56 protein-coding genes and 1 tRNA gene (1 of these 57 running past the window's edge) are annotated in these 56,339 nt (G+C 70.2%); 40 read left to right on the top strand and 17 right to left on the bottom strand.

Features of this window, described 5'->3' with window-relative positions:
* The 8 genes from ACYQ1K_RS23685 to xerD form a co-directional block, all read left to right on the top strand.
* Nucleotides 1-60: the 3' portion of a TlyA family RNA methyltransferase gene (locus tag ACYQ1K_RS23685; protein ID WP_459985829.1), read on the top strand. Its footprint begins 813 nt before the window's first position; the window shows 60 of its 873 coding nt (coding positions 814-873); its start codon lies beyond the left edge, outside the window; its stop codon occupies nt 58-60.
* Nucleotides 57-1,013 carry an NAD kinase gene (locus tag ACYQ1K_RS23680; protein WP_459985826.1) on the top strand — a complete coding sequence of 319 codons (957 nt, stop codon included), beginning with the start codon at nt 57-59 and terminating at the stop codon, nt 1,011-1,013. Before ACYQ1K_RS23685 ends, ACYQ1K_RS23680 begins: the two co-directional genes overlap by 4 nt.
* Complete coding sequence (gene recN, locus ACYQ1K_RS23675) at nt 1,006-2,766, top strand: DNA repair protein RecN (protein ID WP_459985824.1); 1,761 nt, start codon at nt 1,006-1,008, stop codon at nt 2,764-2,766. Before ACYQ1K_RS23680 ends, recN begins: the two co-directional genes overlap by 8 nt.
* A gap of 57 nt (nt 2,767-2,823) precedes the next feature.
* Nucleotides 2,824-3,972 (top strand): putative cytokinetic ring protein SteA, encoded by a 1,149-nt coding sequence (gene steA / locus ACYQ1K_RS23670; protein ID WP_459985823.1) that lies wholly within the window; start codon nt 2,824-2,826, stop codon nt 3,970-3,972.
* A complete protein-coding gene (locus ACYQ1K_RS23665; protein WP_459985822.1) occupies nt 3,969-4,820 on the top strand; it encodes a copper transporter in 852 nt (283 codons plus the stop codon). The genes steA and ACYQ1K_RS23665 overlap by 4 nt, the downstream gene beginning before the upstream one ends.
* A gap of 11 nt (nt 4,821-4,831) precedes the next feature.
* Nucleotides 4,832-6,532 carry a CTP synthase gene (pyrG, locus tag ACYQ1K_RS23660; RefSeq protein WP_459985820.1) on the top strand — a complete coding sequence of 567 codons (1,701 nt, stop codon included), beginning with the start codon at nt 4,832-4,834 and terminating at the stop codon, nt 6,530-6,532.
* 8 nt (nt 6,533-6,540) lie between these two features.
* On the top strand, nt 6,541-7,134 hold the full coding sequence (locus ACYQ1K_RS23655; RefSeq protein WP_459985818.1) for an NUDIX domain-containing protein: 594 nt from the start codon (nt 6,541-6,543) through the stop codon (nt 7,132-7,134).
* 97 nt (nt 7,135-7,231) lie between these two features.
* A complete protein-coding gene (gene xerD, locus ACYQ1K_RS23650; protein WP_459985845.1) occupies nt 7,232-8,146 on the top strand; it encodes a site-specific tyrosine recombinase XerD in 915 nt (304 codons plus the stop codon).
* A 47-nt stretch (nt 8,147-8,193) separates the two neighbouring features.
* Here xerD and ACYQ1K_RS23645 read toward each other — a convergent pair whose 3' ends face one another.
* Nucleotides 8,194-8,739, bottom strand: coding sequence for an Lrp/AsnC family transcriptional regulator (locus ACYQ1K_RS23645; protein ID WP_459985817.1), 546 nt, complete (start codon nt 8,737-8,739; stop codon nt 8,194-8,196).
* A 69-nt stretch (nt 8,740-8,808) separates the two neighbouring features.
* Here ACYQ1K_RS23645 and ald point away from each other — a divergent pair, with 69 nt between their 5' ends.
* Both ald and ACYQ1K_RS23635 read left to right on the top strand, forming a co-directional pair.
* Entirely contained in the window at nt 8,809-9,927 is a 1,119-nt protein-coding gene (ald, locus tag ACYQ1K_RS23640) for an alanine dehydrogenase (protein WP_459985816.1), read from the top strand.
* Between the two features lie 41 nt (nt 9,928-9,968).
* On the top strand, nt 9,969-12,515 hold the full coding sequence (locus ACYQ1K_RS23635) for a DEAD/DEAH box helicase (protein ID WP_459985815.1): 2,547 nt from the start codon (nt 9,969-9,971) through the stop codon (nt 12,513-12,515).
* A gap of 391 nt (nt 12,516-12,906) precedes the next feature.
* On the opposite strand, the gene ACYQ1K_RS23630 is transcribed toward ACYQ1K_RS23635, so the two are convergent.
* On the bottom strand, nt 12,907-13,326 hold the full coding sequence (locus ACYQ1K_RS23630) for a pyridoxamine 5'-phosphate oxidase family protein (protein ID WP_459985814.1): 420 nt from the start codon (nt 13,324-13,326) through the stop codon (nt 12,907-12,909).
* A 111-nt stretch (nt 13,327-13,437) separates the two neighbouring features.
* On the opposite strand from ACYQ1K_RS23630, the gene ACYQ1K_RS23625 reads away from it, so the two are divergent.
* The 13 genes from ACYQ1K_RS23625 to ACYQ1K_RS23565 all read left to right on the top strand — a co-directional run bounded on the left by ACYQ1K_RS23625 (nt 13,438) and on the right by ACYQ1K_RS23565 (nt 24,103).
* A complete protein-coding gene (locus ACYQ1K_RS23625; protein ID WP_459985812.1) occupies nt 13,438-13,728 on the top strand; it encodes a GNAT family N-acetyltransferase in 291 nt (96 codons plus the stop codon).
* A 245-nt stretch (nt 13,729-13,973) separates the two neighbouring features.
* On the top strand, nt 13,974-14,789 hold the full coding sequence (locus tag ACYQ1K_RS23620; RefSeq protein WP_459985843.1) for a ParA family protein: 816 nt from the start codon (nt 13,974-13,976) through the stop codon (nt 14,787-14,789).
* Nucleotides 14,774-15,115, top strand: a complete 342-nt coding sequence (locus tag ACYQ1K_RS23615) for a hypothetical protein (protein WP_459985810.1) — start codon at nt 14,774-14,776, stop codon at nt 15,113-15,115. The genes ACYQ1K_RS23620 and ACYQ1K_RS23615 overlap by 16 nt, the downstream gene beginning before the upstream one ends.
* An 8-nt stretch (nt 15,116-15,123) precedes the next feature.
* Entirely contained in the window at nt 15,124-16,035 is a 912-nt protein-coding gene (locus ACYQ1K_RS23610; protein ID WP_459985809.1) for a segregation and condensation protein A, read from the top strand.
* Nucleotides 16,028-16,768, top strand: coding sequence for an SMC-Scp complex subunit ScpB (scpB, locus tag ACYQ1K_RS23605; RefSeq protein ID WP_459985808.1), 741 nt, complete (start codon nt 16,028-16,030; stop codon nt 16,766-16,768). Before ACYQ1K_RS23610 ends, scpB begins: the two co-directional genes overlap by 8 nt.
* Nucleotides 16,761-17,519, top strand: coding sequence for a pseudouridine synthase (locus ACYQ1K_RS23600; RefSeq protein WP_459985806.1), 759 nt, complete (start codon nt 16,761-16,763; stop codon nt 17,517-17,519). The genes scpB and ACYQ1K_RS23600 overlap by 8 nt, the downstream gene beginning before the upstream one ends.
* A gap of 52 nt (nt 17,520-17,571) precedes the next feature.
* Nucleotides 17,572-17,748, top strand: a complete 177-nt coding sequence (locus ACYQ1K_RS23595) for a hypothetical protein (RefSeq protein ID WP_459985805.1) — start codon at nt 17,572-17,574, stop codon at nt 17,746-17,748.
* Nucleotides 17,741-18,823 carry a prephenate dehydrogenase gene (locus ACYQ1K_RS23590; RefSeq protein WP_459985804.1) on the top strand — a complete coding sequence of 361 codons (1,083 nt, stop codon included), beginning with the start codon at nt 17,741-17,743 and terminating at the stop codon, nt 18,821-18,823. The genes ACYQ1K_RS23595 and ACYQ1K_RS23590 overlap by 8 nt, the downstream gene beginning before the upstream one ends.
* Before the next feature lie 11 nt (nt 18,824-18,834).
* On the top strand, nt 18,835-19,530 hold the full coding sequence (cmk, locus tag ACYQ1K_RS23585; protein WP_459985803.1) for a (d)CMP kinase: 696 nt from the start codon (nt 18,835-18,837) through the stop codon (nt 19,528-19,530).
* 19 nt (nt 19,531-19,549) lie between these two features.
* Nucleotides 19,550-20,359 carry a lysophospholipid acyltransferase family protein gene (locus ACYQ1K_RS23580; RefSeq protein WP_459985802.1) on the top strand — a complete coding sequence of 270 codons (810 nt, stop codon included), beginning with the start codon at nt 19,550-19,552 and terminating at the stop codon, nt 20,357-20,359.
* Nucleotides 20,352-21,716, top strand: coding sequence for a ribosome biogenesis GTPase Der (der, locus tag ACYQ1K_RS23575; RefSeq protein ID WP_459985801.1), 1,365 nt, complete (start codon nt 20,352-20,354; stop codon nt 21,714-21,716). The genes ACYQ1K_RS23580 and der overlap by 8 nt, the downstream gene beginning before the upstream one ends.
* Nucleotides 21,717-21,737: 21 nt before the next feature.
* Nucleotides 21,738-22,904: a GGDEF domain-containing protein gene (locus ACYQ1K_RS23570; protein ID WP_459985800.1), complete on the top strand. Its 1,167-nt coding sequence runs from the start codon at nt 21,738-21,740 to the stop codon at nt 22,902-22,904.
* Nucleotides 22,905-22,957: 53 nt separating this feature from the next.
* Nucleotides 22,958-24,103, top strand: coding sequence for a CDP-glycerol glycerophosphotransferase family protein (locus ACYQ1K_RS23565; RefSeq protein ID WP_459985799.1), 1,146 nt, complete (start codon nt 22,958-22,960; stop codon nt 24,101-24,103).
* Between the two features lie 24 nt (nt 24,104-24,127).
* Here ACYQ1K_RS23565 and ACYQ1K_RS23560 read toward each other — a convergent pair whose 3' ends face one another.
* Entirely contained in the window at nt 24,128-24,739 is a 612-nt protein-coding gene (locus ACYQ1K_RS23560; RefSeq protein WP_459985798.1) for a hypothetical protein, read from the bottom strand.
* A gap of 243 nt (nt 24,740-24,982) precedes the next feature.
* Between ACYQ1K_RS23560 and ACYQ1K_RS23555 the strand changes: the two genes are divergently transcribed.
* Nucleotides 24,983-25,420 (top strand): VOC family protein, encoded by a 438-nt coding sequence (locus ACYQ1K_RS23555; RefSeq protein WP_459985796.1) that lies wholly within the window; start codon nt 24,983-24,985, stop codon nt 25,418-25,420.
* A gap of 338 nt (nt 25,421-25,758) precedes the next feature.
* Here ACYQ1K_RS23555 and ACYQ1K_RS23550 read toward each other — a convergent pair whose 3' ends face one another.
* Complete coding sequence (locus ACYQ1K_RS23550; protein ID WP_459985795.1) at nt 25,759-27,213, bottom strand: protein adenylyltransferase SelO; 1,455 nt, start codon at nt 27,211-27,213, stop codon at nt 25,759-25,761.
* 197 nt (nt 27,214-27,410) lie between these two features.
* On the opposite strand from ACYQ1K_RS23550, the gene ACYQ1K_RS23545 reads away from it, so the two are divergent.
* Nucleotides 27,411-27,866 carry a DUF6869 domain-containing protein gene (locus tag ACYQ1K_RS23545; protein WP_459985794.1) on the top strand — a complete coding sequence of 152 codons (456 nt, stop codon included), beginning with the start codon at nt 27,411-27,413 and terminating at the stop codon, nt 27,864-27,866.
* A 113-nt stretch (nt 27,867-27,979) separates the two neighbouring features.
* Here ACYQ1K_RS23545 and ACYQ1K_RS23540 read toward each other — a convergent pair whose 3' ends face one another.
* Together ACYQ1K_RS23540 and ACYQ1K_RS23535 are read right to left on the bottom strand one after the other, a co-directional pair.
* Nucleotides 27,980-28,258: a hypothetical protein gene (locus ACYQ1K_RS23540; protein ID WP_459985792.1), complete on the bottom strand. Its 279-nt coding sequence runs from the start codon at nt 28,256-28,258 to the stop codon at nt 27,980-27,982.
* 98 nt (nt 28,259-28,356) lie between these two features.
* Complete coding sequence (locus tag ACYQ1K_RS23535) at nt 28,357-28,749, bottom strand: hypothetical protein (protein ID WP_459985791.1); 393 nt, start codon at nt 28,747-28,749, stop codon at nt 28,357-28,359.
* Nucleotides 28,750-29,136: 387 nt separating this feature from the next.
* Between ACYQ1K_RS23535 and ACYQ1K_RS23530 the strand changes: the two genes are divergently transcribed.
* A complete protein-coding gene (locus ACYQ1K_RS23530) occupies nt 29,137-29,439 on the top strand; it encodes a hypothetical protein (protein WP_459985790.1) in 303 nt (100 codons plus the stop codon).
* Between the two features lie 202 nt (nt 29,440-29,641).
* A complete protein-coding gene (locus tag ACYQ1K_RS23525) occupies nt 29,642-30,037 on the top strand; it encodes a hypothetical protein (protein ID WP_459985788.1) in 396 nt (131 codons plus the stop codon).
* 24 nt (nt 30,038-30,061) lie between these two features.
* Here the strand turns inward: ACYQ1K_RS23525 and ACYQ1K_RS23520 are convergent, their stop codons facing one another.
* Nucleotides 30,062-30,565, bottom strand: a complete 504-nt coding sequence (locus tag ACYQ1K_RS23520; RefSeq protein ID WP_459985786.1) for a hypothetical protein — start codon at nt 30,563-30,565, stop codon at nt 30,062-30,064.
* Nucleotides 30,566-30,808: 243 nt separating this feature from the next.
* On the opposite strand from ACYQ1K_RS23520, the gene ACYQ1K_RS23515 reads away from it, so the two are divergent.
* Nucleotides 30,809-31,297, top strand: a complete 489-nt coding sequence (locus ACYQ1K_RS23515; RefSeq protein ID WP_459985785.1) for a hypothetical protein — start codon at nt 30,809-30,811, stop codon at nt 31,295-31,297.
* A 157-nt stretch (nt 31,298-31,454) separates the two neighbouring features.
* Nucleotides 31,455-32,534 carry a PP2C family protein-serine/threonine phosphatase gene (locus tag ACYQ1K_RS23510; protein ID WP_459985783.1) on the top strand — a complete coding sequence of 360 codons (1,080 nt, stop codon included), beginning with the start codon at nt 31,455-31,457 and terminating at the stop codon, nt 32,532-32,534.
* Nucleotides 32,535-32,692: 158 nt separating this feature from the next.
* Here the strand turns inward: ACYQ1K_RS23510 and ACYQ1K_RS23505 are convergent, their stop codons facing one another.
* Nucleotides 32,693-33,031, bottom strand: coding sequence for a carboxymuconolactone decarboxylase family protein (locus tag ACYQ1K_RS23505; protein WP_459985782.1), 339 nt, complete (start codon nt 33,029-33,031; stop codon nt 32,693-32,695).
* Nucleotides 33,032-33,301: 270 nt separating this feature from the next.
* Here ACYQ1K_RS23505 and ACYQ1K_RS23500 point away from each other — a divergent pair, with 270 nt between their 5' ends.
* Together ACYQ1K_RS23500 and ACYQ1K_RS23495 are read left to right on the top strand one after the other, a co-directional pair.
* Complete coding sequence (locus ACYQ1K_RS23500) at nt 33,302-33,862, top strand: DapH/DapD/GlmU-related protein (RefSeq protein ID WP_459985781.1); 561 nt, start codon at nt 33,302-33,304, stop codon at nt 33,860-33,862.
* Between the two features lie 210 nt (nt 33,863-34,072).
* On the top strand, nt 34,073-34,618 hold the full coding sequence (locus ACYQ1K_RS23495) for a hypothetical protein (RefSeq protein ID WP_459985780.1): 546 nt from the start codon (nt 34,073-34,075) through the stop codon (nt 34,616-34,618).
* Between the two features lie 200 nt (nt 34,619-34,818).
* Here ACYQ1K_RS23495 and ACYQ1K_RS23490 read toward each other — a convergent pair whose 3' ends face one another.
* The 3 genes from ACYQ1K_RS23490 to ACYQ1K_RS23480 form a co-directional block, all read right to left on the bottom strand.
* Complete coding sequence (locus ACYQ1K_RS23490) at nt 34,819-35,310, bottom strand: hypothetical protein (protein ID WP_459985779.1); 492 nt, start codon at nt 35,308-35,310, stop codon at nt 34,819-34,821.
* 478 nt (nt 35,311-35,788) lie between these two features.
* Nucleotides 35,789-40,411, bottom strand: a complete 4,623-nt coding sequence (locus ACYQ1K_RS23485) for a DUF5979 domain-containing protein (RefSeq protein WP_459985777.1) — start codon at nt 40,409-40,411, stop codon at nt 35,789-35,791.
* Between the two features lie 348 nt (nt 40,412-40,759).
* A complete protein-coding gene (locus tag ACYQ1K_RS23480) occupies nt 40,760-41,101 on the bottom strand; it encodes a DUF4288 domain-containing protein (protein WP_459985776.1) in 342 nt (113 codons plus the stop codon).
* Nucleotides 41,102-41,339: 238 nt separating this feature from the next.
* Here ACYQ1K_RS23480 and ACYQ1K_RS23475 point away from each other — a divergent pair, with 238 nt between their 5' ends.
* A complete protein-coding gene (locus ACYQ1K_RS23475) occupies nt 41,340-42,893 on the top strand; it encodes an HD domain-containing phosphohydrolase (protein ID WP_459985775.1) in 1,554 nt (517 codons plus the stop codon).
* Here the strand turns inward: ACYQ1K_RS23475 and ACYQ1K_RS23470 are convergent.
* The 4 genes from ACYQ1K_RS23470 to ACYQ1K_RS23455 form a co-directional block, all read right to left on the bottom strand.
* Nucleotides 42,777-43,472 carry a hypothetical protein gene (locus ACYQ1K_RS23470; protein ID WP_459985774.1) on the bottom strand — a complete coding sequence of 232 codons (696 nt, stop codon included), beginning with the start codon at nt 43,470-43,472 and terminating at the stop codon, nt 42,777-42,779. The genes ACYQ1K_RS23475 and ACYQ1K_RS23470 overlap by 117 nt on opposite strands.
* 2 nt (nt 43,473-43,474) lie before the next feature.
* The gene (locus ACYQ1K_RS23465) at nt 43,475-44,218 is read right to left on the bottom strand and encodes a DUF998 domain-containing protein (RefSeq protein WP_459985773.1); all 744 of its coding nucleotides are present in this window, start codon (nt 44,216-44,218) and stop codon (nt 43,475-43,477) included.
* Nucleotides 44,219-44,342: 124 nt separating this feature from the next.
* Nucleotides 44,343-44,416: transfer RNA gene (locus ACYQ1K_RS23460), tRNA-Pro, on the bottom strand.
* A gap of 274 nt (nt 44,417-44,690) precedes the next feature.
* On the bottom strand, nt 44,691-45,299 hold the full coding sequence (locus tag ACYQ1K_RS23455) for a hypothetical protein (protein ID WP_459985772.1): 609 nt from the start codon (nt 45,297-45,299) through the stop codon (nt 44,691-44,693).
* A 119-nt stretch (nt 45,300-45,418) separates the two neighbouring features.
* On the opposite strand from ACYQ1K_RS23455, the gene ACYQ1K_RS23450 reads away from it, so the two are divergent.
* Nucleotides 45,419-47,224, top strand: a complete 1,806-nt coding sequence (locus ACYQ1K_RS23450; protein ID WP_459985771.1) for a SulP family inorganic anion transporter — start codon at nt 45,419-45,421, stop codon at nt 47,222-47,224.
* 5 nt (nt 47,225-47,229) lie between these two features.
* On the top strand, nt 47,230-48,084 hold the full coding sequence (gene ppk2, locus ACYQ1K_RS23445; RefSeq protein WP_459985840.1) for a polyphosphate kinase 2: 855 nt from the start codon (nt 47,230-47,232) through the stop codon (nt 48,082-48,084).
* An 80-nt stretch (nt 48,085-48,164) separates the two neighbouring features.
* On the opposite strand, the gene ACYQ1K_RS23440 is transcribed toward ppk2, so the two are convergent.
* Nucleotides 48,165-48,761 (bottom strand): LURP-one-related/scramblase family protein, encoded by a 597-nt coding sequence (locus ACYQ1K_RS23440; RefSeq protein WP_459985770.1) that lies wholly within the window; start codon nt 48,759-48,761, stop codon nt 48,165-48,167.
* A 290-nt stretch (nt 48,762-49,051) separates the two neighbouring features.
* On the opposite strand from ACYQ1K_RS23440, the gene ACYQ1K_RS23435 reads away from it, so the two are divergent.
* The 6 genes from ACYQ1K_RS23435 to ACYQ1K_RS23410 all read left to right on the top strand — a co-directional run bounded on the left by ACYQ1K_RS23435 (nt 49,052) and on the right by ACYQ1K_RS23410 (nt 55,286).
* Complete coding sequence (locus ACYQ1K_RS23435; protein WP_459985769.1) at nt 49,052-49,927, top strand: DMT family transporter; 876 nt, start codon at nt 49,052-49,054, stop codon at nt 49,925-49,927.
* Nucleotides 49,924-50,883, top strand: a complete 960-nt coding sequence (locus ACYQ1K_RS23430) for a hypothetical protein (RefSeq protein ID WP_459985768.1) — start codon at nt 49,924-49,926, stop codon at nt 50,881-50,883. Before ACYQ1K_RS23435 ends, ACYQ1K_RS23430 begins: the two co-directional genes overlap by 4 nt.
* Nucleotides 50,884-50,886: 3 nt before the next feature.
* Entirely contained in the window at nt 50,887-53,571 is a 2,685-nt protein-coding gene (locus ACYQ1K_RS23425) for a helix-turn-helix transcriptional regulator (protein WP_459985767.1), read from the top strand.
* A gap of 213 nt (nt 53,572-53,784) precedes the next feature.
* Nucleotides 53,785-54,495 (top strand): hypothetical protein, encoded by a 711-nt coding sequence (locus ACYQ1K_RS23420; protein ID WP_459985766.1) that lies wholly within the window; start codon nt 53,785-53,787, stop codon nt 54,493-54,495.
* A gap of 57 nt (nt 54,496-54,552) precedes the next feature.
* Nucleotides 54,553-54,747, top strand: coding sequence for a hypothetical protein (locus ACYQ1K_RS23415; RefSeq protein WP_459985765.1), 195 nt, complete (start codon nt 54,553-54,555; stop codon nt 54,745-54,747).
* Nucleotides 54,748-54,896: 149 nt separating this feature from the next.
* Nucleotides 54,897-55,286, top strand: coding sequence for an SHOCT domain-containing protein (locus tag ACYQ1K_RS23410; protein WP_459985763.1), 390 nt, complete (start codon nt 54,897-54,899; stop codon nt 55,284-55,286).
* A gap of 35 nt (nt 55,287-55,321) precedes the next feature.
* Here the strand turns inward: ACYQ1K_RS23410 and ACYQ1K_RS23405 are convergent.
* Nucleotides 55,322-56,339, bottom strand: a 1,018-nt coding sequence (locus ACYQ1K_RS23405) for a glycoside hydrolase family 15 protein (RefSeq protein ID WP_459985762.1), incomplete at its 5' end; no start/stop codon positions are given.

The raw sequence follows: 56,339 nt of genomic DNA, 5'->3' as shown, positions 1-56,339 counted from the left end.
GACGCGAGCGCCACCGCCTCCTTCGACGCGTCGGCCGGAGATGAGAGGCTGGAGCCGTGACCGACCCGACGCCTCCGCCCGAGGTGCGCCGCATCTTGATGCTCACCCACACCGGTCGGGCCGAGGCGCGAGACGTCGCAACCGCGTTCTGCAAGGCGCTCGTGAGTCATGGACTCATCGTGCGGCTGCCACCGGACGAGGCAGCGGAGCTGGGGGTCCATGCGTCGATCACCGAGGGAGTGGAGCTGGCGCCGCCGGACGGCGATCCGACCGAGGGCTGCGAGCTCGTCCTGGTGATCGGTGGCGACGGCACGATCCTGCGCGCGGCCGAGGTGACGCACGCGAGCGGGACGCCCGTGCTGGGTGTCAACCTCGGACACGTGGGGTTCCTCGCGGAGGCCGAGCATGACGACGTCGAGTCGACCATCGACGCCGTGGTCCATCGTCGCTACGTGGCCGAGGACCGACTGACCCTCGACGTGCGGGTCTACACCGACGGCGAGGAGGTCTTCCGCACGTTCGCCGTCAACGAGGCCAGCGTCGAGAAGGCGTCGCGCGAGCGCATGATCGAGGTCATCATCGAGGTCGATGACCGGCCACTGTCCCGGTTCGGCTGCGACGGGGTGGTCTGTGCGACCCCGACTGGCTCGACGGCGTACAACTTCAGTGCCGGGGGCCCGATCGTGTGGCCCGGCGTGGAGGCGCTCCTGATGGTCCCGATCAGTGCCCATGCACTCTTCGCGCGCCCGCTGGTCGTCGCCCCGACGTCCGAGCTCGCGGTCGAGGTGATCCGGCGCACGGACGGCGCGGGGGTGCTGTGGTGCGACGGACGGCGCGCCGTCGACCTGCCGCCGGGTGCGCGGATCGAGGTGACGCGGGGCGAGAAGCCGGTGCGACTGGTGCGACTGCACGAGGCACCCTTCACCGATCGGCTGGTCGCCAAGTTCGACCTGCCCGTCCACGGCTGGCGCGGTGCGGCGGAGAGGCTGCGGAGGGAGCGAGGCGATGCTTGAGGAGATCAGGATCTCCTCCCTGGGGGTGATAGAGGACTCCACCCTCGAGCTCGGACCCGGCCTCACGGTCATCAGTGGAGAGACCGGCGCTGGCAAGACGATGATCGTCACCGCCCTGGGCCTTCTGCTCGGTGGCCGCGCCGACTCCGGGTCGGTGCGCAGCGGCGCGCGGGCCGCACGCGTCGAGGGCATCGTGGACGCGAGCGGTCTGCCCGACTTCGCCCGGGCGGTCGACGGTGCGGGCGGTGAGGTCGAGGACGGTCGCGTCGTCATCGCGCGCAGCGTCGCGGCACCGACGTCGTCGGGCCCGGGGCGGTCTCGCGCGTTCGTCGGCGGGGCGGCCGTCCCGATCACGACGCTGGCCGAGGTGGCGGAGCCGCTCGTTGCGGTCCACGGCCAGTCCGACCAGCACCGGCTGCTGCGCCCGCGCGCCCAGCGCGACGCCCTCGACCGGTTCGGCGGAGCGCCGGTCGAGGAGGAGCTCACGCGCTACCGCACGCTCCACCGGCGGCTGCAGCAGGTGGAGGCGGAGCTCGACGAGGTCACCACGTCGCAGCGGGAGCGGGCGCGCGAGGCCGATCTCCTCCGCTTCGGGCTGGCCGAGATCGAGGCGGTCGACCCGCAGCCGGGGGAGGACGACGCCCTCGCCGCGGAGGAGTCCCGGCTGGGGTTCGCGGACACCCTGCGTGGCGCCGCCGAGCAGGCCCGTGAGGCGCTCTCCAGCGAGGACGGCGCCCCGGACGCACTCGCCGCGGTCAGCGCCGCTCGGTCGCTGCTCGACGGCGTCCGCGACCACGACGCCGAGGCGGCGGAGCTGGCCCAGCGCGTCGCGGAGATCAGCTATCTGCTCTCCGACGCGGCCGCCGACGTGGCGTCCTATGCCGATCGCATCGAGACCGACCCCGCTCGCCTTGCCGGCGTCTCCGAGCGGAGGGCCGCCCTGACCGCATTGACGAGGAAGTACGGCGAGACCATCGACGAGGTGCTCGCCTGGTCGGCTGCCTCGGCCACCCGACTCCTCGAGCTCGACGGCACCGACGAGCGGATCGAGGAGCTGCGCGCCGAGCGCCTCAGCCTCCGCGACCAGCTGGCGAGCTCCGCGGCCCAGCTGTCCCGCCTCAGGGGCGAGGCAGCGGAGCGTCTGGCCGCCGAGGTCACGGCCGAGCTGACGCGTCTGGCGATGCCGCACGCACGGCTGACGGTCGACGTCCGGCAGCTGGAGGTGCCTGCGGCCGACCCCAGCGAGCCACGGGCGCCCCTCGATGTCGGAGGACGGTGGCTGCGATTCGGCAGCTCGGGCGTCGACGAGGTGGAGCTCCTCCTCGCGGCGAACACCGGCTCCGACCCGCGCCCGCTCGACAAGGGCGCCTCGGGCGGCGAGCTCTCCAGGGTGATGCTCGCCCTCGAGGTCGCCCTCGCCGGCACGAGCCCCGTGCCGACCTTCGTCTTCGATGAGGTCGACGCCGGCGTCGGCGGCGCCGCCGCGGTCGAGGTCGGCCGGCGACTCGCGCAGCTGGCGCGCTCCGCCCAGGTCCTCGTCGTCACGCACCTGCCGCAGGTGGCGGCGTACGCCGACCAGCACGTCGTCGTCGAGAAGTCCAGCGACGGGAGCGTCACGAGCTCCGGGCTGACGCTGCTCGACGACGCAGGGCGGGAACGGGAGCTCTCCCGCATGCTCGCCGGCATGAGCGACTCCGACACCGCTCTCGCCCACGCCCGCGAGCTGTTGGAGGTGGCGCGCTCGGCCCGCTGACACGCCGAGGAGCGGCTGCCGGATCGGGCCTGCGCCGGATGTGAGGATGAAGAGGTCATGAGACTTCCCATTCGCTCCAGCACCGCCACGGACGTCGACACCGGCCTGCGGGGCGCCGTCCGCACGGGTCGACCGACGCGCAGCCTCCTCCCGCGTCTCGAGCCGGGTGACATCGCCGTCATCGACCACGTCGACCTCGACCAGGCGACCGCCCGTGCACTCGTCGACACCCGTGTCGCGGCGGTCGTCAACGCTCAGCCCATGATCTCCGGGCGCTACGCCAACCTCGGGCCGGAGCTCCTCGCCGAGGCAGGGATCGTGCTCGTCGAAGGCATCGGCGGCTCCGCGTTCGCCCGGCTCGCCGAGACCGACGAGATCACGATCCGCGACGGGGGTCTCTACGAGGACGGACACCTGGTGGTGCAGGGACGTGCCCTCGAGCTGGACGACGTCCGCCTGGCGATGGCGGAGGCGCGCGCCGGACTGGCGGCGCAGCTGGAGACCTTCACCCACAACAGCACCGAGCTCCTGCGCCGCGAGCTCGACGTCCTGGTCAACGGGTCCGGCATCCCCATGCTGCACACGCCCCTGGACGAGCGCTCCGTCGTGGTCGTCGCCCAGGCGCGCCCGGGCGACCTCGCCCGGATCAAGCGCTTCGTGCGCGAGAGGCGCCCGGTCGTCGTGGCCGTCGACGAGGCGGCCGCCAAGGTCCGCAAGATCGGCATCAAGCCCGAGATCGTGGTGCTGTCGGGCTCCGAGTCGCTGCCCGAGGCCAAGGTCCTGCGCGGCGCGCGCGACGTGGTCGTCGTGCAGCGGGCCGACGCCGTCCCCGGCGTCACCGAAGGCCTCGCGCGGATGGGCATCGCCCCCCATGTCGTCGGCACGACGATCTCGACCGAGGATGCGGCGCTGCTGGTGACCAACTCCGGACGGCCGAGCCTGGTCGTCGGGGTCGGCCTCACGGCCACCCTCGAGGACTTCCTCGACCGGCGTCGCTCCGGGCTGGCCGGCAGCTACCTCACCAGGCTCGTGCTCGGGCCCCGGCTGGTCGACGCCGAGGCGCTTCCGGTGCTCTACACCGGGCGCGTGCGGCCCTGGCATGTCGGCATGTCGGTCCTGCTCGGCCTGGCGGCGGTGGGCGCCTCGATCGCGACGACGGCCGTCGGCCAGGACTGGGTCCAGCAGTTGCAGGGGCTCCTGCGATGAGGCGCCTCGTCCCGCTGCTGTGCGTGCTCTTCGCGCTGGCCGCCGGCGTCGCGCTCGGCGCCGGTCCGCTCGACGACAACCGCGGCGACGCCGCGCCGAGCAAGGGCGCGTCCGCCCGGAGGCCTCCCGCCTTCGACGAGACCTTCGCGGGCACGGTGGCGCCCACGCTCTACGCGCAGCGACTCGCCAAGCAGAGCGTGGCCGTGGTGACGATGCCCGGTGCCGCGCCGGCCATCGTCAAGGCCCTCGTCGACCAGATCGTCGCAGCGGGCGGCGCCGTGACGACCCGCACCGAGGTGACCGACGCGCTGACCGCCCCCGGCCAGAAGACGCTCGTCGACACCATGGGCAGCCAGCTCGCGGCGCAGCTCCAGAAGCAGCTGCCCGCGCTGGCCGATCCGTCGGTGTCGACGTACCCTCGCATGGGCCGCCTCCTCGGCCTGGCGGTGGCCACCAACGGCCCGCCCGTGGCTGCCGGTGCGCCGGCGAGCACGGTGCGCGAGAGTCTCAAGGCGGCCAGGCTGACGCGCGGCCTCGGCGGCGCCACCGCTGACGCCCCCCTGGCGCCCCTGGTCCTGATCGTCGCGGGCAACAACCTCGACGACGCGATCATGAACGGCCTCGCGCAGGGCATCGCGGGCCAGGCGCACGGCGTCGTCGTGGCGGGACGCACCCGCAGCGAGGACCTCGCCTCCCTGCGCGATCGCAAGGCGCCCGTCGCGACCGTCGACGGGGTCGAGACGGCAGCGGGTCGGGTCGCCACCGTGCTGGCCATCATCCATCAGGTCACGGGCGGCGGCGGGAGCTTCGGCGCGTCCGGAATCGATGGTCCCCTTCCGCTGGGATAGGATCGAGGTCCATGAAGTCGGGCGCCCAGACCAAGCATGTTTTCGTCACCGGAGGCGTCGCCTCCTCCCTCGGGAAGGGCTTGACGGCCTCCAGCCTCGGTCGGCTGCTCCGCTCCCGCGGGCTCACCGTGACGATGCAGAAGCTCGACCCCTATCTCAACGTCGACCCGGGCACGATGAACCCGTTCCAGCACGGCGAGGTCTTCGTCACCAATGACGGCGCCGAGACCGATCTGGACGTCGGCCACTACGAGCGGTTCCTCGACACCGACCTGGGCGGCAGCGCCAACGTCACCACCGGGCAGGTCTACTCCAACGTCATCGCCAAGGAGCGGCGCGGCGACTACCTGGGTGAGACGGTCCAGGTCATCCCGCACATCACCAACGAGATCGTCGACCGGATCCTGGCGATGCACGGTGACGGCGTCGACGTGGTCATCACCGAGATCGGCGGCACCGTCGGTGACATCGAGTCGCTGCCGTTCCTCGAGGCTGCCCGCCAGGTCCGACAGAAGATCGGCCGTGACAACGTCTTCTTCGTCCACGTCTCGCTCGTGCCCTACATCGGGCCCTCCAAGGAGCTCAAGACGAAGCCGACGCAGCACTCCGTCGCCGCGCTGCGCCAGATCGGCCTCCAGCCCGACGCGGTGGTCTGCCGGGCCGACCGCGAGCTGCCGCAGAGCATCAAGTCCAAGATCGCGCTGATGTGCGACGTCGACGAGGAGGCCGTGGTCACGGCCGCGGACGCGCCGAGCATCTACGACATCCCCAAGGTGCTCCATCGCGAGGGCCTCGACGCCTACGTCGTGCGCAAGCTCGGCCTGCCGTTCCGTGACGTCGACTGGACGGTCTGGGACGACCTGCTCCGCCGGGTGCACCACCCCAAGGAGGAGGTGACGGTCGCGCTCGTCGGCAAGTACGTCGACCTGCCCGACGCCTACCTCTCGGTCGCCGAGGCTCTGCGGGCGGGCGGCTTCGCGCACGAGGCCAAGGTCGAGATCCGCTGGATCGCGTCGGATGAGTGCGAGACGCCCTCCGGCGCGCAGCGACACCTCCACGACGTCGACGCCGTGCTGGTGCCCGGCGGCTTCGGGATCCGCGGTCTCGAGGGCAAGCTGGGGGCGCTGACCTACGCCCGCACCCACGGCATCCCGACGCTGGGCATCTGCCTCGGGCTGCAGTGCATGGTGATCGAGTACTCCCGCCAGGTGCTCGGCCTGGAGAAGGCCGGCTCGACCGAGTTCGATCCCGACACGCCCGAGCCGGTGATCGCCACGATCGCCGAGCAGCTCGCCTTCGTCGAGGGCGCGGGCGACCTGGGCGGGACGATGCGACTGGGCCTCTACCCGGCGGAGCTCAAGCCCGGCTCGATCGCGCGTGAGGTCTACGGGGCGTCCGAGATCCAGGAGCGGCACCGGCACCGCTACGAGGTCAACAACGCCTACCGTGAGCAGCTGGAGGAGGCGGGCATGGTGTTCTCCGGCACCTCGCCCGACAACAACCTGGTCGAGTTCGTCGAGCTGCCCCGCGACGTGCACCCCTACTACGTCGCGACGCAGGCCCACCCGGAGCTGCGGTCGCGGCCCACGAAGGCGCACCCGCTGTTCCGTGGCCTTGTCGGCGCAGCCATCAAGCGGCAGAAGGAGCAGCGCTTCCCGATCGACGAGTCGAAGCTGCACCGCGAGCCCGGCCGCGATGCCGTGGTCGAGTGACGGGTGAGGTGACCCGCCTCCAGGATGTCGAGGAGTCCTGGCCCGTCGTCGCCTCGACGGATCTGCACCGCGACGACTGGATCCTGGCCCTGCGCGCCGACCTGGTGAGGTCGCCGACCCATCCCGACGGTGAGCCCTTCCGCCGGCTGGTGCTCGAGCACCCGGGCGCCGCAGTCGTCCTGGCGGTCGACGACGACGAGCAGGTCGTGTGCGTCTCGCAGTATCGCCACGCGGGGCAGCGTCGGTTCGTCGAGCTGCCCGCCGGTCTCTGCGACACCGACGGGGAGGACCCCCTCGAGGTCGCCAAGCGAGAGCTGCGCGAGGAGGCGCTGGTGGGCGCCGAGGAGTGGACGCACCTCACCTCGGCGTACTCCTCGCCTGGGATCTCGTCCGAGGTGGTCCACTACTACCTCGCTCGTGGGTTGAGCGAGGTGGACCGAGGGGCGTTCGAGCTGGTGCACGAGGAGGCGGACATGGAGGTCTTCCGTGTTCCGTTCGCCGATCTGCTCGAGGCCGTCCGCGCCGGGCGGGTCACCGACACGCCGGTCATCGTCGCCGTCCTGATGGCACACGGGCGCGGCCTCGTGGGCGCGAGGTCATGACGAGCCGATGAGCGAGGCGGTGAGTGGCGCGGCCGTGGGCGCTGCGACCGGCGCTGCGACCGGGGCTGTGACCGAGGCGAGCCCGATCAGCCGCGCCGTGCGCGCCTACCTCGACCACCTGACGGTCGAGCGGGGCGCGGCGGTGAACACGCTGGCCTCCTACCGTCGCGACCTGCGCCGCTACCAGCAGTTCCTGGCGACGCAGGGGGTCACCGGGCTCGACGAGGTCTCCGAGGGCACGGTGACGCAGTTCCTGGCCACCCTTCGGGAGGGTGACCCGGACCATCCGCCCCTGGGTGCCAGCTCGGCCGCCCGGACGGTGGTCGCCGTGCGTGGCTTCCACCGGTTCGCCGCAGCCGACGGGCTCGCGCAGGCCGACCCCGCTGCCGGCGTACGTCCTCCTCGGCCTCCGAAGCGGCTGCCGAAGGCCCTGCCCCTCGCGGACGTCGAGGCGATCCTCGAGACAGCGGGGGCGCCCGGCACGACGCTGGCGCTGCGCGATCGCGCCCTTCTCGAGGTCCTCTACGGGACCGGTGCGCGCATCTCCGAGGCGGTGGGACTCGACGTCGACGACGTCGACTGGGGCCCGACGGGCGCCGACGGCACCGTGCTCCTACGCGGCAAGGGGGGCAAGGAGCGACTGGTGCCGCTCGGGTCCTTCGCACGCTCGGCGGTGGAGGCCTACCTCGTGCGAGGTCGTCCGGAGCTCGCCAGCGCCGGAGGCGGCTCGGGCGGAGCGCTGTTCCTCAACTCGCGCGGCGGACGGCTCTCGCGGCAGTCGGCATGGACGGTGCTGGTGCGGACGGCCGAGCGAGCGGGGGTCACTCAGGACGTGTCCCCCCACACCCTGAGGCACTCCTTCGCGACGCACCTGCTCGACGGCGGTGCCGACGTGCGCGTGGTCCAAGAGCTCCTCGGCCACGCCTCGGTCACCACGACCCAGATCTACACCCTCGTCACGGTCGACAACCTGCGTGAGGTGTTCGCCGCGGCCCATCCCCGAGCTCGCTGAGGCTCCCCACGCGGCTCCGGGCGCGGGTCGGGCCCGCGGGCGCGGTCTCAGGTCCAGCGCACCGCCCGTGCGTGCTGGAAGATCAGGTTGGTCTCGGTGAGGGCGACGTCGGGGTTGCTCGAGAGGTGCTCGATCACGAAGGCGTTGAGGCCGTCCGTGCCCGCGGCCGCCACGTGCACGAAGAAGTCATGGCCGCCGCCCAGCAGGAAGACGTTCAGCACGCCAGGAAGGCCGGCGAGGTGCCGCATGAAGGCCTCGAGCCGTGCCCGCGCGTGGCCGTGCATCCTGACCGCGATCATCGCCTGGAGCGGGCGGCCGGCGAGGCTCGGATCGATGTCGGCGTGGAACCCGCGCACCACCCCCGACTCGCGCAGCGCCCGGATCCGACCGAGGCACGTGGACGGCGCGATCCCGGCCTTCGCTGCCAGCGCGTTGTTCGGCTGCCTCGCGTCGGCGGAGAGCTCGGCGAGCAGGATGCGGTCGATGTCGTCGAGGACCGGGGCCACCACCCCCGGGCGGTCGAGGACAGGAGCCCGAACATCGTTCGCGCGAGCACTCGACCGCGGAGCGCTGGACGAAGGATCGGCAGGCATATGACCAATCTAGCGAATCTTGTTCATGACCCTGGCGGGTGATCGAAGATCCGGCCGACAATCGTGGTCATGACGAAGATCGGCGTGCCCAAGGAAGTCAAGAACCACGAGTACCGTGTGGCGATCACGCCCATCGGCGTGCACGAGCTGGTCGCGCACGGTCACGAAGTCGTGATCGAGCGCGGGGCCGGCGTGGGATCGCAGATCCCCGACGCCGAGTTCGAGGCGGCCGGGGCCAAGATCCTCGACTCCGCCGACGAGGTGTGGGGCAGCGCCGACACGGTCTTGAAGGTCAAGGAGCCGATCGAGTCGGAGTACCACCGCCTCCGCGAGGGCCTGACCCTCTTCACCTACCTCCACCTGGCCGCGGACAAGCCGCTGACCGAGGAGCTGCTGGCCAAGAAGGTCACCGGCATCGCCTACGAGACCGTCCAGCTGCCCTCGGGCGGGCTGCCGCTGCTCTACCCGATGTCGGAGGTCGCGGGCTGCCTCGCGCCGCAGGTCGGTGCCTACAACCTGATGAAGGCCCAGGGCGGGCGCGGCGTCCTCATGGGTGGTGTCGGCGGCGTGGCGAACGCCAAGGTCGTCATCATCGGCGCCGGCGTGTCGGGTCAGAACGCCGCGAACATCGCGCTCGGCATGGGTGCTGACGTGACCCTGCTCGACACCGACCTGGACAAGCTGCGGATGTCGTTCTGGCGCTACAACAACCGCGTCCACGGCCTGGCCTCCTCCAAGCTGGCCCTGGAGCAGCAGGTGCTCGAGGCCGACCTCGTCATCGGCGCGGTGCTGATCCCGGGTGCCGCGGCGCCCAAGCTGGTCAGCAACGACCTGGTCTCGCGGATGAAGCCCGGCTCGGTGCTCGTCGACATCGCGATCGACCAGGGCGGCTGCTTCGAGGACTCCCACGCGACCACCCACGACGACCCGACGTACCAGGTGCACAACTCGACGTTCTACTGTGTGGCCAACATGCCAGGCGCCGTCCCGAACACCTCGACCTACGCCCTGACCAACGCGACGCTGCCCTACGTCGTCGCCGTGGCCGACAAGGGCTGGGCCCAGGCGTGCCGTGACGACCGCTCGCTCGCCCTGGGTCTCAACACCCACGCCGGCCAGCTCACCAACGCACCCGTCGGTGCGGCGGTCGGCATCCCGGCGACCACACTCGACGAGGTTCTCGCCTGACCTCCACCACCTCTGTTCTCTCTCCGGGGGCGGGCGCCTGGGTGCCCGCCCCCGGAGCCACGCCCGACGAGGTCTACGACGCCGTGTCCTCGTACGCCTCATCGCGCGGGCTCGCGCTCTACCCACATCAGGACGAGGCGATCATCGAGCTGCTCGGCGGCAGCAACGTCGTCCTCGCGACGCCGACCGGGTCGGGCAAGTCCCTCGTCGCCCTGGGCGCGCACGCGGCGGCCCTGGCGACTGACCGCGTCTCGTTCTACACCGCGCCCATCAAGGCGCTGGTGAGTGAGAAGTTCTTCGACCTCTGCGAGGTGCTCGGCGCCGACAACGTCGGGATGCTGACCGGGGACGCGTCCGTGAACGCCGACGCCCCGGTGATCTGCTGCACCGCCGAGGTGCTCGCCAACATCGCGCTGCGCGAGGGGGCCGCGGCCGACATCGGCCTCGTCGTCATGGACGAGTTCCACTACTACGCCGAGCCCGACCGCGGCTGGGCGTGGCAGGTGCCGCTCCTGGAGCTGCCGCAGGCGCAGTTCCTGCTGATGTCGGCCACCCTCGGTGACATGACCTCGATCGCGGAGGACCTCACCCGGCGGACCGGGCGGGAGACCGCGATCGTGGACCGGGCCGAGAGACCGGTGCCCCTCACCTTCACGTGGTCCCTCACACCGCTCGACGAGACGCTGGAGGAGCTGGTCACGACCGGGCAAGGGCCGGTCTACGTCGTTCACTTCACCCAGGCGGCCGCCGTCGAGCACGCGACGACGCTGCTCAAGGCGGGGTGGGTCGGCGGGGGAGCGTCCGCCGAGCTGAAGGAGCGGCTGGCCGGCGTACGGTTCGGTGCCGGGTTCGGCAAGACGCTCGGCAGCCTGCTGCGCAAGGGCATCGGCGTCCACCATGCGGGGATGCTGCCCCGCTACCGCCGGCTGGTCGAGCAGCTCGCCCAGGCCGGGCTCCTCCGCGTCATCTGCGGGACCGACACGCTAGGGGTGGGCATCAACGTGCCCATCCGCACGGTGCTGTTCACCGGCCTGGCCAAGTTCGACGGGCAGCGCCAGCGGGTGCTGCGCACCCGGGAGTTCCTTCAGATCGCCGGCCGCGCCGGCCGCGCGGGCTACGACACGGCGGGGTACGTCGTCGTCCAGGCGCCCGAGCACGTCATCGAGAACGAGAAGGCCAAGGCGAAGGCCGCCGAGCGTCAGGCAGCGGGCAAGAAGAACTCCAAGGCGCAGCTGAAGAAGCCGCCGGAGGGCACCGTCGTCTGGACCGAGGCGACGTTCGCGAAGCTCGTCGAGGGTCGGCCGGAGCCTCTCGGCTCGCGGATGAAGGTCGACAACGCGATGATCCTCAACGTCGTGGCTCGTGAGCAGGATGCCTTCGGCGTCCTGAGGAGACTGCTCACCGACAACCACGAGGACCGGCGCAGTCAGGTCAGGCTGGCGCGTCGCGCGCTGCGGCTGGCGCGGTCGCTGGTGGCCTCCGGCGTGTTGAGGCGGCTCGAGGAGCCGGACGCCTTCGGGCGGCGCTACGTCCTCACCGACGACCTGCCGCCCGACTTCGCGCTCAACCAGCCGCTCGCGCACTTCGCCCTCGCGGCGCTCGACGTGCTCGACCACGAGAGCGCCGAGCACACGGTCGAGGTGGTCTCCGTCGTGGAGTCGGTGCTGGAGGCGCCGCGCCAGATCCTGTTCGCCCAGCAGCACGCGGCCCGCGGCGAGGCCATCGCGGAGATGAAGGCGGACGGGCTCGACTACGACGAGCGGATGGCGCTGCTCGAGGAGATCACGTGGCCGCGGCCGCTCGCCGAGCTGCTGGAGGGCCTCTATGAGACCTACCGGCAGTCGCATCCGTGGCTGCCCGAGGACGCGCTCGACCCCAAGTCCATCGTGCGTGAGATGTATGAGCAGGCCATGACCTTCACCGACCTCGTCGGCCGCTACCAGTTGGCGCGGTCCGAGGGGCTCGTGCTGCGCTACCTCACCGATGCGTACAAGACGTGCCTGCACACGGTGCCCGAGGCGCATCGCACCCCTGCGCTCGGCGACCTGATCGAGTGGCTCGGGGAGACCGTGCGCCAGACCGACTCCTCGCTCCTCGACGAGTGGGAGGCGTTGGCCGATCCTGCCCACGCCCGCGCCGACGTCGCGCACCACGAGCCGCCTCCGCCGCCCAGGCCCATCAGCCAGCAGACGCGCGCGTTCGCCGTCATGGTGCGCAACGCGATGTGGCGCCGCGTCGAGCTGGTCGCCCACGACGACGTCCGAGGGCTGGCTGCGCTGGACCGCACCGACGCCGCACGCTTCGACCCGCCCCGCGAGCCGGCGATGGACGCCGCGGCCTGGGACGCCGCGCTGGAGGACTACTACGCCGACCACGACGAGGTGCTGCTCGACGCGGGCGCCCGAGGGCCGTCGTACCTCGCGGTGAGCGACGGCGTCGTCGACGGGCGTCGCGTGCGGCACGTGCGGCAGACACTGGCCGACCCTGCGGGGGACCGGGACTGGGTGATCGAGGCGCAGGTCGATCTCGACGCGTCGGACGCGCTCGGCGAGCTCGCCCTGACCGTGACGCGCATGGGCCCACTGTGAGATGCGGGCGCAGCTGGCTGACCTGCGGCCCGAGGGACATCGCGCCGACCTCGGTGTCGGCCGGGCCGCTCCGGGGTCGGGATCGCCTTCAGGGTGCGCCTGAGTCCCTCGCGCGCGCTGACGAAACGCGCTGACGAAACCGGTCTCCCGGACGACAGGCTCGTAGGCGCACCACCCAGCACGCCGCCGGGGCGCCGCAGCGACTTCGGGGCACTTCCAGGTCACAGTCAATCGACTGCGACCTGACAGTGGTGGGAGCAAGGTGACCGGGGCGGGGCGCTGACGGGGCGGGGCGCTGACGGGGCGGGGCGCTGACGGGGCGGGGCGCTGATGGGGCGGGGCGCGAGCGCAGCCGACCGAGCGCGATGCGATCCCGAGCGCGCGCAACGACTCAGCCGGCCAACGCGGCCGACACCAGGAACCGGTCGACGTGGATCCGGAGCGCGACGCGGGCGGGGTTCGGACGGGGCTGACGGTAGCGGCCGGCGTAGCAGGTCTCGGCACGGCGCACCGCGTCAGGATCGGTCAGCACGCGAGCCCGGCCCTCCAGGGTGGACCAGCGCCGGCCGTCCACCTGACAGGCCGCCACGGGCAGGTCGGCCGGCGCCGCCGCGATCCTCCGCGCCTTCTGCGACGTCCGGGAGGTGATCACCCAGGCACACTGCTCCTCGTGGTCGAGCACGACCCCGACGGGGACGACGTGGGGACGGCCGTCGGCGCGCACGGTGGCCAAGGTGCACAGGTGGCGCTCCGTCCAGAACTCGAGCAGGTCGGGCGGGAACGCGTCCCATCCTGGGATCCAGCTGGTCATGAGGCGGATTCTCCCGGACGACCGGCGACCGGCGACCGGCGGCGGGCGGCGGGCGGCGGGCTGGCATGCGGCTGACCGGGCCGTCACCGGCTCGTCACTAGGGTTGTCCGCATGAGCGACGTCGAGGTCCGCGACAACCCAGCCGAGAACCGCTACGAGGCCTGGCTGGGGGACGAGCTGGCCGGCATCGCGGTCTACCGTCTGACCGACCACACCATCGTCTTCCTCCACACGGAGGTGGACGACGCGTTCGAGGGGCGCGGCGTGGGGTCGGAGCTCGCGCGTGGTGCCCTGGACGACGTCCGTGCGCATGGCGACCGCGAGGTCGTGCCGCAGTGCCCCTTCATCAAGGGCTGGATCGACAAGCACCCCGAATACCAGGACCTCCTGCACACCAGCTGATCCACAGATCAATCCACAAGCAGGGAAAACCTGTGCGTCTGACCGAGCGTCCGTGCACAGGGCTGAGGGCCGGTCTGGGGGTTTGGCGACCCCGGGTTGTGGCGCGATCGACGGCGGTCATAACCTCGCCCGGAGCCGGCCCACAAGTCGGCCTGTCGACATTTCGCCAGGAAGCGAGGACCGCGTTGTCCGACACCCTGCCCTTCGAGGCCCCGGGCGGCGCGCTCGGTCCCACCGGACGCACCATGCCGACCATCCCCGAGCCCACCGCACTGACCTCGCACGGTCCGGCTCGCGTGGTGGCGATGTGCAACCAGAAGGGCGGCGTCGGGAAGACGACGACGGCGATCAACCTGGGTGCCGCGCTCGCGGAGTACGGCCGCCGCGTCCTCCTCGTCGACTTCGACCCGCAGGGGTCGCTGTCAGTCGGGCTCGGGCTCAACCCACACGACATGGACCTGACGGTCTACAACCTGCTGATGGAGCGGGACGTCAAGGTCGGCGACGTCGTCGTCCCGAGCGGGGTTCCAGGCATGGACCTGCTGCCGTCCAACATCGAGCTCTCGGCCGCCGAGGTCCAACTGGTCCACGAGGTCGGGCGGGAGCAGACGCTGGCGCGGGTCCTCGCACCGGCGCTGGGGGAGTACGACGTCGTCCTCATCGACTGCCAGCCCTCCCTCGGACTGCTGACCGTCAACGCCCTCACCACGGCCGACGGGGTCATCGTGCCGCTGGAGTGCGAGTACTTCGCCTTGCGCGGCGTCGCCCTGCTGAAGTCCACGATCGACAAGGTGCAGGAGCGACTCAACCCCAAGCTCCACATCGACGGCCTCCTCGGCACGATGTACGACGGCCGCACCCTGCACTCGCGGGAGGTCATGGAGCGGCTCGTCCAGGCGTGGGGCGAGACGGTGTTCCACACGGTCATCCGGCGGACCGTGAAGTTCTCGGACTCGACCGTGGCCGGCGAGCCCATCACCTCCTACGCCTCCACCTCGCCCGGCGCCGACGCCTACCGCCAGCTCGCGAGGGAGGTGCTCGCCCGGTGGCACGCCGCGTGAGCATGCCCAAGGCCGACGACCTCTTCCGCCCCACCATCGAGAAGCGGCAGGAGAGCGTCGAGCCGGACGCGGACCCGACGGTCGCCGAGGACGCGAGCGGCCGTCGGCGCTCGAGCGGGCGAGTGCGTCACGACGAGAAGATGACGGTCTACATCACCTCCGAAGAGCTGCTCGACCTCGAGCATGCACGGCTCTCGCTGCGTCGGTCCCACGGCCTGGCCGTCGACCGCGGACGCCTGGTCCGCGAGGCCGTGGCCCTCGTGCTCGCCGACCTCGAGGCCAACGGCCACGACAGCGCGCTGGTCCAGCGGCTGCGCCAGGACTGACGCCGGCGATGGTCACGACGAGCGCGCCCGAACCGACCGAGACGGACGGCCCGGTCGAGACCGACGGAGCGGGCGAGCACGGCTTCGCCGTCCGGCTCGACAACTTCGAGGGCCCCTTCGACCTCCTCCTCAGCCTGATCTCCAAGCACAAGCTCGACATCACCGAGGTCGCACTCGCCAAGGTCACCGACGAGTTCATCGCCCACGTCAAGGCAGGTGGTCCCGAGTGGGACCTCGAGCAGACGTCGTCGTTCCTGCTCGTGGCCGCGACGCTGCTGGACCTGAAGGCGGCGCGGCTGCTGCCGGCCGGCGACGTCGAGGACGAGGAGGACCTCGCCCTCCTCGAGGCGCGCGACCTGCTGTTCGCGCGACTGCTGCAGTACAAGGCGTTCAAGCAGGTCGCCGGAGTGCTCGAGCGTCGGCTGAGCGAGGAGTCGACGCGGCACCCTCGCGCTGTCGGCCTGGAGGATCGCTTCGCGAACCTGCTGCCCGAGGTGCTGATCGGCATCGGGCTGCAGCAGTTCGCCGAGCTGGCGGCGAAGGCGCTCGCCCCGAAGCCAGGACCGCCCGAGCTGACCCTGCACCACATCCATGCTCCGGCGGTGAGCGTGCGCGAGCAGGCGGCCATCGTCGTGGACCGGTTGCGACGCAGCGGCACGCTCACCTTCCGCGCGCTGTGCGGCGACTCTCCCGACACCATGACCACCGTCGCGCGGTTCCTGTCGCTGCTCGAGCTCTTCCGCGAAGGAGCTGTCGCGTTCGACCAGGTGACGGCCCTCGGCGAGCTGACGGTGCGGTGGACCGGTGACGAGGACACCGATGTCGACCGGATGATCCAGGACGAGTTCGACGGCGCACCGCCGACCGGGCAGGACGCGGACGCGGCGTCCGCAGGAGACGAGGAGAGCGACGATGAGTGAGCCCGCGAGCGAGGAGATGCTCGCCGTGGCGGTGACGGAGCTGAGGCCGAGCCTCGAGGCCGTGCTGATGGTGGCCGACCAGCCGCTGGATGTGGCGACGCTCGCGACCGCCGTCGGCCACCCGAGGGACGAGGTGGAGGCGGCGCTCGCGGCGTTGGCCACCGAGTACACCGAGCAGGGCCGCGGGTTCGACCTGCGCAACGTGGCGGGCGGCTGGCGCTTCTACACCCGCGAGGAGTACGCCGCCGTCGTCGAGGGCTTCGTGCTGGAGGGCCAGCAGGCCCGGCTGACCCAGGCGGCGCTCGAGACGCTCGCAGTGGTCGCCTACAAGCAGCCCGTCTCGCGGGCCCGGGTCTCCGCGATCCGTGGCGTCAACGTGGACGGGGTCATGCGGACGCTCCTGACCCGCGGGCTGGTCGAGGAGGCGGGGCAGGACCACGAGACAGGCGCGAACCTCTATCGCACGACCGGCTACTTCCTCGAGCGCATCGGGGTCACCAGCCTCGACGAGCTGCCCGAGCTGGCGCCGTACCTGCCCGACCCGGAGGACCTGGAGGACGAGCTGAGCGAGATGGCGGCCGGCGGCGCCGGCGCCACAGCACCCGAGGACGCAACCGACAACGCGCTCGCCGACACGCCCGAGGACGCAACCGACAACGCGCTCACGGACAAGCCCGAGGACACGCCCGCCGAGGACGCCACACCGCAGGAGAGCACGGACACCGATGAGTGAGCGCCTCGACCTTCCGCTGGACGACGAGGGTCTGATCCGCCTGCAGAAGCTGCTCGCCCTCGCCGGCGTCGCCTCCCGTCGCCGCAGCGAGGAGCTGATGCTCGAGGGCGAGGTCGAGGTGAACGGCGAGGTGGTCACCCGTCTCGGCACGAAGGTCGATCCGGCCATCGATGTCATCCGCGTCTCCGGCAAGCGCCTTCCGCCGATCTCGGAGAAGGTCTACCTCGCGCTCAACAAGCCGCGGGGTGTGGTGTCGACGATGTCGGACCCGGAAGGGCGTCGGACGCTGCAGGACCTGGTCGAGGACCGCCCGGAGCGGCTCTTCCACGTCGGACGCCTCGACACCGACACCTCGGGGCTGATCATCCTCACCAACGACGGGGACTTCGCCCACCGGCTCGCGCACCCGTCCTACGAGGTCGACAAGACGTACGTCGCCGAGGTGGCGGGTCAGGTCTACCCGCGGGTCCTCAAGCAGCTGGTGGAGGGCGTCACCCTGGAGGACGGGCCCGTCACGGTGTCGAAGGCGCGCATCATCGAGGCCGCGGCAGCCAAGTCGATCGTGGAGCTCGTGATCCACGAAGGACGCAACCGGATCATGCGACGTCTGCTGGAGCACGTCGGGCATCCCGTCACCCGGCTCACGCGGACGCGTATCGGGCCGGTCGCGCTCGGCCGCCTCAAGCCAGGCGAGCTGCGCGACCTGACCACTGACGAGCTCGGTGAGCTCCTGGACGCGGCGAAGCTGTAGCGACCCCTGCTGGGTAGCCTTCTGGGGCACACAACCGAGGCGAGGAGCACCAGTGGCAGTCAGGGCCGTCCGAGGCGCGACCCAGCTCGACATCGGCGACGAGCAGCACATGTACGACCGGGTGGCCGAGCTGGTGAGCGACGGGCTCGCGGCGGCCGGGCTCAGCGTCGACGACCTCAGCTCCGCGCACCTGCGCCGCGACCTCGTCAAGGTCCGCAGCGATGGGTGATGCGGACGTGCTCACCGGACCGGTCGAGGTGGTCGGCACCGGGCTGCTGGGCACCTCCATCGCGCTTGCGCTGCGGCGGGCGGGCATCGAGGTGCTCCTCTCCGACACCTCGAGCAAGCACCTCCGCACGGCCAGCGGCCTGGGAGCGGGCCGCGCCCGTGAGCCGGAGGACCGTCCTCAGCTGGTGGTCGTCGCCGTGCCGCCGGACCTGCTGGGGTCGGTGATCGCGGAGGAGCTGGCCAGGACCGCCCACATCGAGGGCGCGGTCGTCACCGATGTCGGCAGCGTCAAGACCGCCCCCCTGGCCGCCCTCGGAGGCGGCCCGGAGGTTCGTCGGTACGTCGGCAGCCACCCGATGGCCGGCAGCGAGCGCTCCGGTCCGCTTGCGGCCTCGGCCGCGCTCTTCGACGGGCGCCCGTGGGCCATCACGCCCCACCCCGACGCACAGCCGGCGGCGATCGCCCTCGTGGAGGCGCTCGCCCGAGTGTGCGGTGCGGTCACGGTCCGTCTGGACCCCGCCGAGCACGACCGCGCGGTGGCCCGGATCTCGCACGTCCCGCATCTGGTGGCCGCCCTGGTCGCCGGCCGGCTCGCGGACGCACCTGTCGAGCACCTGGCGCTCTCGGGACAGGGGGTGCGCGACGTGACGCGCGTCGCGGCGGGCAGCCCTGTCCTCTACGGACAGATCGTCTCGGGCAACGCCGCCGCCGTCGGGGAGCTCCTCGTCGAGGTCCGGGCCGACCTCGACCGCCTCATCGCGGCCGTCACCCGGGGCGACCGACACGTCCTCGAGGGCCTGCTCGCCCAGGGTGTGGCGGGCACCCACGCGATCCCGGGCAAGCATGGAGGCCCCGCACAGCCGACCCGCTCCGTCTTCGTCTCGGTGCCCGACCATCCGGGCGAGCTCGCGCGCCTGTTCGCCGATGCCGGGACGAGCGGCGTGAACATCGAGGACGTCCACATCGACCACGATCCGGGTCGCCCCGTGGGCCTGGTCGAGCTGCTCGTCGCGGACAGCCAGGCCGAGCACCTGCTCAGCTCGCTCGAATCCCAAGGCTGGGTGACGCACCGGTAGTGTGGGGGTCCGTGAGCAGCTTCCACTCCGGTCTCGTGATCGCCGTCGACGGCACCTCCGGCTCCGGCAAGTCGAGCACGTCGCGCGGCGTCGCCGACCGGCTGGGTCTGCGCTACCTCGACACCGGCGCCATGTATCGCGCGATGACGTGGTGGATGCTCTCGCACGCGGTCGACGCGCACGACGCCTCCGCGGTCGCGGCTCGGGTCGCCGCCCCGGTCATCGTCTCCGGGACCGATCCGCTCGCGCCCACCATCACGCTCGATGGCGAGGACGTCTCGGTCGAGATCCGCAGCGAGATCGTCAATGAGCACGTCTCACCCGTCGCGACCGTCCCCGCGGTGCGCGCGCGGCTCATCGCTCTCCAGCGGGCCGTCATCGAGGACGCGCTCGAGGGGCGGGGCATCGTGGTGGAGGGCCGTGACATCGGCACGGTGGTCTGGCCCGAGGCCGACCTCAAGCTGTATGTGACCGCCGATCCCGTAGCGCGCGCCGCCCGGCGCGCGCAGGAGGAGGGTGGCTCAGATGCGACGGCCGTCCGTGCGTCACTGGAGAGCCGCGACCGCATCGACTCCACCCGCGGCGGGTTGGCCGTCCCCGAAGGCGCCATCCACGTCGACACCACGCCCTACTCCCTCGCCGAGGTGATCGACCAGGTCGTCGCGCTCGCCGGGCGCGTCGCCGAGCACGCGCGAGCCGACGCGTGACCGTGCTGCCGAGCGCGCCGTGAGCGCCCGGCCCCTCCGGGGGCGGGATCTGCCGCGCACCGAGGACGTGCGACACCCCCACACCCACCTCCTGCGCAACCCCGTCCTGCGGCCGCTGGTGCAGCACCTCATGGCGCGGCGCTACGACGTCCGCGTCGCCGGCGCCGACCGACTGCCGCCCCGAGGGCCGGTGGTCGTGGCGGCCAACCACATCGGGTGGCTGGACGGTCCCCTCCTGGCCATCGCCCTCCCGCGACCCGTGCACGCCCTGACGAAGGTCGACATGTTCACCGGAGGGACGGGATCGTTCCTGCGCCAGAGCGGTCAGATCCCCCTCGATCGCTTCCACCCCGACCCGGCCGCGCTCAAGGCCGCCCTGCGAGTGCTTCGCGACGGCGGCGTCGTCGGCATCTTCCCCGAAGGGACGCGCGGCGACGGTGAGCTGAGGCGGTTCCACCGGGGGACGGCGTACCTCGCCCTCGCTGCCGGGGCGAGCGTCGTCCCGCTCGTGTTCTTCGGCACCCGTCTGCCGGGTGGCGGCACGGACTCGCGGCCCCCGGCCGGGAGCCGGATCGACATCGTCATCGGCGACCCCGTCGCCGTCGACCGCACGCCCTGGCCGCGGACCCGGGAACAAGTCGACACCCTGTCGCGGTTGCTCCAGCGGCGGCTCCTCGAGCACCTCGAGTCGGCGCGCGCCGACATGGGGCTCGAGCTGCCCGGTCCGCTGCCCGCCACCGACCGCGAGCCCGACCCCGCTACCGCGCTGAGCGACCGAGCCTTGCACGAGGCCACCGACCCCACCCCGAACCAGGAGCACGATGACTGAGCACTTCGCCGAAGCGGACGAGCACGAGGAGCCCGCGGGCCCCGTGCCCGTGCTCGCTGTCGTCGGCCGACCCAACGTCGGCAAGTCGACGCTGGTCAACCGCATCATCGGCCGGCGGGAGGCGGTCGTCGAGGACCGCCCGGGCGTGACCCGGGACCGGGTGTCCTACGACGCCGAGTGGAGCGGGCGCGCCTTCACGGTCGTCGACACCGGTGGCTGGGACCCCGACGCTCGTGGTCTGGCCGAGCGGATCGCCGCCCAGGCCGAGATCGCGGTCAGCCTCGCCGACGCCGTCCTGTTCGTCGTCGACGCCACAGTCGGGATCACGGACGCCGACGAGGCGGTCGTCCGAGTGCTGCGCAAGTCCGGCAAGCCGGTCGTGCTCGCGGCGAACAAGGTCGACGACCTGCGCGCCGAGAGCGAGGCCTACGCGCTCTGGAACCTCGGACTGGGGGAGCCCTACCCCGTCTCCGCGCTGCACGGTCGCGGGTCCGGCGACATGCTCGACGCCGTGCTGGCGGCCCTTCCCGAGCCGCCTCCCTTCGACGACGGCGTCGAGGTCGGCGGCCCGCGGCGGGTCGCGATCGTCGGACGACCGAACGTCGGCAAGTCCTCGCTGCTCAACAAGCTGGCAGGGGAGGAGCGGGTCGTCGTCGACAACGTCGCCGGGACCACGGTCGACCCCGTCGACGAGCTCGTCGAGCTGGGCGATCGCACCTGGCGCTTCATCGACACCGCGGGCATCCGCAAGCGGGTCAAGGAGGCATCGGGCCACGAGTACTACGCGTCGTTGCGCACCTCGACCGCCATCGACCGCGCCGAGGTGGCCGTCCTGGTCCTGGATGCCGATCAGAGCATCGCCGAGCAGGACGTCCGCATCCTGCAGACGGTGCGTGAGGCCGGCCGCGCGCTGGTGATCGCGTTCAACAAGTGGGACCTCGTCGACGACGAGCGCCGCTACTACCTCGAGCGTGAGATCGAGCGCGAGCTGGTGCAGGTGCAATGGGCGCCGCGCATCAACATCACCGCCCGCACCGGTTGGCACATCGACCGCCTCGTCCCCGCGCTCGACAAGGCGCTGGAGGGCTGGGAGACGCGCGTCGGGACCGGTGCGCTCAACACCTTCCTGGGGCGGCTCGTCTCGGAGCACCCGCACCCCGTCAGGGGCGGCAAGCAGCCGAAGATCCTGTTCGGGACGCAGCCCAGCACCGCGCCGCCGACCTTCATCCTCTTCACGTCCGGCAAGCTGGATGCGTCGTACGAGCGCTTCATCGAGCGGCGGCTGCGGGAGGAGTTCGGCTTCGTCGGCACGCCGATCGTCCTGCAGCAACGGGTGCGCGAGAAGCGCAAGCGCTAGCCCGGCCGCTAACCTGTCATCGTGCTGGACACCGTCACGCTGCGAGTGACGTTCAGTCTCGTCGCGTTCTGCGTGCTGGTGCTGTTCTACTTCGGGACCTATCGAGGCACCCGGTCAGCGTTCAGTGGGTGGTGGGTGCTGTCGCTGCTGCTCTACCTCGTCAGCGCGGTGCTCTTCCTCTTCAACGAGTCCCCCGTCCAAGTGGTGGCCAACCCGCTCGGCAACACGGCCGCTGTCCTGGGGTCGGCCTGTGTCTACGCGGCCGGGCGCTCCCTTCGGCTGCGCGGAACGCCGGCGTCGGTCCTGGTGGTGCCCGCCATCATCGTCCTGGCGGTCTCGCTGCTCGACGATCCCGTGCACGACGTGTGGACCGGCGGGCCCGTCTACCTGGCCACCATCTGCGGCTACTACCTCGTGGGGACCGGGGAGATCTGGCGGGCGTGGCGGGTGCGAGCCGAGAGCCGAAGCGCCTCCCCGGGGTACGACGTCGCCCTTCTGTCGATGGCGGGCTGCTCGGCCCTGGTGACCGTCTTCTACTTCGCCCGCTGGTGCCTCTTCGTCACGGCCGGGCCGGACTCCGATCTGTTCGAGCACTACGTGGGCGCCAACAACACGACGCTGCTCCTGTTGGTGCTGCTCGTCGTGGTCACCTACAACATGTCGGCGCTCGCGCAGTCGCAGCTGACCGACGAGCTGCGCCGGGCGGCGACTCACGACCCGCTCACCGGACTGCTCAACCGAGCCGCCTTCGAGGCCAGGGCCGAGCACTTCGTGCGCCGCTCACGACACGAGGCACGACCGGGCTACGTCGTCATGGCTGACTTCGACGACTTCAAGCTGCTCAACGACCACTACGGGCACGCCAGTGGCGACGACGCCCTCATCGCGTTCGCCGCTGCCTGCCGCGCCGAGCTACGGGGCGGCGAGGTGGCCGCACGACTCGGCGGGGACGAGTTCGTCCTGCTCCTGCCACACCATGACGGCAGGCGCCCGGAGGAGACCACGAAGGCGATAGGACAGAGGCTCGCCGCCGGTGCGAAGCGCGGCGACTACCCGCTCCCGACCGTCAGCTTCGGCATCGCCGAGGTCGATCGCGCCTCCGGTCTCGACGTGTCTCTGGCCCGGGCCGATGCGGCTCTCTACCGCGCCAAGAGAACTGGCTTCGGCAACGTCGTGCGCGCTGAGTGAAAGTCTTGTTGCCGGATGCTGTGGGAGGCCTCCCGCGGACCTACAATTCGCCCGTGCTGAAGCCTGACCTGATCGCCTACTTCGGGGACGACCCGACCCGCGTCTACCAGCTGCTGCAGTGGCTGCCGGTGCTCGAACGCCTCGATCAGGTCCATCGCGTCGCCATCGTGCTGCGTGAGGCCGACACGGGCGCGATCGTCGAGCAGTCGACCAGCCTGCCGGTGCTCGTCGCCGAGGAGTTCTCCGAGCTCGTGGACCTCTACGAGGAGCTCGACGCGAAGATCGCGGTCTACTGCAACAACGGGATGCGCAACTTCCAGTCGCTGCTGCACGGGCGGATGCTGCACGTGCACATCAACCACGGCGAGAGCGACAAGCAGAGCATGGTGAGCAACAACGCGAAGGCCTACGACCGAGTCTTCGTGGCCGGTGAGGCAGCCGTCCAACGCCACCTCGCCGGGCTGATGGAGCTCGACGCCACCAAGCTGGTCCGGATCGGGCGTCCCCAGCTCGACCTGCGTCCCGACCCGATCCTGCCGGAGAGCGACCGGCGGACCGTGCTCTACGCGCCCACCTGGGAGGGCGACGCCGAGTACAACGACTACACCTCTGTCGACGTGTTCGGACCGGCGATCGTCCGGTCGATCCTCGCCGTCCCTCACGTGCGTCTGGTCTACAAGCCGCATCCCAAGGTGACGACGAGCACCACGCCCGGAGTCCGCCAGAACCACCTCCTCGTGCTCGCGATGATCGAGGACGCGGCGCGTCTGGATCCCGACGCCGGGCACGAGGCTGTGACCGAAGGCGACATTCTCGCCGTCATGCCGACCTGCGACGCGATGGTCACCGACGTCTCCTCGGTCGGGCTGGACTGGCTCTACCTGCGCACCGAGAAGCCGATCTTCATCACCGACCGGCACCACGACGCGGAGCGCCTGCGCCAGGAGGTGCCGGTCAGCCGCTGCGCCGACGTCATCGACGGTCACAGCCTGGCGGGGCTGACCGACCTCGTCGCCATGCGCCTCGAGCACGACGAGCACCGCATCGCGCGGGCAGCGATGCGGCATCACTACTTCGACGACGTGCGCGTGGGGGAGAGCACCGAACGGTTCTTCGGCGAGATCGGCGTACTCGTCTCCCTGCGGGACCGGCTCGTCGGCGTGGGATCGCCTCTCGACGGCGAGGTCGCCTCCGCCTGACGGGTGTCGGCCGGCGGGATGGCCTCAGCCCGTTCGGGCATCGAGGCGGTCGATGCGTTCGGCGGCCCTCACGCCCGCGGCCCAGCCGGGCGCGCGGCCATGCCGGGGTGGGTCGATCCCGGTCATGTCGTGCCCGCTGCGCGCGAGCAACCAGGCCACCAAGGAGTTGGAGTTCCACATCTCGCCAGTGTGCTGCTCGTCGCGGCCCCAGGTGGCGCGGGGGAACCCCGGCGCGACGGCCAGCAGCCTGCGCGCCTGGTCCGCGTTGCTGCTCAACCGTCGGGGGCTGTCGACGGCGTACGCCGCATCCGGGATCACGCCGCCCCGCCAGCACCGCACCTCGTAGCGGAAGAATCTCGAGTGGCCGAGCACTCGCAGGCCGACCGGCCCCTCGCACACCACCCCACGATCCGGGTTGCCGCGGTGCTGCCAGACCGGGCCCATCTCGATCGCCCACCGCTCGCCGTCCACGGCGACCTCCAGCGCCGCGTGGTAGAGGTCACGCCGCTCGCGGTGCTCGACTCCGGCGGTCAGCCACTCGAAGATCCGCCCGCTCGAGCGTACGACGCCGGTCCTCTCGCCGGCGCCGAGCGGCAGCCAGTACAGGTCGATGCCGATGTCTTGTCGAAGTGTCACGCCTCGCTCCCTCCGACATGGGTGCGTCATGGCGATGCTCCTCTCCGCAACGATCGCCGACCAGGGTCCAAGGTCCGGAGCGGACGTTTTCGGGCTGCGCAGGGTCCTCGGCCCAGACCGGCTCTGTCTCTTCCCGCCGTGGAACCCGGGGCATCTCCGAATCGAGCCGCGCGTGAGCGAGCGGAGTCGATCCTGAGGCCCGCTGTCCCGAGCGAATCGCGGTCACTCGGTAGCGTGCAGGGTATGCCCATCAGACTCGAGAACGTCGGTATCGCCGTGCGCGACCTCGAGGAGGCGATCGCGTTCTTCACTGACCTCGGCCTCACTGTCCTCGGCCGCGACACCGTCAGCGGAGAGTGGACCGACACGGCCGTCGGCCTCGACGGCAACCACGCCAACATCGCCATGCTCGAGACCCCCGACGCGACCGGTCGCCTCGAGCTCTTCGAGTACATCCACCCGGACGCGATCGAGACCGAGCCCACCCGGCCCAACGAGATCGGCATGCACCGCGTCGCCTTCTCGGTCGACGACATCGATGAGGCCCTCGAGATCGCCGCGCGACATGGCTGCCATCCTCTCCGCGGCGTAGCGAGGTACGAAGACATCTACAAGCTCACCTACGTCCGCGGCCCCAGTGGCATCATCGTCATGCTTGCCGAGCAACTGAAGAAGAGATGACGGCACCGATCGCTGCATGACGCCCAGCCGAGAACGACAGCGCCCGCGACGACCTCAGCCGACATGGCGTCCACTTCCTCACCGCCTACGTCGCCGGCGTCTCACCGCCGATTCGAGGCTTCTTCTTCATCGGTGACGCGCCGTCGACCAGGTCGGTCAGCGGCCCAGCTAGGGTCGATGTGACGTCCTTGTCGGACCCGCCCTCGGCAGTGGGCTGCCGCCCGGCTTGCTGTCCAGATCCACGGTGAGGGAGGCAGCCCGTTCGAGCCGGGCCGGGAGGGCCTGTCAGCGGACCCGCACCCGCCGGAGGCATGCAGGCCCAGTACGTTCCGCGTCGCTCAGGTCCCGCAGTAGGTGGTGTAGCGGCCGAACTCCTCGGGAGCTGGTACGGCGTATCGGTGAAGGCCGGGCCGCTCAGTCCAGGGATCACGCACCACCTCGACCAGTTGCCGGACCGGGGCGAGGTCACCGGTGGTGGCTGCGTCCAGGGCGTCCTCCACGAGGTGGTTGCGCGGGATGTAGAGCGGGTTCGTGCGGTCGAGGAGACCGGCGTCGGGGGAGAGGGCGAGCCAGCGGGCGAGCCAATCGTCGATGCCGGACAGGTTCAGGAACAGCCCACGCAGCGGCTCGACGGAGCCACGAGCGGCGGAGCCCAGGGCACGGAAGCCGCTGGTCCAGTCGACGTGGTCGGCGCGCAGGAGTTCGACGAGCTCCTCGGCCAGCTCGTCGGCCCCGTCGATGGTCCCGGACAGTCCGAGCTTGGCGCGGAGCCCGGTGGACCAGGCGGCGGAGTAGGTCGGCGTGAAGCGGCCCAGCGACTCGACGGCCAGCGCAACGGCGGCGTCCTGGTCATCAGCCAGCAGCGGAAGGAGGCTCTCGGCGAATCGTGCGAGGTTCCACTCCGCGGCGACGGGCTGGTTGCCGTAGGCGTAGCGCCCACCGGTGTCGATGGAGCTGAACACCGTGGCGGGATCGAAGGACTCCATGAAGGCGCACGGGCCGTAGTCGATCGTCTCGCCGGAGATCGTCATGTTGTCGGTGTTCATCACACCGTGGACGAACCCGAGGAGCATCCAGCGCGCAACAAGCTCAGCCTGCGCCACGACGACGCTCTCGAAGAGAGCGCGGTAGGGGTGCTCGGTCGAGGCTGCGGCGGGATGGTGACGCTCGATGGCGAAGTCGGCCAGCCTACGCAGCAGGCCGAGGTCGCCGGTGGCGGCGGTGTACTGAAAGGTGCCGACGCGCAGGTGGCTGCTCGCGACCCGTGCGAGCACCGCACCGGGAAGGACGGTCTCGCGGTGCACCGGCCGGCCGGTGGCGACCACCGCGAGCGCGCGGGTCGTCGGTACGCCGAGGGCGTGCATGGCCTCGCCCATGACGTACTCGCGCAGCATCGGGCCGACCGCGGCCAGACCGTCGCCCCCGCGGGAGAACGGCGTGCGGCCGGAGCCCTTCAAGTGCAGATCGCGGAGCCGACCCTCGTGGTCGGTGAGCTCGCCGAGCAGCAGCGCCCGACCGTCGCCGAGCCGGGGGGAGTAGCCGCCGAACTGGTGGCCGGCGTACGCCTGAGCCACCGGTGTCGCCCCCGGGGGCACCCGGGTGCCGGTGAGCAGACCCAGACCCCTGGAGGTGCCCAGCTCCTCCGGGTCGAGCCCGAGCTCGAGCGCGAGGTCGTGGTTGAGCAGCAGCAGGCGGGGATCCGGTGCTTCCGCCGCCTGCCACGGCAGCGCCAGCTCACCCAGCTCGTCGGCGAACCGGTGCTGAAAGACGGTCGTAGCGGAGCCCGTGGTCACCTAGCCAAGCGTACGGACTCGGCGAACGGCGTCGAGGTCGTGTCCGGGGTCGACGGTGAGGGCCACAATGGCTGCCAGGTCGACACGCCGCTGGGGCGAGCGTTCGCCCCGACGCCCGGATGACGCCGCCGGGCGCGAGGGGCTCTCTCACGCTGGATTTCGCTCTTCAACACCGCGTTGCCGTCGGTGATGCAACGATGACGGTCGTGTCCGCTCAGTACATGTCCGATGGCTGTTGCGAGTTGGTCGACTTCTACGGCGTCACCACGAGATGGTCAACGGCGGTCGAGTGGGCCGATGCGTGGCTCGACGAGTGGCGCGGTGACGAGCACGGCCCTGCTTGTGAGTTCATCGGCGAGATGATTGACAGGGCCATAGACGGTGTCGTGGCTGTCCTGACGGTGTTGGCCGAGCGGGCAGCAGCGTCAGGGGAGGACGAACTCGGCTGGGTCGGCGCAGGCCCGCTGGAGGATCTTCTCTCGCATTCGGGCAACGGCGCGACGGTGCTCGGCGAGGTCGAACGCGTCGCCCGGCATCATGCGACGTTCAAGGGTGCCCTGGGCGACGTATGGCTCGGCATTGAGGTCGACACCGAGGTCAGATCCCGGCTGGTGCCATTGGGTGCTCGCGATCTGACGGCACGAGGAGACTGAACGACCGCGTCTGCCGCCACGCGAGCCGGATCTGCCGACGAGCGAGCGCCGCTGGAACTACTTCGGGCCGGCTCCGGTTTCCCCTTCCTCGGCGAGCGGTGCGGAGGTGTCGATTACACGATCGCGGTCACGAGGACTGCGGCAACGATGATGGGCACTGAGGTAGCGGCACCGATGAAGAGCCCCTTGCCGAAACCGGACCATCGGCGGTCGGCCGATAGAGCCAAGCCGATCCCGACGCCTGCGATGACGAGTCGCCACGACCATTTGGAGGCATCGGCCACGCCGCCGAGGAAGTAGAGAGCATCCGTCGCCAGCGGGAGGACGGCACCGATCAGAAAGCCGTGCCAGAGCCGCAGGTGGGACATGCGGATCGAATCGAGCGAGGACACGAGACGGAGGCTACCGTTCCGCCGCCGCCGCCGCCGAAGTGACTTACGGGATCCAGCCGCGACCAGACGCATTGGCCAGAGGGCGCACCGCCCTCGGATCACTCGAAGAATGTCCAGCCGGCAACCTGGTAGAGGAGTACGACGAAGGCGCCAAGACCAATGAAGGCGTACTGGGTGAGACGTATTTGCCGTCGACGACGCTGATCTTGTCGCTCCTCGTCCGTGCCGGCGAAGGACAAGTCCACAATCCGTGCTGGGCGTCCCAGTGTGGCGACCAAGAGCCCTAGCTGCGCGAACGTCAGCATCTGCACGAACGCCACGACCGAGTCTCCGACGATCTGCATCTTCGCGAACATCGGGGGAGCGCCGAGCGGCAGGATCAGCAGCGATGCCCTACGTCGTTCCTGGGATTCTCCGCGCTGAAACAAGCACGCCACGAGGTAGACGGCAGTCACTATCGCGAGTGCAATCACACTGATGGTCAGCGACACGGGCGTCAGCATGTCGCACGCAGCGGCTGTGACGGCGCATTGCGAATTCGACGGGATGTCGGCGACGACATCGGTCGAGTCGACCTGCGCACGAACGCCTTCCGGCTAGGGCACGAGGCCTCGGCGTTCGAGTTCGGCCTCAGCCTCGCGCAACCTTTCCCGCCACCAGCGGCCCGCCTTCGGGTTGCGTCCCATGCCTTTGGCGAGCGCTGCGCGCTCGCGTTTCCCAGCGAGACGGAGCCGCTCCCGCACGCCGTCATCTGTGAGCCCCCGAAGGTCATTGCTCCAACTCCGACTCTGGAACACTCTGTCGACCACGCGGTCAAGTATCGACTAGGACGATGGGCAAGAGGGCCGAACCACGGCCACGAACGATCGGATCTGCCGATGAGCGGCCCGTCGCTGAGACGCACTTTGTGCGCGACGGCGAGCAACGAAGACCGACAAAGAGCCAGACGTCCACGCGCTACCGAGGCGTTTCGCAGCAAGGCAGATGCAGCGCTCGATGCTCTCGCACTTCTGGACCTTGCGCGGCACGACTGCTACGGAGAGTCCTCGCCGCCCGAGCAGGTCAGCGAAAACATCTGGGTGGTCGCCAACGGCGACCTGGTGGAGTTGGTCTCGGCGGCCCACTTGGCCGTCGTCGACTTCCGGGACCTCCGCCTGAACGCCTCCCACCTTCGCGACTGACCCAGGGAGCATCCGCAGCCGCGATCCGCGCGGATCTGCCGAGGTGCGTGCGCCAGTCGCGACGCGGAGGATGCCAGCGTCGGCGTTTCTGCGAGGAACGCGGGAGCCGGTGTTGTCGGGTCAGAACCGGCTTCAGCCCGCGTTCGGCACCCCGCGCCGACGTTTCCCAGTTCCCAGCAGCGCTCCGAGGGCCAGGGCTCCAATGCCCAACAGCAAGCAGGCCGAGACAGGCCGGCAGGTGAGGTATGCGCTGCCGACGAAGACCAACGCTCCAAGCATCACGCTGTCGATTCCGGGGTGGCGCCGCACCCATGCCGTCGCCCCGCTCGGGTCGGTCGCCGCCACCAGTCCCATCAAGCCGAACACCACGAGCGTGATCAAACCAAGCACCCAACCCTGTCTCGACACCATGTTCGGGACGACGACCAAGAGCGACAAGAAGTACATCAGACGGATCCACCTCGGCGGCGCGGCCAACGAACGGTCGGACCTAGACCCGTCGGCCATTGCGCTGCCTCCATTCCGCACGTGGGCGGGAGCATTATGGCAGAGGGTCGCCGACCCGGGCCGGTGTTGGAAGGACGTCGCGCGCGGGTGACCGCATCTGCGGCGCAGGCCGTCGTCAGGCTGCCGTCGGCTGCGTGGGCAGACTCGGAATCGCGCGCTCGCACAGCGCTGCCGCCGTGCGCGCGTAGATCTCTTGCATGGTGTCGGAGTCGACCATACTGACCGCATACGCGCCGAGGTTGAGGGGTGCGTGGGTCTCCAGCTCGATGGTGCGGCCCATGAAGTCCCTCAGGGTCTCTACGCCGAGGTCGGCCAGTTGATCGCTCAGAACGACGATGGCGTCCTCGTCGGTCTTGACCTGGCGCACTGCGGCTTGGATGGCATGAACGGCGTCGGCCTCGGTGACCTGGTCGGCTGCCGCGAGGGTGTGCACAAGGGGAAGCGCGTCCCACAGGCGGTAGCTCAGGCCGTTGCCTCGGTCTCGCGGCTCCCAGCGCTGGGTGCGGACGGGGGCCGTGCCGAGCAGGTCGCTGAGAAGTCCGAGGGCTTTCGCGACCTGCGCCGCCCCGGGAGCGAGGGAGCCGAGCGGGTCGACCGCGAGGTTGTCGAGCTCGTCCATGGGAAGGTCCTTTCGGCGCAACGGTGTGGTGTGCGGGTGCGACGTACCCACGTTGTGGTGTTGGGATGCCTCGTTCCTGCGAACGTCACCGAATCAGGGCCGACGGCGTCTGTAGCCACCCGCATCGGGTGAACCCGCTGCCCTCCCTGGCGGGCACGCTCAGGAAGGTAAAGCGCCGTGATGGCTGGCACTATCCCCGCTCATCACGCGGATGAGACGACCCGGCAGGAGAGGTGACCCGCTGTGACGAGCAAGACCGACTTCGATGAAGAGACGTGGGCCCGCATCGTGCGCGCCCCGTTCGTGGCCGGGATGGCGATCTCGGTTGCCGACCCCGGGGGCCCGTTCGAGATGGGCAGGGAGACCATGGCGACCCTCAAGGCAGCCACCAACCCGCCGACCCGGGAGCAGCTCCTCACCGACGTCGCGTTGGACCTGCAGGCCATCACACAGCAGCACCACAACCCGCTCAAGGGGTTCAAGCCGACCACCGGCAGCCCCGTTGGGGATCAGGTCCTCGAGGAGCTCCGGACTGTGTCGGCGCTCGTGGCCGCTCAGGCTGAGCCGGCCGAGGCCGAGGCGTTCGGACGCTGGCTGGTCCAGGTCTCTCAGGCGGCCGCCGACGCCGCCAAGGAGGGCGGCTTCATGGGCTTCAAGGCGGAACAGGTCAGCGACCGAGAGAGGGACATGCTCGCCAAGGTCGAGGAAGCGGTCACATCCAAGCAAGGGTAAGGCGCCGTGTCGGCTGTGCGCTTGGCCGGCTCGGTTCGCTCCTCCAGAAGCCCGGGACCCTCACTAGGTAAAATCTGTGGGGTTCGTACGGCGGCAGCCACCGCGACGCCTAACGTTCTCGCAGCCTACGTCCGGACCGCAGGCGACAGGAGTGGCGATGACGCGAGACCGCATGCAGGCGGCCGGCGCCGCATTGGCGTCATCGGTGCTGGTGCTGCTCGTCGTCATCGACGCCTCGGTCCCGCCGGATGCGGTCATCCTGACCGCCCTGTTCGGGCTCGCGCCGCTCATCGCCTGCGCGGTCGTGTCAGCCGGCGGAACCGCTGCGATCGCTTCGGCCGCAGTGGCCGCCGCCCTGCTGTCCGGCACCTGGAACCACTCCTTCGGTACGGCGCAGCAGACCGTCCGCGTGCTCAACGTCGTGCTCGTCGGCGCGGCAGCGGTCGCCATCGCGGCAGTCCGAGTCCACCGGGAACGCCACCTCGCCGAGGTCTCGCTGATCGCCGAGGTCGCCCAGCGCGCCATCCTGCCCATCCTCCCGGCACACGCAGGGCCCGTCGGCATCGCAGCCCGCTACCACTCAGCTGCACGGGGCGCCCTCGTCGGGGGAGACCTCTACGACTGCTACACCTCACGTGACCACGTGCGGCTCCTCATCGGAGACGTCCGTGGCAAGGGCATCGCCGGCGTGGAGCAGGCCGCACGCGTCATCCGCGTCTTCCGTCAAGCCGCTGCCCTGCAGCCGACCCTTCCTGAGGTGGCCGCCGAGATGGACGACTACCTCGCGGGCTTCTTCGGCGAGGAGGAGTTCGTGACCGCACTCCTCCTCGACGTCACCGAGCCGGGTGTCATGCGCGTCGTCAGCGCCGGCCACCCCGGCCCTCAGCTCGCCGAAGCATCCGGCACCCACATCCTCGACCTGCCGGCGGGGTTGCCGCTCGGTCTCGGGCTCGGTCAGCTTTCGGGCGGCTACGCCGAGACCGTGCTGCCGTGGCGCCCCGGCGACAGGCTGTTGATGTACACCGACGGGCTCACCGAGGCGCGCAACCCTGCAGGAGAGTTCTTCCCCGTCCTGTCGCTTGGTGCCCAGATGCGGGTCGGGTCCGTCGACGACGTCCTGGAAGGAACCGTCGCGGCTGTCACCGATCATGTCCACCGTGGCCGCCTGGAGGACGACCTCGCCCTCGTGGTCGTCGAGCACCTGCCCGTGCCGACGTCGGCCACCGTGACCGCGTAGCCGGCCGCCGAAGTAGGCCTCGCCGTACCCGGGAGCCGAGGTGCGCCCGCCTGCGATGAAGTCGTACGGCGCACCGATCAACCCGCTGAAGAAGACGTAAAGGCCGTTGTCGAGGGACCCGCTCGCGGAGTTCAGGTCGCGGCGGGGGTGAGGGCCATCTACTCGGTCCCCTCCTTCAAGTCCTCGTCCAGCGCCTCCTCAACGAGCGCGATGGCGAATCCGAGGGCCTCCACGATGTTTGCGGCTGCCGCCACGGTGCGCGCGGTGCCGATCACCGGCGCCACGCCGATCAGCACGTCCTGCACGTCGTCGACGGTGAGGCCCGTGTCCGCCCCGGGGCCGACATGCATGAGGTATGAGGCCACGGGTGCGTCGACGGCCGCCAGGGCAGCGAGCCGGACGAGCAGCAGCGATCGTGCGTCGAGTTCGGTGTGCTCGAACGAGGCGGCCGTCATCTGCAGCACGGTCTCGAGCACGGGGGCGTTTCCAGTTGCCATCTTCACACTCCACTTCTGATGGGATAGCCATCCGCTATCTGCGTGATCGCAGCCATGGGTATGTGCTGCACCAGCACCCAACCCGGCCGGAGGCACGCCCGCCATCACCCGAGGATGGTGAATGGTCGGACATGTGGCCGAGCGGGCGCTCGCGTCACGATTGAGGGTGCACGCTTCTGCTGACAAGGGCGAGCTCTAGGAGCCGACGCTGGAGGCGCGGCGGCGAGTTTCGCGGCAGGCATCTGCCCGACGTGGCAGGATCAATCGTTTGTGGAGAACGAGCGGCTGATTCGTCGGCGTACGCCCGAGTCACGAGCTGCTATCGAGCGCGTGCACGTCGTCATGGACCTCACTTCGCGCCTCAACGTGCTGCGCCACAACGACCTCGTGACTCGCAATGCCATCTTGAGCGAGATTCTCGGGCGCCCTATGCCCGAGACTGTGACGATCTATCCGCCGTTCTACTGTGACCACGGACTCGGCCTGAAGTTCGGGGAGAACGTCTTCGTGAACCAGAACTGCGCGTTCTACGACCTCGGCGGGATCACCATCGGTCATCAGACGATGATCGGACCCGGTGTCACGCTCAGCACGGCGGGGCATCCGGTCCAGCCTGCTGAGCGATACGGCGGAATCACGACGGCGCCGATCACCATCGGGGCGAACGTCTGGCTCGGCGCGAACGTCACGGTCGCGCCTGGGGTACGTATCGGCGACGGATCCGTCGTGGCCGCCGGCGCTGTCGTCGCCAAGGACGTGCCGCCGAACTGCGTCGTGAGCAGCGCCGGCCATGTCAAGCGACGTGACCTCGAAGAAGCACCGCCTCAGTAGGCGGCTGCTTCGGCGGCTGGGGCAGCGGCGTTGCCCGGCTGCCGGGGCGTGATCGGTCGGCTTCAGCCACGTGAGGCCGCGAAGCGACACGCCTGCCGGATGCCACGAATCTCGGAAATCAGACTCGTCTGGCGGCCGCTTCTGGCACTCTCTCTTTGAATGTAAAGGGCTGCACATGGTGCGGCGTACATGTCGACGTGGGGGTAGAGAATGAGCAGCATCGGAGACGGACACAGCGATCCATACTCGGGAACCGACATCGCGACCGCCCGTGCCGCCTTCGGGGACACCAGCATCGGCACGGATGGCGAGGCCCCAGGTGACACCGCTCGCGACGCTGTGCCACTGCACGAAGCTGAGGCTGCCCGTGTCGATGGCTCGCACGCTTCGCAGGCGGCGGCTCGACTGCTGGAGCTGACCGCCCGCGAGACCGAGCAGTGGTGTTCGGAGGCCCGACGCGAGGCGGCTGCGATCGTGGCTGGCGCGCGTGACGAGACCGCCGAGCTCGTGCGAGCTGCGCGCCAGGAGGCCGAGCGCCTGGTGAGCTCCGCGCGGGAGGAAGCCGCGCGGACGACGAACGAGGCACGCGCGGAGGCATCTCGTGTGCGAGAGGAGACGAGCGTGATCCGGAAGCGGCACGACGAGGAGGTAGCCCGCCTCCAGCAGGTGGCGACCGAGGTCCGACAGCGGCTGCGGCACGACCTCACCGCCATGCTCGACCAGGTCGACTCCATCCCTGACGCACTCGCTCAATGACCTGTGGGCGAACACGTCGGCTCGGCCGGCTCGGATGCCGAGCTCGACCACGTACGACGCCGATGTCGGTCCGTTCGACCGCAACGATGGCGCCCGAAGCGTCCTCGGCAACTTCCACCGAAGGACGTGGGGGGACCGGCGCTCCACCGGAGCGGTGCGAGCGGTGACTCGGTGGCATCAGGATCAGGGCCCACCCGAACCTACAGCGAGGCAGTCGACGCGAGGAGCTCCTCAGCTGAACCGACCAGCGGATCGTCAGTCAGAGCCTTTGCCGCGAGGTCCCGGAGCGCAACCCGCACACGCTCCCTCTCCTCCGCGACCTGCCGGCGCACGACGGCAAGCCGGTCCGCTGCCGCCCGTGCCGCATGATCGCCTCGATCGACCTTGCGCAACCAGGACACGAGATACGCCACCGGTTCCACGCAGCGCCACGGCAAGCACACCCCGCTCATCTCCTCACAGCCCTCGACGAGGAACAGGATCCGGTCGGTCTCCGTCCGAACCCACGTGATCTCGGCGAACAGCCACGTCCGCGACACCGCGCTGTCTTGGAAGTGGACCGCGTCCGGCATCACCTCGACCCGACCGTCGGTGATCACATGCGTGTCCAAACCGGACCGACCCGCATTGACCAGGCTCGCCCTGACCGTCACGATCGGACCGGCATCGGCGACATCGACCCCTGCCGTCACGTCGGCCAGAACATGAAACGCTGGGAGTGCCTCAGCGAGCTCTCGCAGCGGCTCCATCGCCGTCTGCAGCGCCTTCCGGTATTCCTCTACGACCGCCTCGGTCTTGCGATCACGTCTTCCTCGCCACACAACTCCCCCCGGGTCTTCAGGTGACACCACTCCCGAGTGCGGCGCTGACCGTGTGCAGCCGCCCGCCAGATACTCCCGTTCGACCGGCACGCGAAGCGGCTTCAGCAATACAGGCCGGTGCTCACATTGCGCGCGGCGCAAACCCGGACAGATCTCCCGTCACCTGGACCAACGAATGTGCTGCGGGTTCGATGCCGCGCGTCAGCGGCGGCTCAGTGCTCGTGTGGGTCCTCTTGAGACCCGCCGGGCGCGGTGTCGGGCGGCTCGGCGGCACCGTTTCCAGTGGGAGGCAGCACGTCTTCGGCAACTGGATGAGACGTCAACGGTCCCGAAGGTGCTTGCCCAGCGCTCAGCCTTGGCTTTGTACGGGTGCTGCGAGGACGACCTGGTAGCGGGTGTAGTGGAAGCGCCCGTCGGCGTGGACCACGCGGTCGGTGCAGCTGACGAGCACCAACCGATGCCTGCCGAGCGTGGTGAAGTAGCGATGCGGAAGGCGGTGTCCACGGTCGAACGTCGCAGTCGCGATGACCTTGAATCGGTGGGTGACGCCGCCCCGAGTGATCGTGATGCGCTGGCCGCGGTGTGCCCGGTCGAGGTGGTTCATCGCGCCGGGCCTGTCGTGCCGGTCCGAGACGTGCCCGGCGATGACAGTGACACCGATGGCGTCTCCGACACCGGCGGAGCGGCGTAGCCAGCCGACGTCGGCGACATCGGAGGGCAACGTCATGTGGCCGCCGCGGATGCCTTCAGGGAACACCGACGCCGAGAGCCCGATCGCGGGCATCCGAACGACGGCCGGCGCCCGACGTTCCAGGCCAGGGGCATCGATCGTGCCCGAGAAGCCGGCGATGATCGCGGGGGCGACGTACGCGCGCTTCGCGACCACCGTCGTCTCAGCGTCGAGCCCGCACGGGTGGCTGCCGGCCCGGTTCGACGAGTTGGAGCTGGTGCTGACCTGCCAGCCGTAGTAGCCCGGTGCCCGGACTCGCACGTGGGGCGAGGTGCTCGTCCCGTTGCGCACCTGCCAGCTGACAGCCTGGGCGAGGTGCGGCGCGGTGCACGCGATCGCCGCCGGGGAGGAGAAAGGACCATACAGCCGCGCTGTGGCCAGGACGCCCGCCTGTCCGAGGAGCCCGCTGATGCTCACCTGGTCGGAGAACGGTCGACCAGGAGTCACCCGACTCTTCGAGGTGCGGGTGCTGATCTGCGGCGTCCCCAGGACCGCCGCTCGACGGTTCAGCGCCGTGACCTTGCTGGGCTGGTCACCGATCGTGACAGAACCGGGTGTCACGCTGACCAGCTCCCAGCCGGCCGGCGGCGCCGGCTCGTCCACGCGGCAGGTGACGCCGGTGGGGATCCCCGAGAACGTCTCGGACACGCTGCCGGATCCTGCCGGAACGTCGACGGGAAGCGGGATGTCGAACACGTCGTCGCTGCAGTCGAGCCGGAGCCCGAAGGTCAGATCGGTCGTGGCCGGAGCACCCTGGACCTGCTTGACCACGGTGAGATCACCGGTCCGTCTGGTGTTGACGGCGTGGACCTGGACCGGGTCTGTGCTGTCGATGGTGACGTCCGGCGAGGCGACGCCACCCAGGGACCACTGCCCGGGGATGTTGATCTCGGTGAAAGTGCAGTGCACACCGACCGGGATCCCGTCGATGAGGGCGGTGCCGGGGTCCGCCTGGGTCGCCGTCACCGTGACGTCCTGGTCGTCATCGGTGCCGTCGCAGTCGAGGAAGGCGGAGAAGGTGGTCGGCGCGCCGTCGACCGGCCCGACGAGGGTCTTGGTGATGGCGATCCCGCCGGTCAGCCGGCGGTTGGTGACGGTGACCTCGGCGGGCGACTCCGATGCGCCACGGACCCTCCCGGGGTCGACGGTGTCGGGCTCGATGGCCTGCAGGGCCCAGCCGGGCGGGACCTCGGACTCCGTCACGGTGCAGGTCACGCCGGTCGGGATGCCCGAGCGAGTGACGGTGTGCTGGTTGGCGTCGTTGAGCATGATGTCTTCGTCGATGCCCGCGTCGGGACAGCTCAGGTGGACCACGAAGGCGGTGCTCGCGCCGGCGACCGACCCCTCGAGGCGCTTGATGACCCTGATCGCGCCGGTGTTGCGGGTGTTGGTCACCGTGACGGTCACCGGACTGTCTCCGGCCGTGACCGTGGTGGGCACGCCCGAGACCGTCCACGCCGGACCGGGGTTGGCCTCGGAGACGGCGCAGGACACACCCGTCGGGATGCCTGCGACGTCTGCCTCCGGGGCGTCGGGGATCGACAGTCGGACGTCCTGGTCGAGGTCGATGTCCGGACAGGCCACGTTGACAGTGAAGTCGGTCGGCGCTCCAGCGACGTCGCCGACGATCCGCTTCACGACGTGGATGGCGCCGGTGTCGCGTCGGTTCGTCACCGTCACGCTTGCCGGGTTGGCGGGGTCCGAGCCGATCGTGACGGTCGCCGGCTCGATGCCGACCCGTGACCAGCCCGGCGGCGGGCTGGGCTCGGTGACCGCGCAGGTGGTGCCTGCGGGGATGTCCTCGAACGAGGCGAACGCGCTGCCCTGCGCGCCCGCGTCGAGGACACGTGACACGGAGAAGCCGTTGCTGCACGCGACCTGGACCGTGAACGACGTCGCTGCGCCGGCGATCGGGCCGAGGGCGCGCTTGATGACGACGAGCGAACCGCGCACGCGGGTGTTGGTCAGCGTGACGTCGTTGGGCCCGGGTGCGATCGTGACGACGCCACCGTCGGGCGTGATGCTCGACAGGGCCCACCCGGGGACACTGCCCTCGGTGACGGTGCAGACCACGCCCGTCGGGACGTCGATGGGTGCGGAGGTCGCCTCGGTGGCCGGGGGGTCGACCGTGAGGACGATGGTGCGGTCGTACGTCGTGTCGGGGGCACAGTCGACGTGCGCGGTAAAGGTCGTCGAGGCGCCTGCGGGATTGCCGTTGAGCACCTTGGTCAGCCGTAGCTGTCCCGTCGTCCGCCGGTTCGTCACGGTCACCGCGACGGGGGTCGGTCCGGCGGTCACGGTCACCCGATCGGGTGAGATGCCGACGAGCTCGAAGCCGTCCGGCGGCACCGGCTCGCTGATCTGGCAGACCACTCCGGTGGGGATGGGACCGGTCTCGGCGGGCGCTCCGGGGGCGACCACGAGGTCCTGGTCGTAGGCGACACCGGGGGCGCAGTCGACGTGCACGGTGGCGGTCGGGTCGGCCCCGGCCAGGTCACCCACGACCGTTTTGGTGACCTGGATCGTCCCGGTGAGCCGGGTGTTCGCGATGGTGCCGGCGAGGCTGTCGCAGACCCCGAGTGGGGGAAGCGTGCCCGTCGGCGGCTTGGCGTAGCCCGGGGCGGGGTCTTCCTCGAACTCGTAGCCGAAGGCCGAGGGTGGGACGGTGAGCTCGACGGAGGTGCTGCTCGAGGCGCCGGCGGGGACGACGACCGGCCCCTGCAGGACGGGGTCGGTGGTGGTGCGTTGGCCGGTGGCGTCGAGGACCCAGAGCGAGAAGTCGAACGTCGCATCCGCGATCGGGGGCACATCCACCGTCTTCACGAACGTCAGCCGTGCCGGCGACGGCAGGCCGGTGATGCTGGCCTCCTGGCTCGTGGTCACCGGTGTGCCGGCGGAATCGACGAGCGTCGCGGTGTCGGTGACGGTCGCCGTACCGCCGAAGCCGCGGGCGACCGGCACAGAGAAGGCCAGGGTCGCGCTGCCGCTACCACTCACGGTCCCCGAGCTCCAGGTGATCGGGGTGCTCACCGGAGTCCCCAACGCGACGTCCGTGGTGCCAGTCGACACGCTCGTGAGCGCGACCGGCTGGCTGGCTGTGGTGACGTCGGTGATCGTGGCGGTCGCGTTCCCCGGTGCCTTGACCGTCACAGGCGTCGACGCCGTCGCCGTGGTGTTCCCCGCGACGGGCGCGCCGGTCTCGGTGTCGACGTAGGTCGCGGTCGCCGTGTCGGACACCGACGAGGCCGACGCGGGGGCAGTTCCGGTGTGCGAGAGGACCAGGAACCGCGTCGAACCACCGGGCACCGCCACCGCCTGACCGGTGGTGGTGTCGACGACCTGACCAGCCGCGCTGACGACGTCGGTCACTCGCACAGACACGGTCCGGCTCGACGGGTTGTTGGCGAACACCTGCGTGGTCCACGAGACCGCACCGGTGACCGGCGTACGCGACCACCGGATCGTGGTCGTGAACGAGCCGGCTGCACCCGGCGCGCAGCTGTCCACCCCCACCGTCGCCGGCACGTTCGACTTGGTCAGCGACCACAGGAACCCGTCGCCACGCGAGGCGCTGATCTGCTTGCTCAGCGACTGCGGCTCGACGTCCTTGACGGGGATGGACACCGTCTTCTGCCCGATGCCCTGGTTGTTGAAGTCCTCGTTGACCAGTCGCGTGTCCAGAGAGGCCCCGGGGAACGCGCTCGATCCGACGGCGAGCCGCTGGTACCAGTCGTAGGTACAGGTCTCGTTACCCAGGCTCGGCACGTCCATGAGGCGCACCAGCGTGACGTCGAAGCCCCCGATGTTGTTCACCGTCTGCGTCGCCTGGACGGCCGGCTGGCGACAGCTCGGGTCCGAGAGACCCGCGTTGAGCACCGGTTCGGAGATGAGGTCGTAGCCAGGTCTGCTGCCGTCGCGGTTGGCTGCGGCGATACCGATCGTGAAGGTCTGGGCCGGGGTGATCTTCGCCGTCATCCGGAAGGGCACCAAGTCGAGCTCCGACCAGTTCGGGCCCTGGTTGCCGGGCGTGTAGTAGGCGTCGGGGCAGACGAACCGTCCGTCAGCGGCCGGAAGGGCCAGCCCCACCGGCCGGTTGCACCCCAGCAGCGTGAAGGTCACCTGCTGCGGCACGGCGGCCGAGGATGACGGCGAGCCCATGGCGATCACCACCACTGAGCACACCAGCAGCACCAGAAAGGCTGTGGCCGCGTGCGCGACCGCACGTGCTCGCGGTGCGCCCATACCTCACCTCCACGACATCCGGCGGCGACAAGTCTTAACCTGCGACCGGGTGACCCGCCCGAGGTCACCCGGACCGGGTGAAGACGCTCATGGGCAGGTCCCTCTCTCGACGCACCGTCGCCACCGCCTCGGGAAGCTGCTGTCGTAACGCCCGAACGGCCGGCGGACTCAAGACGGGCTCGAAAGACCCCTCGGGCCTCACCCGCGCAGAGACCGGACGGCGTCAGTCCCGCGCACGACCTCGCCGATGCGGTAAGCGACTTCGCTCTTCTTTGGGACATGGCAAGCGCACAGTGCGCACGCGGCGCATCCGAGCGTCACTCCGGCGCGTCGCTGCAATGGCCCCGGTCACTCAGTCGACCGCTGTCGCTCTTGGCCAGTGTCGAAGAAGTGGTCGAGGTAGGCATCGGGCCTGAGCTCGCTAGAGCGCATGAGAGAGAAGACCTCGGCCCCATGTTCCACCTCGTCCGCGATTGAGTACGACTGGAAGAGCGGAAGCACCTCGCCCTCCTCGAGCAGCGCGACATACTCGGCTGCCTCTTCCTCCGCCTTCGCGATCGCCGCGTCGAAGCTATCCGCCACGAACAGCACGACGCGCTCCTCGTAGACATCACCGCCATCCGCCGCAGCCTCGAACAGGTAGACGCTGCGCACCCCGTACCAACCCATGCCGCGAATCGTGCCAGTCATGGGGGTCGTCAACGCGATGACGCGACGCGTCCATCCGGGTGACGGCACCGGGATGCTTCCCTTCGGCCCGCCACAAGGCCGACAGTGCCTTGCCACGCCGTGTGTGAAGTTCGTTTCGCGCTACGCGCCTGGGACTGATCCCTTCGACGCCTTGTCGATCGGTCCGGGGCGGGGGTCTGGCCTTAGCGGAGCGCTCGGCGGAACACTGGGAGGCGTGGAGTGTGAGGGCTCTCCGACAGTGAGATTGGCCGAGTTGGTCGCGGCGATGTCGTTCGGCGCGGATCTGAGTCTGGGCCAGCCGCTGGAGCACTGCCTGCGGCGAACCCTGATCGCGCTGCGTCTGGGCGACCTGGCGGGTGCGGACGCGTCGGAGCGCGAGGCGACGTACTACGTCGGGCTGTTGCTGAACGTCTACTGCCACGCGGACGCCGCCGAGCAGTGCGCCTGGTTCGGAGACGACATCGAGATGAAGGCCGAAGGCTTCCGGATGCTCGCGATGAGCGGCCCGCAGGTCGCGGCGTTCATTCTGCGACAGCTCTGGTCGCACGGTCCGGCCACGGGGCGCGCCCGCCGGCTGGCCGCCTTTCCGGTCGTCGGCAAGAGCACGATGGAGTCGTGGTTCGCCACGCACGTGGACCTGGGCTCCCAGCTCGCGGCGAGCCTCGGGCTGGGTGCGGCGGTCTCCGCTGCCGCTGCGGAGGGCTACGAGCAGTGGGACGGCAAGGGCGTGCCCGGGCGGCGGTCCGGGGAGGAGATCAGCCTCGCGGCCCGGCTCGTTCAGCTGGCAGGACCGGTTGAGGTGCTGGCCCGTCAGCACGACCTGGACTCCTTGCGGGCTGTGATCGGTCGCCATGCAGGCACGCTCTACGACCCGCACCTGACTGCGGCGCTCCTGGGGAACCTGGACGGCCTTCTGGCCGACCTCGACGACAAGGCTTCGTGGGAGGGCGTGCTGGCCGCCGAGCGGCCGCCGGCGCGGAGCGTGTCGGGTGCGGAGCTCGATGACGTCCTGCAGGCGATGGCAGACCTGGCCGACCTGAAGTCGCCGTACTTCGCCGGGCACTCGCGAGGGGTCGCCGGGCTCGCGGCGGAGGCAGGTCGCCGCGCGGGGTTGGCCGACGCGGAGTGCCTCAGGTTGCGCCATGCGGGCCTGGTGCACGACATCGGGCGTCTGGGTGTGCCCAACACGGTGTGGGACAAGCCCGGTCCACTGACTGCGCTCGAGCGTGAACGCGCACACCTGCACCCCTTCCTCACCGACCGGATGCTGGCGAGGATCCCGTCGCTCGACGGGTGCCGGACGATCGCGGCGAGGCACCACGAGCGGCTCGACGGGTCGGGCTACCCGGCCGGTCTCACTGCGCCCGCCCTGACCCCGGCCGACCGCCTCCTCGCGGCCGCCGACGTCTATCACGCGATGACGGAGCCACGGCCGCACCGACCCGCACGCACATCCGCGGACGCCGCCGAGGAGCTTCGCGGCGAGGTACGCGCGGGCCGCCTCGACCCGGTTGCCGTGAACGCCGTGCTGGAGGCGGCGGGCCATCGCAGTCTCGCGCGGCGCACGGGTCCGAGCGGCCTCACCGCCCGCGAGGTGGAGGTCCTCGCCTTGCTCGCGAGAGGGCTGGTCAACAAGGAGATCGCACGCCGCCTGGACCTGAGCCCGAAGACCGTGTCACGTCACGTCGAGAACGTGTACGCCAAGGTCGGTGTCGGCACCCGTGCCGCGGCCACGTTGTTCGCGACGCGTCACGGACTCGTCGGCAGCTACGAGCCGGGCGAGCCGGGGTAGCACGGCGACCCCGGTCGCGGCGGCCACCAGCCACGTCGCGATGTCCACCCACAGCACGCCGGCGAGGTTGGAGCTCAGATGGGCCACCGGCGCGACGGCTGCCGCCAGCGCTAGCGGCCGCGGCACGAGCCGGGTGCGGACCAGAGCCACGCCGATGAGCAGCCCACCCAGCACGTGCACGGTGGCCACCGCCGAGAGCGCGACGACGGGCCCGCTCGTGTAGATCGCGCCGAACAACTTCGGCTCGGCCGCCAGCTCACCCGCGACGGCGTCCAGGACGACGAGCGGCAGGACCGCCATCCAGCCGACCACGGAGAGCGTCGCGCCGACACGGCTCAGCCTAGGGGCGGTCGCTTCGAGCGCGCGGAGGTAGGCCAACGAGCCTGGGACCGCCAGGAAGACGGCGGTGATCGCGAACACGTCGGCCACCGTCGTACGGCCGGGCGCGGCCCCGATGTCGGAGACGATGTCGGCGGAGCTCAGGTCGCCGTACGCCGGGTAGAGCACCCAGTAGACGATGAGCAGCAGGGGACTGCCGACCAATCCGGCGCCATACACCACCATGCGGACGCGGCGCATGACTACTTGCCCCTCACCAGGTCGGCGACCCGCGTGACCCGGTGCTCCTGCTCGACGACGAGCCACGCCAAAGTGGCCAGTCCCAGGGGGATCACCGTTGCGGCCACGCGCTGGGCAAGCCCTTGCACCGGGGATCCGCTCGCGGCGCCCGTAAGGATAAGCAAGGTGACCGCGAGCACACCGAACCTCCGGACCGAGCGTGCCCGCGAGCGCCAGTTGTCATCGCGGTTCATCGCCCGGGCAAGGACGAAGGGGGCGGCCGCAGTGGCCACGGCCGCAACGCCGAAACACACGATGTGGGCCGTCGCGTGCCACGACGAGATGGCCTGCGAGGCGCTGCACCCGGCATCGGCAGCACGACAGTCGAGGCGGAAGAAGGCGTCGGTGAGGTTGTCGAAAGCGGGCAGCGAGAGCGCCACCAGCACCCCGGCCAGGGGCGAGCCGAACACCGGGCCAACCACCAACAGGCCGAACGCCATTGTCACCGCGCCGGTGACGAGGAGGAGAAGCCGCCACACCGTCGCGTGGTGGGCGGTCTGCGCACCGAGGTCGCTGATGTCGTCCCGCATCCACCGGTATCCGTGGCCCTCAGCGGCGCCGACGGCCAGGAACCCCATCACGAACAGGGTCTGCGCAACGACGGTGGCCTGCGCGATTCGCTTCACGAACATTGGTCGTTTCATGCCACGACCATGCTCGGCGTTGACCGCGCGACGCCATGGGGCATTCACCCCACCCACCGACACCCTCGACCGTTGGAACCGGCGTCCCGCCGCGAGAGAGTCCCTGACACCTTTCAGGCCCGGCAATCTGTCGATCACCGGGCCTGAATCAGCAGGTCAGAGGCAGATTTTACCTTTGATCCTTCGGTCGGGCTGACAGGATTTGAACCTGCGACCCCTTGACCCCCAGTCAAGTGCGCTACCAAACTGCGCCACAGCCCGAAGCCTCTGTGAGGAGGCGGCGAAACACTATCGCAGATCCTTCGGCACTCGGAATCGGGGTGGCGCGGGTGGCGGGACCCCGGCGCCAAGGGTCGTGACCGTTCTGCCGCACTCCAGCGCCTGCCGCTGACAACCGAGGGCCACTTTGCGTGTCCCTCGAGCGCGACACGCGGAGCTCATACCGGCGTATCGTGCCTCGGCAGGGCAGGAAATGACCCGGCGCGGCGCTGGACGCGGATGGTCCTATGGCCCGACCTGGTGCCCGCTGACGCGGTCAGCCTCGGCCATCACGGCAGGGGGTGTCCTTTCGATGGCGATGTGGCTCTGAGACGGCCGCCATGCAGCGGTCCCGGACCTGGATCCAGAAGTCGACGCCGCTCGCCCAGCCAGGGCACTCGACGAACGGCCCCTGGATTGTCGTCGTGCCGGCTTCGCGGGCCGCATACAGGCCATCGTCGAGGAGGTAGACCTCGAGCCGATGGCCCTGGTGGCCGTCCTCGTCGCCGGACGAGTCTGGGACGAGCTCCGCGATCATCCATCCGTGCCCGACCTTCGTCCGGGTCTCCTCGCGGCGAGCCCTGCGGAACATGCCGCCTGCGATGACCTGCTGCTCGACATGCTCCAGCAGCACCGGCTCGGGTTGCTCGCCCTGGCGAGCGCGGGCGCTGAGCGCCTCGAGAGCCGCGACGGCTTGTCGCTCGATGTCCTCGTGGCCCGCTCGATGGCGGCCGTCGACCTGGCCCTCGTGTCCAGCGGGCCGCATGCCCTCGCCGTCGCCGTCGGCGGAGAGTCCGGCACGCCAGTGAGCACGCCCACCGGTCTTGCAGTGCCCCTCCACCACGACGTCGCCGTGATCGATGCCGAGCGTCGTCGTCATCGTCATCGCTTCCATCCCTTCGGACCGCCGCGAGAACGTGTCACTTGTTGTGTCGTGGGTCACATCGTGCCGCATCGGGGAGGGTATTGCCGGAGTTCGCCGAAAAGGGCGGACCGTCTCGTCCGGTGACGTCACCCGCTCCCGGTGAGCCGCTCGACACCCTCGCGGTCGACCATGACACTGTGGCCATGTCGAGCCTGCCGACGAGGCCCTCTGTCACGGTCCTCGAGGGCATCGGGCCCCTCGACCGCGCACAGAGCATGCGTGACGTCCTCGCGGGGATCACTCTGGCCGCGCTGGCCATCCCCGAGGTGATGGGCTACACCAAGATCTCGGGCACACCCGTGGTGAGCGGTCTCTACACGATCCTGCTCCCGGCGGTTGCGTTCGCCCTTCTGGGCTCGTCCCGCCATCTCGTCGTCGGCGGCGACTCGGCCACGGCGGCGATCCTGTACGCCGGCATCGCCTCGCTGAGCATCTCCGGCTTGAGACCGGGCACTGATGAGTGGCTGACGCTGGCCAGCGTGGCCGCACTGATGACCGGGGTCATGCTGCTGGTCGCGCGGGTGGCTCGGCTCGGGTTCGTCGCCGAGTTCATCTCCCGGACCGTCCTGGTGGGCTTCTTGACCGGCGTGGGTCTCCAGGTCGCCATGTCGCAGCTCGCCGGCATGCTCGGCGTACCCACGCCGAAGGTGGCCGCCGACCGCATCAGCGGCACGACGATCACCTTTTGGAAGACGCTGGGCGAGCTCGGTCAGGTGCAGGCGGCGACAGTCGCGGTCGCAGCTGCGGTCATCGCGACTCTGCTCGTCTTCGAGCGCTGGGTGACGCGGGTGCCGGGCGGGCTGGTCGCGGTCGTCGGAGCCATCGGCGTGAGCTGGGCACTGGACTTGGCCTCACATGGTGTGGCCGTGCTGGGGCCCGTGCCGAGCGGGATGCCGTCGCTGGGCCTCCCGACGGGCGTCGGGTGGAGCGAGGTGGCGAACCTGCTGCCGATGTGTGCGTCGATGTTCGTGGTGATCCTCGCCCAAAGCGCAGCGACGTCGCGGGCCTATGCGGTGCGGTACCGCGAGCGGTTCGACGAGAACACCGACCTGGTCGGGCTGGGGGCCGCCAACATCGCCGCGGGTTTGAGCAGCTCGTTCGTCGTGAACGGGAGCCCGACGAAGAGCGAGATGGCGGATGCGGCCAAGAGCCGCAGCCAGATCTCGATGCTGGCGATGGCGGGATCCGTCGCCGTGGTGCTGCTCTTCTTGACCAAGCCGTTGGAGTATCTGCCCAACGCCGCGCTGTCGGCGGTCGTCTTCGTGATCGGGCTCAAGCTCGTGGACGTGGCTGGCATGCGCGCGATCGCGAGGGTACGTCGCGACGAGTTCCTCATCGCGCTGGCGACGACAGTGGTCGTGGTGGGGGTCGGCGTCGAGCAGGGCATCCTGCTGGCCATCGTGCTCTCGCTGCTCGTCCACGTGCGACGCCATTACCGCCCGCATGACCTGGTGCTGACGCTGGGCCCTGATGGGCAGCGACGCGCCGTGCCCGCGACGCCCGGTGTGGTGAGCGAGCCCGGCCTGGTCGTCTATCGCTTCGGCGTCGGCCTGTTCTACGCCAACGCGACCCGGTTCACCGAGGAGGCGCTGAGCCTCGTCGACACCCCTGATCCGCCGCGATGGTTCGTGCTCCTCGCCGAGGCGATCGACGACGTCGACTACACCGGAGGCAAGACCCTCCTCGACGTCGCCGAGCAGCTCGCCGACCGCGGCGTCGTCTTCGCCGTGGCGGATGCGGGCGACACGGTCGTCCGTGAGCTCGACCGGTTCGGCGTCGTGGCGGCCATCGGGCGCGAGCACGTCTACGCGACGCTGGGGGACGCGATCAAGGGGTTCCGGGACAGCGAGACCCGGAGGGAACCAGCTGACGAGGGTGAGGGGTGACGAAGATGGGCAAGGGCAAGAAGAACAAGAGCAAGCAGTCGGCGGCGTCCGCTGCGGCGACCGCTGACGTCGGCCAGGCTTCACCGGAGAAGATGAAGCGCAAGGAGTATGAGCGTGAGCTCCGGCGCCTGCACGGGGAGCTGGTCGCGATGCAGGAATGGGTCAAGGCATCCGGTGCGAAGGTCTGCCTCGTCTTCGAAGGGCGAGACACGGCTGGGAAGGGTGGCACGATCAAGCGGATCACTGAACGGGTCAGCCCGCGGGTGTTCCGGGTCGTCGCCCTGCCCGCACCGACGGAGCGGGAGAGGTCCCAGATGTACCTGCAGCGGTACGTCCAGCACTTCCCGGCTGCAGGCGAGGTCGTCATCTTCGACCGCAGCTGGTACAACCGCGCGGGGGTCGAGCGGGTGATGGGCTTCTGCGAGCCGGCGGAGACCGAGCGCTTCCTCGAGCTGGCTCCACTGTTCGAGAGAGCCATGGTGGAAGCGGACATCCTGCTCCTGAAGTACTGGCTCGAGGTCAGCCCGGGGGAGCAGACGCGTCGTCTGGAACGCCGCATCGACGACCCCCGCAAGGTGTGGAAGCTCTCGGAGATGGACTTGAAGTCCTACAGCCGTTGGTATGACTACTCCCGCGCTCGTGACGCGATGTTCGCCGCGACCGACACCGCGTGGGCGCCCTGGTACATCGCGCACACCGACGACAAGATGCGGGGCCGGCTCAACCTCATCAGCCACCTGCTCAGCCAGGTGCCGTACCAGCCGATGGCCGCTCGAGACATCACGTTGCCGAAGCGGCAGTCGGCCCACGGGTACGCCGAGCCGAGTCTGCCACTTCGACACATCCCCACACCGTTCTGACGCTTCCCGGTTCGCCGCCCGCTTCGGCCAGACCTGGGCGGGACGATCCGTGTCGGAGGCGAGGCCGAGTGAGCTGCACGTCACGCTCGTCGTGCGCCGTCGAGCGTCGTCGGGAGCCGGCCCGAGCGCACGCCGAAGAGCTGGCTCATCGCGTCCGCAGCGATCGCGATGGCGAGCAGGAGGGCCTGGTTCTTGTCCGGCGCGACCTCCACCCCGTAGGTGTCGCGGATCCGGAACCAGCGCTTCGAGACCTTGGCGACGACGTGGTCGGGATCGTTCCCGATCGCATACTCATGGCCCGCGACATTGCCCTGGATCCTCCAGCCCAGGTCGCCCGGCAGCTCGACGCTCCAGCCGTCCGAAGGAAGCGAGGCGGCTCGTTTGTGCACCAACGCCAGGAGTTGCCCTTCCATCCCCTCGATCGCGAGCGGGTCGCCGGCGTGCAGGATCCGAGATGAGATCGTGCAGATGGGCGTTCCGTGGGCGTCCTCCAGGCAGACGCTCCCACCCAGTCGCGCAGCATGACCGTCGACTCGGTAGACGTAGGTGCCGGCGCCATCCCGGATCCAGTAGTCCTCACCCACGGCCACCATGTTCTGGCGCAGCTGGTAATGGGCGAGGCTGCCTCGCCCGCCACTCCTCTTCGAAGGCCGTTCCCGGCCGTCCCGCACCCGCATGACCTCTCCGCTCTCGTGCGACAAGGACGGGACGAGCCCGATCCTTGAGCTGCCTCTGAGCGCAAGGTAGACGCCGCGAGTCCCGACGTCCTCACCCTGACCGTGTGAAAGGTCAGGCGCCGCTGAGCGTCGAGCAGCTGCCGAGCCCACCCCGGGCATGCCGCCTGCCGAACCCGGGAGTTCGCCCGAGGCGGCGGACAAGGGGCTCTTCCTAGCGTGAGGTCGAACCGAATCAGTCGACCCAAGGCGGTGCAGCTCAGATGGTCGGTGGCGATGCTCCTCTGGCAGCGGTGATCTGTTTGGTCTCGGCGATCGGCTTCGCGACCTCGAGCGCGCTCCAGCACCGAGTCGCGGGGACGATCCCGACGAGCGTGACCCACCACGCGATGGGAGTGCTGGGCCGGGTGGTCCGCAAGCCGCTGTGGCTGCTGGCGGCCACGATCTCGACCTCGGCCCTGGCGCTGCACGCGACCGCCCTCAAGCTCGCGTCCATCGCCCTCGTGCAGCCGTTGATGCTGGTCGGAGTGGTGGCCGCCGTGCCCGTGCGGGCAGCCCTGGATCGGACGACGCCGACGTGGCGGGAGCTGCGAGCGGTGCTGATCACGGTCGCGGGCCTGGCGGCCCTCATGTGGGGCGTCAACCCCGCGTCATCGACGAGACCGCCATCACCGGCGCCGGCGGCGGTGATGGTGTGCGTGGGGCTCGGGACCGCAGCCGTTGTACTCCTGGCCTCACCTCGCCTGACTGGTCGACCGCACCAGCAGGCGGCCGTCCTGGGCGCGACGTCTGGCGCGATGTTCGGGCTGACCGCGGGGCTGCTGAAGCTCATCGGAGCAACGGCGTCCTCCGAGCACCCCGCAGCCGCTGCGCTTCTGGTCGTGGCCCTCGTCGCAGCCGGTGCGCTCGGAACCGCCATGAACCAGCGGGCCTACCAGCTCGCGCCCCTCTCGGCCTCGATGCCCCTGCTCAACGTCCTCGACGTGCTCGTCGCGGTCACCTTCGGTGCGCTCGTCTTCCATGAGACACCCGAGCACGGCCCCGCCCTCATCCTCCTCCAGTGCAGCGCGCTGGCATGCCTCGTGGTCGGCCTCCGGCAGATCGCCCGCCTCGGCACGCGCGCTCACCCGTCGGAGGGGTTCACCACATCCGAAAGGCACTCCTCATGAAGCTGCTCGTGCTCTGTCTCATCGGCCTGATGTGCGGGCTCCATGCCGCCACCTGGGGCGGGTTCAAGGACTCGCCGTTCGAGGGCTTCAAGCCCACCAGCTTCGTCCGCAGCGTCGTGGTAGGACTCGCATCCTCCATCGCGATCGGGATCGCGACCGATCTCGAGTCGACCGAGTCAGTGATCGTCCTCATCGGCCTCTGCTACACGCTCGAGCGGCTCGCCACCGAGTGGTGGAAGAGCATCGTGCGCGAGGACGACCAGAGCACCTACTCGATCCCCATGCGCCTGGCGCTGCGTGGGCGGCCCATCGACAGACGCTGCAGCCGGTACGCCGTCGGCGTGGCGATCATCGCCGGCCTGATCCTGCTGTGCTGGTCGACTCAGGTGGTCCAGCGCACGCTGTCGCCGCTGCCACTGTGGATCGTGCTGCTCGTTGCGGGTGTGGGCGGCTGGCTCACGGCGGTCGGCGGCGCCTGGAAGGACGCGCCCGTCGAAGGCTTCAGCGGCTGGAAGTTCCTGCGCAGCCCCGTCGTGGCGACTGCCTGGGCCGCAGTGCTGAGCCGGTTCACCGGCGACTGGGTGATCCTCACCGTCGCTGCGGCCGGATGGTCGGTGATCTCGATCGAGACCTACAAGACCTTCCTCACTGGTGGCCGTCCCCCTGGCAAGTTCGCCGACAAGCCGGTGCGCCACCTTCCGCACGCCGCCCGCGAGGCGTGCAGGGCCACGCACGTCTCCTTGTACGGCGCGTTGGCGCTCACTCTGGGCATCGGGCTGCGCCCGACGGATGTCGCTGCGGCGGGTGGTCCGGCGATCGACCAGCTGCTGGCCTCCGCCGCGGTTACGCTGGCGGCCTCGGCGGCGGCCGCCCTGGTGCTGGTCGACGCGTCTGCTCGACCGGCGCCCGAGAGGGCCCGTCGCCGAGAGCTCGCGAAGCTCCATGCCGGGAGGTGAGAGATGGGTTCGCAACCCTTCGTGGGCCGAGCCGACGAGCTCGCCTTCCTCCACGAGCGACATGCCGAGGCAGGACGCGGTCACCCCCAGACGGTGCTGGTCGAAGGGCCGGCGGGCATCGGGAAGAGCGCTCTTCTCGCGAGCTTCGCCCGGTCGCTGGATGCGCCGCCGCTGACGGCGTCGGGGGATGAGGCCGAGACGTTCCTCGACTTCGGCGTGCTCCTCCAGTTGCTCGACTCGCGCGCCGCCGCGTGGAGCGACCCGTTCGCTGCCGGCGCTGACCTCCTCCGGTTCCTGGATCGACGGCACGACCGCACCACGGTGTTCATCGTCGACGACCTGCAGCTGTGTGATGCGGACTCAATGACCGCGCTGACCTTCGCGCTACGACGACTCAGGGCCGACCGTGTCCTGGCCGTGCTGGCGGGCAGGGATGAGGGCAGCGGCCGAGTCCCACCGGGCCTGCTCCGGCTCGTGGACGCGCAGAGCGGTCGGCTCCCGCTTCGCGGTCTCAGCGAGCCCGAGGTCGTCGAGCTCGGCGTGGCCCGCGGCTGTGGGCAGATGAGCGGCCGGTCTGCCACGCGACTGCGGCGCCACACGGACGGGAACCCGCTCTATCTCGGCGCACTCATCGACGAGCTGGCCCTCGATGAGCTCGACTCACCGGGCCCGCTCCCGGCTCCCAAGTCGTACGCGGTGCTGGTGCTCGGGGCTCTCGGCTCGCTCTCTGCGGATGCGCAGGCCCTGGCCCGCGCTGTCGCCGTGCTGGCGGACGGCGCGCTCGTCGACGTCGCCGCGGAGGTGGCCGACGTGGCGGTGCCTGCGACCGCCCTCGACGAGCTCACCCGGACCAAGCTCGTCACCTGCACGTATGCCGACGACGGCTGGCGCCTCGGCTTCCTGCACCCCTTGGTGAAGGCGGCCGTCCATGACGACCTGGGTCCAGCCGAGCGCGTGCTGCTCCACAGTCGAGCCGCCAAGCTCCTCCATGGCGAGGAGGCACTTCTGCACCGGGTCGCGGCCGCGCCCGGACCGGACCCGTCCGTGGCTGACGAGCTCGCACGGAGCGCGGCCGCGAACAGGGAGCGTGGCGACCTGCACCGAGCCGCCGAGCTCTTCCGCACCGCAGCGCGGATGAGCGAGCCTGGCGCCGTCGGGGACCAGCACCTGATGGACGCCATCGGGCTGTACCTGCTGGCCGGCGATGTCACGACGACGGCTGCTCTGGCTGAGCGGCTCGACCACGTCGCGCCCTCAGCGCAACGCTTCCATCTCCAGGCGAAGGTCGCGCAGCTGGCAGGACAGACCGGCGAGGCGGAGGCGCTCGCGCTCCGGGCGTGGGAGCGCAGCGAGGAGCTGGAGCCCGACGGGAGAGGCCCGCTGGCCGCCATCCTGGCGCAGCTCTGCAACATGCGGGGCGACGGCTCGGCGGGCGCAGCGTGGGCCGAGAGGGCGCTGTCTGATGCGCTCCCGCCGGATCTGGCCGACTCGACCTCCGCTGCGTGGGCGGTCGGGCTCACCCTGGCCGGGCAGCTGCCAGCGGCGCTCGCTCGACTGCAACACGAGCTGCCCGCCGACCCGGCGGCCGTGCGGCGAGACCAGCATCATCAGCTCTGCACCAGAGGAGTGCTCCGGGCAGCCGCCGACGACCTCGCCGGCGCCCGAGCCGACCTGGCCGCCCTGAGCGTGACGTCGGCGGGCGACCTCGCCCCGAACCGTCTTCTCGCCATGGGCGTGCTCGCGGAGGTCGACTTCCGGCTCGGCAGCTGGGACAGCTCGATCGCGCTGGCAGCGCAGGCGCTCTCGCTGGCCGAGGACACCGGACAGGTCTGGATCCAGGGCTTCCTGCACACCGCTGTCGTCGCCGTCGCGGCCAGCCGCGGCGACTGGGCGGAGGCGGAGGGCCATCTCAACGAAGCCCGTCGACTGGCCACGGAGCTGAGCGACCCCGGGACGCTCGCTGTGTGCGAGAACGCCGGCGTCCACCTCGCCGCCTGTCGGGGAGACGCGGAGGGTGTGGTGTCAGGGTCGGCCCTGCTGCGCAGCCTGCCGGATGGCCCGACCGATGAGCCCGGCCTCCTCAGCTGGCCCGTGGCCTTCGTCTCCGCACTTGTCGAGCTGGGCCGACTCGACGAGGCGGCGACCGACATCGCCCGGTTCGAGTCGCGAGCCCGCGACCGCGGCTCCCGCTCGCGCCTCGCGGGGCTCGCCCGGGTGCGTGGGGAGCTTGCGACCGCTCGACGCGAGCACGCCGCTGCCCGCTCCGCCTTCGAGGAGTCACTGGCCCTCGGACAGGACGCCGCGACCGCACTGGAACTCGCGGTGACGGACCTTTCCTACGGACGCTTCCTGCGCCGCCGCGGCGAGAGGCGCGCGGCGGTGAGCCGGTTGGAGGCCGCCCGGGAGCGGTCATCCGCCCTCGGTGCACTCCCGTTCGTCGAGCGCTGCGACGCCGAGCTGTCCGCGTGCGGCGCCGCGCCCCAGCCCGACCGGCCCAGCATGCCTGCGCTCACGCCTCAGGAGCAGATCGTCGCCGGGCTGGTCTGCCAGGGGCTCACGAACCAGCAGGTCGCCCACCGTCTTGTCCTCAGTGCCAAGACGGTGGGGTATCACCTGAACAACGTCTACGTGAAGCTGGACGTCCATTCGCGAGCGCAGCTGATCGCCCGGTTGGGCGTGTCCCGATGATGGCGCGCCCTCGGCCATGGACCGGGACCACCAACGGCGAGATGATGAGAGTCCAGAGCAACGGCACGACATCAGGACCTCGGTCCTGCACGGACGTGCGCGGCCACGCCGCCCGTTCCACGAGAAGAAGCCGCCGGCCACGTGCCGGCCCGTCCAACGCCCCGGCCTCTGGTGCTCCACGACCCCTGACTCGGGCGTTGGGGAGGACAGGACATGTTCATCGCCATCCTGAACCAATCGACGCGCGCCACAGACGACGACGTCGCCACCATGACGCGAGCCATCGCCCTGCAGGTGCGGCTTGACGTCGCCCCGCTGTGGGATCGCATCCCCGCGGCCGTCGTCTACTACGACCAGGCGTCTGCGGTTCCGCCCAACGCCCACGTGATCACGCTCGTGGACTCCATCGACGACCAGCCGAAGGGTGTTCTCGGCTACCACACGGAGGACAAGGGTGGGCGGCTCTGGGGTGTCGTCGCCGTCAGTCCGTCGTTGGACGCCGGGGCGAAGGTCCTGACCGGTGACTGGAGCGTCTCCAGTGTCCTCTCCCACGAGGTCCTCGAGATGTTCGTGGACCCCAATTGCAACCTGTGGTCGTCCGACGACAACGGCAAGGTCTACAGCTTCGAGGTGTGTGACCCGGTCGAGGCGCCGACCTATGTGGTGAGCGGCGTGTCCGTCTCCAACTTCGTGACACCTGCGTGGTTCGACCCGCTGGCCTCGCGGAAGAGCAAGACCCAGTTCGACAAGCTCGGCCACCTCCACAGCCCCTTCTCCATCCTGAAGGGTGGGTACGCCGTCTACGCACTCCAGGGCAAGCCGCACCAGGTGTTCGGAGCGGAGTTCCCCACCTGGCGCAAGGACATGAAGCTCGGGCGCGCATCGCGCACGACGCTGCGCGGCGAGCAGGCGGCAGCCCTGTAGGGACCCGGAAGGGGACAACGGCGTGCCGCCCTGAGCCCGAGCGGGTACCGGCGCGGCATGAGCGACATCCATGACGAACAGCACGTCGAGACACGCGCAGAGCTGCTGCCGGAGGAGATCGCCGCCGGCAGCGACAACCCGCATGAGCAGGCGGAGGTCGTCCTGGAGGAGTCCCAGCAGAGGACCGAGGACCCTTCCGGCACCGGGGCGGAGGCGGAGCAGACCAGCACGCCCGAGGAGCGGCCGACCTGACGTCGTCGGGGCTCCGAACCGGCGCTCGCTGGGGCTGCGTGGCTGGACACCTCATCCGAGTCGGGTGATGTCATCTGCCGCGGATTGGAATGAGGTTGCGTCAAACGGCCGGTGGATCCACCACGTCGGCCCCGGTGAAAGGTCGCCTCGTGTTCAACGACAACGGCTCATTCCTGCTGGCTCTGTTCGAGTTCTTCCTGTTCTTCGCCTGGTTCATGTGCCTGTTCTGGGTGCTCGGCGACATCTTCCGCAGCAAGGACCTGGGCGGGGGAGGCAAGACCCTGTGGGTGATCTTCGTGATCGTCATCCCGTGGTTGGGGATCTTGGTCTATCTCATCGCCCGAGGGCATGGCATGCAGGAGCGTCAGCTGGCCCAGGCCCGGGAGATGCAAGCCGCGCAGGCCGAGTACATCAAGTCCGTCGCCGGGACGTCCTCGGGCGCTGCCAGCGAGATCGCGAACGCCAAGGGGCTCCTCGACAGTGGCGCGATCACCCAGGCGGAGTTCGACAACCTCAAGGCGAAGGCGCTCGCTTCCTGAGGGTCGACTCCGGCACGAGGGTCCCGCTGGTCGGGTCAGCCGGCACACGCTTCGGTGTGGTAGCGGCAGGCCACGACCTGCGGGGTCTCCTCATCGCGGCCGGCGGTGACGTTGGCCGCGAGCCGCAAGAACTGCGCGTGGGTCCATGCCAGCGGCGTCGCCGAGAAGGTGGGCTCACCCGGCGTGAACCCGGGTTGTCCCGAGGGCGGGTTCAGGTCCCAGACCTGCTCGGCCATGAGGTGGCTGTCGTCGGCGGCGGCGCGGCCCATCGTGTCGAGCAGCTCCTGGGCGGACGGTCGGTCTCCTGCGGTGAGCGCATACTCGCCGCGCTCTCCGCCGAGCAATGGCCAGCCGCGCCCGACGGTGATGTTCGAGCCCGGGTCCGTGACCTCCCACTGCGAGCCGTCGCGCTTCTCCCCGTAGCCGTCGAAGCTGGCGCGGTGCCAGAATCGCCCGTTCGAGGTCGAGTAGGACAGCTGGCGGTCCACGACGGACAGCGTGTTCGTGATGACCGGGTCGTCGGCCCTCTTCACACCCAAGCGCACGAGGTCGAGGAAGCTCGGGTCGACGACGCGGCGCTCGTCGATCAGCGGGCCGCCGTCCGAGACCTGCATCATCGTGCCGGAGTCCGGCTGCCCGGTCGCCGTGATGCGCAGGTAGTACGGGCTCGTGCTGTACGGCCCGGTGCTCGTCGCGGTCCAGCTCTGGACGTCGCGCTGCCAGGCGTCAGCCGTCTCCTCGTAGGTCGTCGCCCGCGCGAGGTCACCGTTCTGCCGGGCGACGTCAGCGGCGCACACCAAGCCCGCGACCTCCGCCGCGATCGTGGCCGGCGACCAACCCTTGGCGTTCTCCCACCGCTCCTGCGGGGTCTGCGGGCCGTGACCGACGACGTAGTCCGCAGCGCGCCTGATGTGGTCCCAGTCGGTCGCGCCGGTGCGCCCGAGCTCGTGGGCGAGCACGATCGGGAAGGCCACCTCGTCCATCTGCAGGTCGCCGAAGACGGGCGTGCCGTCCAGCCGGCTGTTCTGAGGGAAGGAGCCGTCGGGGCGCTGT

This window comes from Nocardioides sp. AN3 (assembly GCF_054653495.1).
This window is presented reverse-complemented; position numbering and strand designations above follow the sequence as displayed.

What these genes read in the sequence shown, in the direction of transcription:
- recN (WP_459985824.1), top strand. Translation starts at nt 1,006, where the DNA reads ATGCTTGAGGAGATCAGGATCTCCTCCCTGGGGGTGATAGAGGACTCC.
- steA (WP_459985823.1), top strand. Translation starts at nt 2,824, where the DNA reads ATGAGACTTCCCATTCGCTCCAGCACCGCCACGGACGTCGACACCGGC.
- ACYQ1K_RS23665 (WP_459985822.1), top strand. Translation starts at nt 3,969, where the DNA reads ATGAGGCGCCTCGTCCCGCTGCTGTGCGTGCTCTTCGCGCTGGCCGCC.
- pyrG (WP_459985820.1), top strand. Translation starts at nt 4,832, where the DNA reads ATGAAGTCGGGCGCCCAGACCAAGCATGTTTTCGTCACCGGAGGCGTC.
- ACYQ1K_RS23645 (WP_459985817.1), bottom strand. Translation starts at nt 8,739, where the DNA reads ATGCCTGCCGATCCTTCGTCCAGCGCTCCGCGGTCGAGTGCTCGCGCG.
- ald (WP_459985816.1), top strand. Translation starts at nt 8,809, where the DNA reads ATGACGAAGATCGGCGTGCCCAAGGAAGTCAAGAACCACGAGTACCGT.
- ACYQ1K_RS23630 (WP_459985814.1), bottom strand. Translation starts at nt 13,326, where the DNA reads ATGACCAGCTGGATCCCAGGATGGGACGCGTTCCCGCCCGACCTGCTC.
- ACYQ1K_RS23625 (WP_459985812.1), top strand. Translation starts at nt 13,438, where the DNA reads ATGAGCGACGTCGAGGTCCGCGACAACCCAGCCGAGAACCGCTACGAG.
- ACYQ1K_RS23620 (WP_459985843.1), top strand. Translation starts at nt 13,974, where the DNA reads ATGCCGACCATCCCCGAGCCCACCGCACTGACCTCGCACGGTCCGGCT.
- ACYQ1K_RS23610 (WP_459985809.1), top strand. Translation starts at nt 15,124, where the DNA reads ATGGTCACGACGAGCGCGCCCGAACCGACCGAGACGGACGGCCCGGTC.
- scpB (WP_459985808.1), top strand. Translation starts at nt 16,028, where the DNA reads ATGAGTGAGCCCGCGAGCGAGGAGATGCTCGCCGTGGCGGTGACGGAG.
- ACYQ1K_RS23600 (WP_459985806.1), top strand. Translation starts at nt 16,761, where the DNA reads ATGAGTGAGCGCCTCGACCTTCCGCTGGACGACGAGGGTCTGATCCGC.
- ACYQ1K_RS23590 (WP_459985804.1), top strand. Translation starts at nt 17,741, where the DNA reads ATGGGTGATGCGGACGTGCTCACCGGACCGGTCGAGGTGGTCGGCACC.
- der (WP_459985801.1), top strand. Translation starts at nt 20,352, where the DNA reads ATGACTGAGCACTTCGCCGAAGCGGACGAGCACGAGGAGCCCGCGGGC.
- ACYQ1K_RS23555 (WP_459985796.1), top strand. Translation starts at nt 24,983, where the DNA reads ATGCCCATCAGACTCGAGAACGTCGGTATCGCCGTGCGCGACCTCGAG.
- ACYQ1K_RS23545 (WP_459985794.1), top strand. Translation starts at nt 27,411, where the DNA reads ATGACGGTCGTGTCCGCTCAGTACATGTCCGATGGCTGTTGCGAGTTG.
- ACYQ1K_RS23530 (WP_459985790.1), top strand. Translation starts at nt 29,137, where the DNA reads ATGAGCGGCCCGTCGCTGAGACGCACTTTGTGCGCGACGGCGAGCAAC.
- ACYQ1K_RS23525 (WP_459985788.1), top strand. Translation starts at nt 29,642, where the DNA reads ATGCCCAACAGCAAGCAGGCCGAGACAGGCCGGCAGGTGAGGTATGCG.
- ACYQ1K_RS23520 (WP_459985786.1), bottom strand. Translation starts at nt 30,565, where the DNA reads ATGGACGAGCTCGACAACCTCGCGGTCGACCCGCTCGGCTCCCTCGCT.
- ACYQ1K_RS23510 (WP_459985783.1), top strand. Translation starts at nt 31,455, where the DNA reads ATGACGCGAGACCGCATGCAGGCGGCCGGCGCCGCATTGGCGTCATCG.
- ACYQ1K_RS23505 (WP_459985782.1), bottom strand. Translation starts at nt 33,031, where the DNA reads ATGGCAACTGGAAACGCCCCCGTGCTCGAGACCGTGCTGCAGATGACG.
- ACYQ1K_RS23495 (WP_459985780.1), top strand. Translation starts at nt 34,073, where the DNA reads ATGAGCAGCATCGGAGACGGACACAGCGATCCATACTCGGGAACCGAC.
- ACYQ1K_RS23485 (WP_459985777.1), bottom strand. Translation starts at nt 40,411, where the DNA reads ATGGGCGCACCGCGAGCACGTGCGGTCGCGCACGCGGCCACAGCCTTT.
- ACYQ1K_RS23480 (WP_459985776.1), bottom strand. Translation starts at nt 41,101, where the DNA reads ATGACTGGCACGATTCGCGGCATGGGTTGGTACGGGGTGCGCAGCGTC.
- ACYQ1K_RS23470 (WP_459985774.1), bottom strand. Translation starts at nt 43,472, where the DNA reads ATGCGCCGCGTCCGCATGGTGGTGTATGGCGCCGGATTGGTCGGCAGT.
- ACYQ1K_RS23455 (WP_459985772.1), bottom strand. Translation starts at nt 45,299, where the DNA reads ATGACGATGACGACGACGCTCGGCATCGATCACGGCGACGTCGTGGTG.
- ppk2 (WP_459985840.1), top strand. Translation starts at nt 47,230, where the DNA reads ATGGGCAAGGGCAAGAAGAACAAGAGCAAGCAGTCGGCGGCGTCCGCT.
- ACYQ1K_RS23440 (WP_459985770.1), bottom strand. Translation starts at nt 48,761, where the DNA reads ATGCGGGTGCGGGACGGCCGGGAACGGCCTTCGAAGAGGAGTGGCGGG.
- ACYQ1K_RS23430 (WP_459985768.1), top strand. Translation starts at nt 49,924, where the DNA reads ATGAAGCTGCTCGTGCTCTGTCTCATCGGCCTGATGTGCGGGCTCCAT.
- ACYQ1K_RS23425 (WP_459985767.1), top strand. Translation starts at nt 50,887, where the DNA reads ATGGGTTCGCAACCCTTCGTGGGCCGAGCCGACGAGCTCGCCTTCCTC.
- ACYQ1K_RS23420 (WP_459985766.1), top strand. Translation starts at nt 53,785, where the DNA reads ATGTTCATCGCCATCCTGAACCAATCGACGCGCGCCACAGACGACGAC.
- ACYQ1K_RS23415 (WP_459985765.1), top strand. Translation starts at nt 54,553, where the DNA reads ATGAGCGACATCCATGACGAACAGCACGTCGAGACACGCGCAGAGCTG.